At 71.1% G+C, this 57671-nt stretch carries 49 protein-coding genes, 2 tRNA genes and 1 pseudogene (1 of these 52 cut by a window edge); 35 read left to right on the top strand and 17 right to left on the bottom strand.

Annotated features, from left to right (window positions below; translation table 11 throughout):
- A protein-coding gene (locus ACFW48_RS02155) for an FAD-dependent monooxygenase (protein ID WP_386309554.1) crosses the window boundary here: on the top strand, positions 1 to 150 show its 3' portion. Its footprint begins 1302 nt before the window's first position; 150 of the gene's 1452 nt are visible here — the last part of the coding sequence; its start codon lies off the left edge, out of view; it ends in the stop codon at positions 148 to 150.
- A gap of 9 nt (positions 151 to 159) precedes the next feature.
- On the opposite strand, the gene ACFW48_RS02150 is transcribed toward ACFW48_RS02155, so the two are convergent.
- Complete coding sequence (locus ACFW48_RS02150; protein WP_386309552.1) at positions 160 to 669, bottom strand: MarR family winged helix-turn-helix transcriptional regulator; 510 nt, start codon at positions 667 to 669, stop codon at positions 160 to 162.
- A 119-nt stretch (positions 670 to 788) separates the two neighbouring features.
- On the opposite strand from ACFW48_RS02150, the gene ACFW48_RS02145 reads away from it, so the two are divergent.
- The 3 genes from ACFW48_RS02145 to ACFW48_RS02135 are packed head-to-tail and all read left to right on the top strand — an operon-like array spanning position 789 to position 3697.
- A complete protein-coding gene (locus tag ACFW48_RS02145; RefSeq protein WP_386310238.1) occupies positions 789 to 1763 on the top strand; it encodes an EamA family transporter in 975 nt (324 codons plus the stop codon).
- Between the two features lie 36 nt (positions 1764 to 1799).
- Positions 1800 to 2735 (top strand): DMT family transporter, encoded by a 936-nt coding sequence (locus ACFW48_RS02140; protein WP_386309550.1) that lies wholly within the window; start codon positions 1800 to 1802, stop codon positions 2733 to 2735.
- Between the two features lie 29 nt (positions 2736 to 2764).
- Positions 2765 to 3697 carry a LysR family transcriptional regulator gene (locus ACFW48_RS02135; RefSeq protein WP_386309549.1) on the top strand — a complete coding sequence of 311 codons (933 nt, stop codon included), beginning with the start codon at positions 2765 to 2767 and terminating at the stop codon, positions 3695 to 3697.
- On the opposite strand, the gene ACFW48_RS02130 is transcribed toward ACFW48_RS02135, so the two are convergent.
- Complete coding sequence (locus tag ACFW48_RS02130) at positions 3673 to 3996, bottom strand: putative quinol monooxygenase (protein WP_386309547.1); 324 nt, start codon at positions 3994 to 3996, stop codon at positions 3673 to 3675. The genes ACFW48_RS02135 and ACFW48_RS02130 overlap by 25 nt on opposite strands.
- Positions 3997 to 4069: 73 nt before the next feature.
- On the opposite strand from ACFW48_RS02130, the gene ACFW48_RS02125 reads away from it, so the two are divergent.
- Positions 4070 to 4423, top strand: coding sequence for a MerR family transcriptional regulator (locus ACFW48_RS02125; protein ID WP_386309545.1), 354 nt, complete (start codon positions 4070 to 4072; stop codon positions 4421 to 4423).
- A gap of 68 nt (positions 4424 to 4491) precedes the next feature.
- Here the strand turns inward: ACFW48_RS02125 and pepN (ACFW48_RS02120) are convergent, their stop codons facing one another.
- Complete coding sequence (gene pepN, locus ACFW48_RS02120) at positions 4492 to 7065, bottom strand: aminopeptidase N (protein WP_386309542.1); 2574 nt, start codon at positions 7063 to 7065, stop codon at positions 4492 to 4494.
- A 113-nt stretch (positions 7066 to 7178) separates the two neighbouring features.
- Between pepN (ACFW48_RS02120) and ACFW48_RS02115 the strand changes: the two genes are divergently transcribed.
- The gene (locus tag ACFW48_RS02115; RefSeq protein WP_386309540.1) at positions 7179 to 7673 is read left to right on the top strand and encodes a DUF1203 domain-containing protein; all 495 of its coding nucleotides are present in this window, start codon (positions 7179 to 7181) and stop codon (positions 7671 to 7673) included.
- On the opposite strand, the gene ACFW48_RS02110 is transcribed toward ACFW48_RS02115, so the two are convergent.
- Positions 7670 to 8686, bottom strand: a complete 1017-nt coding sequence (locus ACFW48_RS02110) for an aspartate-semialdehyde dehydrogenase (RefSeq protein ID WP_386309538.1) — start codon at positions 8684 to 8686, stop codon at positions 7670 to 7672. The genes ACFW48_RS02115 and ACFW48_RS02110 overlap by 4 nt on opposite strands.
- Before the next feature lie 350 nt (positions 8687 to 9036).
- On the opposite strand from ACFW48_RS02110, the gene ACFW48_RS02105 reads away from it, so the two are divergent.
- Together ACFW48_RS02105 and ACFW48_RS02100 are read left to right on the top strand one after the other, a co-directional pair.
- Positions 9037 to 9573: an RNA polymerase sigma factor gene (locus ACFW48_RS02105; protein WP_375912820.1), complete on the top strand. Its 537-nt coding sequence runs from the start codon at positions 9037 to 9039 to the stop codon at positions 9571 to 9573.
- A 1-nt stretch (position 9574) separates the two neighbouring features.
- On the top strand, positions 9575 to 10309 hold the full coding sequence (locus tag ACFW48_RS02100) for a hypothetical protein (RefSeq protein ID WP_386309536.1): 735 nt from the start codon (positions 9575 to 9577) through the stop codon (positions 10307 to 10309).
- Between the two features lie 64 nt (positions 10310 to 10373).
- On the opposite strand, the gene ACFW48_RS02095 is transcribed toward ACFW48_RS02100, so the two are convergent.
- Complete coding sequence (locus ACFW48_RS02095; protein ID WP_386309533.1) at positions 10374 to 13682, bottom strand: S8 family serine peptidase; 3309 nt, start codon at positions 13680 to 13682, stop codon at positions 10374 to 10376.
- A gap of 250 nt (positions 13683 to 13932) precedes the next feature.
- On the opposite strand from ACFW48_RS02095, the gene ACFW48_RS02090 reads away from it, so the two are divergent.
- Complete coding sequence (locus ACFW48_RS02090) at positions 13933 to 14418, top strand: NUDIX domain-containing protein (protein WP_386309532.1); 486 nt, start codon at positions 13933 to 13935, stop codon at positions 14416 to 14418.
- Between the two features lie 179 nt (positions 14419 to 14597).
- Here ACFW48_RS02090 and ACFW48_RS02085 read toward each other — a convergent pair whose 3' ends face one another.
- Both ACFW48_RS02085 and pepN (ACFW48_RS02080) read right to left on the bottom strand, forming a co-directional pair.
- A complete protein-coding gene (locus ACFW48_RS02085) occupies positions 14598 to 15677 on the bottom strand; it encodes a hypothetical protein (protein ID WP_386309530.1) in 1080 nt (359 codons plus the stop codon).
- Positions 15678 to 15882: 205 nt separating this feature from the next.
- Positions 15883 to 18525 (bottom strand): aminopeptidase N, encoded by a 2643-nt coding sequence (pepN, locus tag ACFW48_RS02080; RefSeq protein WP_386309527.1) that lies wholly within the window; start codon positions 18523 to 18525, stop codon positions 15883 to 15885.
- A gap of 158 nt (positions 18526 to 18683) precedes the next feature.
- Between pepN (ACFW48_RS02080) and ACFW48_RS02075 the strand changes: the two genes are divergently transcribed.
- Complete coding sequence (locus tag ACFW48_RS02075; RefSeq protein WP_386309525.1) at positions 18684 to 19322, top strand: DsbA family protein; 639 nt, start codon at positions 18684 to 18686, stop codon at positions 19320 to 19322.
- A 12-nt stretch (positions 19323 to 19334) separates the two neighbouring features.
- Here ACFW48_RS02075 and ACFW48_RS02070 read toward each other — a convergent pair whose 3' ends face one another.
- A complete protein-coding gene (locus ACFW48_RS02070) occupies positions 19335 to 19457 on the bottom strand; it encodes a hypothetical protein (RefSeq protein ID WP_386309522.1) in 123 nt (40 codons plus the stop codon).
- Between the two features lie 407 nt (positions 19458 to 19864).
- On the opposite strand from ACFW48_RS02070, the gene ACFW48_RS02065 reads away from it, so the two are divergent.
- A complete protein-coding gene (locus ACFW48_RS02065; protein WP_386309520.1) occupies positions 19865 to 20650 on the top strand; it encodes an SAM-dependent methyltransferase in 786 nt (261 codons plus the stop codon).
- A 139-nt stretch (positions 20651 to 20789) separates the two neighbouring features.
- Here ACFW48_RS02065 and ACFW48_RS02060 read toward each other — a convergent pair whose 3' ends face one another.
- Positions 20790 to 21431, bottom strand: a complete 642-nt coding sequence (locus ACFW48_RS02060) for a superoxide dismutase (protein WP_386309519.1) — start codon at positions 21429 to 21431, stop codon at positions 20790 to 20792.
- A gap of 164 nt (positions 21432 to 21595) precedes the next feature.
- Positions 21596 to 22978: an amino acid permease gene (locus ACFW48_RS02055; RefSeq protein ID WP_386309516.1), complete on the bottom strand. Its 1383-nt coding sequence runs from the start codon at positions 22976 to 22978 to the stop codon at positions 21596 to 21598.
- A 330-nt stretch (positions 22979 to 23308) separates the two neighbouring features.
- Between ACFW48_RS02055 and ACFW48_RS02050 the strand changes: the two genes are divergently transcribed.
- Positions 23309 to 23890 carry a biotin transporter BioY gene (locus ACFW48_RS02050; RefSeq protein WP_386309514.1) on the top strand — a complete coding sequence of 194 codons (582 nt, stop codon included), beginning with the start codon at positions 23309 to 23311 and terminating at the stop codon, positions 23888 to 23890.
- Positions 23891 to 23897: 7 nt separating this feature from the next.
- Here the strand turns inward: ACFW48_RS02050 and ACFW48_RS02045 are convergent, their stop codons facing one another.
- Both ACFW48_RS02045 and ACFW48_RS02040 read right to left on the bottom strand, forming a co-directional pair.
- The gene (locus ACFW48_RS02045) at positions 23898 to 25223 is read right to left on the bottom strand and encodes an FAD-binding oxidoreductase (RefSeq protein WP_386309512.1); all 1326 of its coding nucleotides are present in this window, start codon (positions 25221 to 25223) and stop codon (positions 23898 to 23900) included.
- A 74-nt stretch (positions 25224 to 25297) separates the two neighbouring features.
- A complete protein-coding gene (locus tag ACFW48_RS02040; RefSeq protein ID WP_386309510.1) occupies positions 25298 to 26749 on the bottom strand; it encodes an amino acid permease in 1452 nt (483 codons plus the stop codon).
- 205 nt (positions 26750 to 26954) lie between these two features.
- Between ACFW48_RS02040 and ACFW48_RS02035 the strand changes: the two genes are divergently transcribed.
- Together ACFW48_RS02035 and ACFW48_RS02030 are read left to right on the top strand one after the other, a co-directional pair.
- Positions 26955 to 27440, top strand: coding sequence for a ribose-5-phosphate isomerase (locus tag ACFW48_RS02035; protein WP_386309507.1), 486 nt, complete (start codon positions 26955 to 26957; stop codon positions 27438 to 27440).
- A gap of 169 nt (positions 27441 to 27609) precedes the next feature.
- Entirely contained in the window at positions 27610 to 28428 is an 819-nt protein-coding gene (locus tag ACFW48_RS02030) for an Fpg/Nei family DNA glycosylase (protein WP_386309505.1), read from the top strand.
- Positions 28429 to 28438: 10 nt separating this feature from the next.
- Here ACFW48_RS02030 and ACFW48_RS02025 read toward each other — a convergent pair whose 3' ends face one another.
- Positions 28439 to 29701, bottom strand: coding sequence for a GNAT family N-acetyltransferase (locus ACFW48_RS02025; RefSeq protein WP_386309504.1), 1263 nt, complete (start codon positions 29699 to 29701; stop codon positions 28439 to 28441).
- A 162-nt stretch (positions 29702 to 29863) separates the two neighbouring features.
- On the opposite strand from ACFW48_RS02025, the gene ACFW48_RS02020 reads away from it, so the two are divergent.
- Positions 29864 to 31051, top strand: a complete 1188-nt coding sequence (locus ACFW48_RS02020; RefSeq protein WP_386309501.1) for a PP2C family protein-serine/threonine phosphatase — start codon at positions 29864 to 29866, stop codon at positions 31049 to 31051.
- Positions 31052 to 31064: 13 nt separating this feature from the next.
- Entirely contained in the window at positions 31065 to 31559 is a 495-nt protein-coding gene (locus tag ACFW48_RS02015) for an HD domain-containing protein (RefSeq protein ID WP_386309498.1), read from the top strand.
- Between the two features lie 15 nt (positions 31560 to 31574).
- On the opposite strand, the gene ACFW48_RS02010 is transcribed toward ACFW48_RS02015, so the two are convergent.
- Positions 31575 to 32756 (bottom strand): acyltransferase family protein, encoded by a 1182-nt coding sequence (locus ACFW48_RS02010; RefSeq protein ID WP_386309496.1) that lies wholly within the window; start codon positions 32754 to 32756, stop codon positions 31575 to 31577.
- A gap of 664 nt (positions 32757 to 33420) precedes the next feature.
- Here ACFW48_RS02010 and ACFW48_RS02005 point away from each other — a divergent pair.
- A complete protein-coding gene (locus ACFW48_RS02005) occupies positions 33421 to 33615 on the top strand; it encodes a hypothetical protein (protein WP_055416925.1) in 195 nt (64 codons plus the stop codon).
- Here ACFW48_RS02005 and ACFW48_RS02000 read toward each other — a convergent pair.
- A complete protein-coding gene (locus ACFW48_RS02000) occupies positions 33596 to 34039 on the bottom strand; it encodes a DUF3592 domain-containing protein (protein WP_386309493.1) in 444 nt (147 codons plus the stop codon). The genes ACFW48_RS02005 and ACFW48_RS02000 overlap by 20 nt on opposite strands.
- Positions 34040 to 34365: 326 nt before the next feature.
- Positions 34366 to 34439, bottom strand: a tRNA-Gly gene (locus ACFW48_RS01995).
- Between the two features lie 163 nt (positions 34440 to 34602).
- Here ACFW48_RS01995 and ACFW48_RS01990 point away from each other — a divergent pair.
- From ACFW48_RS01990 to clpX, 5 genes are all read left to right on the top strand, one after another.
- Positions 34603 to 34679 (top strand) — tRNA-Pro (locus ACFW48_RS01990).
- A gap of 179 nt (positions 34680 to 34858) precedes the next feature.
- A complete protein-coding gene (gene tig, locus ACFW48_RS01985; RefSeq protein WP_386309491.1) occupies positions 34859 to 36265 on the top strand; it encodes a trigger factor in 1407 nt (468 codons plus the stop codon).
- A gap of 357 nt (positions 36266 to 36622) precedes the next feature.
- On the top strand, positions 36623 to 37228 hold the full coding sequence (locus tag ACFW48_RS01980) for an ATP-dependent Clp protease proteolytic subunit (RefSeq protein ID WP_193776311.1): 606 nt from the start codon (positions 36623 to 36625) through the stop codon (positions 37226 to 37228).
- A gap of 124 nt (positions 37229 to 37352) precedes the next feature.
- Entirely contained in the window at positions 37353 to 38033 is a 681-nt protein-coding gene (locus ACFW48_RS01975) for an ATP-dependent Clp protease proteolytic subunit (RefSeq protein ID WP_386309490.1), read from the top strand.
- A gap of 181 nt (positions 38034 to 38214) precedes the next feature.
- Positions 38215 to 39501 carry an ATP-dependent Clp protease ATP-binding subunit ClpX gene (gene clpX / locus ACFW48_RS01970; RefSeq protein WP_386309487.1) on the top strand — a complete coding sequence of 429 codons (1287 nt, stop codon included), beginning with the start codon at positions 38215 to 38217 and terminating at the stop codon, positions 39499 to 39501.
- Positions 39502 to 39577: 76 nt separating this feature from the next.
- On the opposite strand, the gene ACFW48_RS01965 is transcribed toward clpX, so the two are convergent.
- Complete coding sequence (locus ACFW48_RS01965; protein ID WP_386309486.1) at positions 39578 to 40552, bottom strand: hypothetical protein; 975 nt, start codon at positions 40550 to 40552, stop codon at positions 39578 to 39580.
- A 136-nt stretch (positions 40553 to 40688) separates the two neighbouring features.
- On the opposite strand from ACFW48_RS01965, the gene ACFW48_RS01960 reads away from it, so the two are divergent.
- From ACFW48_RS01960 to ACFW48_RS01900, 13 genes and pseudogenes are all read left to right on the top strand, one after another.
- Positions 40689 to 43340, top strand: coding sequence for a valine--tRNA ligase (locus ACFW48_RS01960; RefSeq protein WP_386309483.1), 2652 nt, complete (start codon positions 40689 to 40691; stop codon positions 43338 to 43340).
- A gap of 157 nt (positions 43341 to 43497) precedes the next feature.
- Entirely contained in the window at positions 43498 to 45021 is a 1524-nt protein-coding gene (locus tag ACFW48_RS01955) for a bifunctional folylpolyglutamate synthase/dihydrofolate synthase (RefSeq protein WP_386309481.1), read from the top strand.
- Between the two features lie 6 nt (positions 45022 to 45027).
- Positions 45028 to 45384: a DUF4233 domain-containing protein gene (locus ACFW48_RS01950; RefSeq protein ID WP_386309480.1), complete on the top strand. Its 357-nt coding sequence runs from the start codon at positions 45028 to 45030 to the stop codon at positions 45382 to 45384.
- Between the two features lie 81 nt (positions 45385 to 45465).
- On the top strand, positions 45466 to 45879 hold the full coding sequence (gene ndk / locus ACFW48_RS01945; protein WP_007449819.1) for a nucleoside-diphosphate kinase: 414 nt from the start codon (positions 45466 to 45468) through the stop codon (positions 45877 to 45879).
- Between the two features lie 319 nt (positions 45880 to 46198).
- The gene (locus ACFW48_RS01940) at positions 46199 to 47218 is read left to right on the top strand and encodes a rod shape-determining protein (RefSeq protein ID WP_007449816.1); all 1020 of its coding nucleotides are present in this window, start codon (positions 46199 to 46201) and stop codon (positions 47216 to 47218) included.
- 181 nt (positions 47219 to 47399) lie between these two features.
- Positions 47400 to 48383, top strand: a complete 984-nt coding sequence (mreC, locus tag ACFW48_RS01935; protein ID WP_386309478.1) for a rod shape-determining protein MreC — start codon at positions 47400 to 47402, stop codon at positions 48381 to 48383.
- A 13-nt stretch (positions 48384 to 48396) separates the two neighbouring features.
- Positions 48397 to 49068 carry a rod shape-determining protein MreD gene (gene mreD, locus ACFW48_RS01930; protein WP_386309476.1) on the top strand — a complete coding sequence of 224 codons (672 nt, stop codon included), beginning with the start codon at positions 48397 to 48399 and terminating at the stop codon, positions 49066 to 49068.
- Positions 49069 to 49205: 137 nt separating this feature from the next.
- Positions 49206 to 51515: a penicillin-binding protein 2 gene (gene mrdA, locus ACFW48_RS01925; protein WP_386309475.1), complete on the top strand. Its 2310-nt coding sequence runs from the start codon at positions 49206 to 49208 to the stop codon at positions 51513 to 51515.
- The gene (rodA, locus tag ACFW48_RS01920) at positions 51512 to 52711 is read left to right on the top strand and encodes a rod shape-determining protein RodA (RefSeq protein WP_386309474.1); all 1200 of its coding nucleotides are present in this window, start codon (positions 51512 to 51514) and stop codon (positions 52709 to 52711) included. The genes mrdA and rodA overlap by 4 nt, the downstream gene beginning before the upstream one ends.
- A 101-nt stretch (positions 52712 to 52812) precedes the next feature.
- Positions 52813 to 54756: a TIGR03960 family B12-binding radical SAM protein gene (locus tag ACFW48_RS01915; RefSeq protein ID WP_386309473.1), complete on the top strand. Its 1944-nt coding sequence runs from the start codon at positions 52813 to 52815 to the stop codon at positions 54754 to 54756.
- 51 nt (positions 54757 to 54807) lie between these two features.
- Positions 54808 to 55896, top strand: a complete 1089-nt coding sequence (locus ACFW48_RS01910) for a hypothetical protein (protein ID WP_386309471.1) — start codon at positions 54808 to 54810, stop codon at positions 55894 to 55896.
- Between the two features lie 48 nt (positions 55897 to 55944).
- Entirely contained in the window at positions 55945 to 56721 is a 777-nt protein-coding gene (locus tag ACFW48_RS01905; protein WP_386309469.1) for a TIGR03936 family radical SAM-associated protein, read from the top strand.
- Between the two features lie 274 nt (positions 56722 to 56995).
- Positions 56996 to 57671 (top strand): annotated as a pseudogene (locus ACFW48_RS01900) (ribonuclease E/G); the annotation flags it as partial.

Below are 57671 nucleotides of genomic sequence, written 5' to 3'. Positions count from 1 at the left end.
CCGAAGGCGACGGACCGGCTGGCCGTGGAGCGCTGGGCGAGCGGACGGCGTACGGCGGTGCTGGTACGGCCCGACGGCTACGTGGCCTGGGCGGCGGACGGCGCGGACGCGGCGGAGACCGAGGCGGCCCTCGCCGCGTACGTGGGCTGAGCGGGCCGCCTACTTCTCGGTGCCGGCGAGCAGGTCCCGCAGCAGGTCGGCCAGTTGGGCGGCCCGTCCGTCGTCGAGGGCGGACAGGGCCTCCGTCTGGGCGGCGAGGCCCGCGCCGACCGCCTCGTCGATCAGCTCCAGCCCCCGGTCGGTGAGCGTGACCCGCAGTCCCCGGCGGTCGTGCGGGTCGGGGGAGCGGCGCAGCAGTCCGGCCCGTTCGAGTTTGTCGAGGCGGCCGGTCATGCCGCCGGTGGTGAGCATCAGCGTGGCCGAGAGCTGCCGGGGGGAGAGCGTGTAGGGCTCGCCGGAGCGGCGCAGCGTGGCCAGGGCGTCGAACTCCCCGCGGGAGATCCCGAAGCGCGCGTACGCCTTCTCCATCCGGTCGCCCATCGCGCGGGCGAGCCGGAAGACGCGGCCGAACACCTCCATGGCGGCCGTGTCCAGGTCGGGCCGCACCGCCGCCCACTGGTCGATGATCGCGTCGACGGGGTCCTTGGGCGGCTCGGAGCGTTCAGTCATGCCACGAGTATCGGGACGACTCCGCTCGGCCGCAAGAAAGTAGCTTGACCGAATCTTACTTAGAACTAAGCTACTTTTCATTGAGCTTCTCGCTCACCCGTCTCCCGAAGGGTGCCCTCATGGTCGCCGGCCGCCCCACCCTCATCGCGCTCACCGCCCTCGCCCCCGTCTCCTGGGGCACCACCTACGCCGTGACCACCGAGTTCCTGCCGGTCGACCGGCCCCTGTTCACCGGGCTGACGCGGGCCCTGCCCGCCGGTCTGCTGCTGCTCGCCATCGCCCGGGTGCTGCCGCGCGGCGCCTGGTGGTGGAAGGCGGCGGTGCTGGGCGCGCTGAACATCGGGGCCTTCTTCCCGCTGCTGTTCCTCTCCGCGTACCGGTTGCCGGGCGGCATGGCCGCCGCGGTCGGCTCGGTCGGCCCGCTGATCGTCGTCGGGCTCTCGGCGCTGCTGCTCGGGCAGCGGCCCACCGCCCGGTCCGTGCTCACCGGCGTCGTCGCCGCGTTCGGCGTCAGTCTGGTGGTGCTGAAGGCGGCCGGGGCGCTGGACGCGCTCGGCGTGCTGGCGGCCCTCGCGTCCACCGCCTCCATGTCGGCCGGCGTCGTGCTCACCAAGCGGTGGGGCCGCCCGGACGGTGTCGGCCCGCTCGCGCTCACCGGCTGGCAGTTGACCGCCGGCGGCCTGCTCATCGCGCCGCTCGCCCTCCTGGCCGAGGGTGCCCCGCCCGCGCTGGACGGCCCGGCGGTCGGCGGCTACCTCTACCTGGCGCTGGCCAACACGGCGGTGGCGTACTGGCTCTGGTTCCGCGGCATCGGCCGGCTCTCCGCCACCCAGGCCACCTTCCTCGGTCCGCTCTCGCCGCTGACCGCCGCCGTCGTCGGCTGGGCGGCGCTCGGCCAGGCGCTGACGCCGGTGCAACTGGCGGGTATGGCGCTGGCGTTCGGGGCGACGGCCGCGGGGCAGCTCGCACCGCGCGCGAAGGCGGCCGAACCCTCCGTACCTTTCCGTTCTCCTTTCCGTTCTCCTTTCAGTTTTCCTTCAAAGAACAGTCGAAAAGATTCGATGGACCTGACGGGTCCGGTGCTGCGACGGTAGTTCCACCGCGATCGTCGCCCCGCCGAAAGGACCTCCGTGGCCGTAGCCGACCCCCGGACCAGCACCACCCCCGCTCACACACCCGCCGGGGCCCCCGCCGCCCCCGTCGCCCTCGGCATCGGGCTCGCCGTACTCGCCACCCTCGTCTGGTCCGGGAGCTTCGTCACCTCCCGGGCCCTCGGCGACAGCGTGCCGCCCGTCCAGCACGCGTTCTGGCGCTGGGTCGTGGCCCTGGCGGTCGTCGCCCCCTTCGGCGCCCGGCGGGCCTGGCGGCAACGCGCGCTGATCCGGCGTCACCTCGGCTTCGTGCTCCTCGCCTCCCTCCTCGGCGTGACCGTCTACAACACCCTGGTCAACCAGGCCGGCGTCACCACCCCCGCCGCCAACATGGGCATGATCATGGCGGCGTCCCCCGTCCTGATGGCGGTCATCGAGCGGGCGGGCGGCGTACGGCTCGGCGCCCGCCGGGTCGCCGGGCTGCTCGTCGCCTGCGCGGGCGTGCTCCTGCTGGTCTCGGGCGGGGCGTCCTTCTCGGTCGGCGACCTGTGGATGATCGCCGCCGCCTGCTGCTTCGGGTCGTACAGCGCGCTGCTGCGCCGCAGGCCCGCCGGTCTGGACGGAACGGGGTTCCTCTTCACCACGTTCCTGTTCGGCACGGTCCTGCTGCTGCCCGCCCAGGGCGTCAGCCTCGCCGTCCAGGGCGGCTTCAGCCCGACCCCGGACACCGTCCTGCCCCTCCTCTACGTCGGTGTCGCCTCCTCCGCGGTCGCCTTCTTCGCCTGGAACAAGGCGATCTCCCTGATCGGCCCGTCCCGCGCCGGGGTCGTCTACTACCTCCAGCCGGTGTGCGTCGCCCTGCTGTCCTGGGCGCTGCTCGCCGAGCCGACCGGCTGGGCGCAGGCGGGCTGCATGGCGCTGATCCTCGGCGGCGTCGTCCTCGGCGCGGCCACGGGGACCGGGCCGCGTCGATGACGGGGGCCGCCCGCGGATAGGTTGCCGCCATGGCCGACTGGGACATCCGCAAGCTGCAGATCCTGCGGACGCTGCGGGAACGGGGCACGGTGACCGCGACGGCGGAGGCGCTGCGCATGACGCCGTCCGCCGTCTCCCAGCAGCTGACGAACCTCTCCAGACAGCTCGGGGTGGAGCTGCTCCAGGCCCAGGGCAGACGGGTCCGGCTGACGGACGCGGCCCGGCTGGTGCTGCGGCACGCCGAGGCGGTGTTCGAGCAACTGGAACGCGCCGACGCCGAGCTGGCGGCCTACGTCCATGGAGAGGCCGGCGAGGTGCGGGTCGGCGCCTTCTCCACCGCCGTACCCGCCCTCGTCGTACCGGCCGTCACCGCGCTGCGGGCGACACACCCGGGGGTCGTGGTGCGGGTGCGGGAGGCCGAGGCGCAGGAGGCGTACGAGCTGCTGGCCGCCGGTTCGGTGGACCTCGCGTTGTCACTGGCCGCGCAGGCGCCGAGCGCCGCCGACCCGCGCTTCACCCGCGTCCCGCTCCTCGCCGACCCGCTGGACGTCGCGCTGCCCGGCGACCACCCACTGGCCCGCGCGGACGGGCTGCGGCTGGCCGACCTCGCCGCCGAGCCGTGGATCTTCGGCGGCAGCGGGCCCTGGTCCGACATCACGCGCGGAGCCTGCGAGGCGGCCGGGTTCCGGCCCGACCAGGCCCACGCGGCGGCGGGCTGGACGGCGATCCTCGCGATGGTCGAGGCGGGCATGGGCGTCGCCCTGGTACCGCGCATGGCGGCCGTGCCGCGGGACGGGGTCGTGATGCGCGAACTGCACGCCGACCGCCCGGTGCGGCACGTCGTCGCGGCGGTGCGCCGGGGTGCGGCGGAGGGAACGGCGGTGGGCAGGGTGCTGGGTGCGCTGCGGACGGCCGCCGCCCCCGACTCCGGCGGCCGTCAGGCCGCCCCGCCCGCCGGGTAGGCACTCAGCATGGTGTCGAAGTAGCCCTCCACGTCACCCTCCAGGTAGTCCGGCAGGTGGTCCAGGAACGCCCGCAGGGCCGGCAGGGCGTTGTGCCGGTCCAGGTCGGCCTGGGAGCGCCAGACCTCGTAGAGGAAGAACCGGCCGTCCTCGTGCTCGTGCAGGTGGTACTGGAGGTTCCCCTCCTCCCGCCGGGTGGGCTCGACGAAGGACGTGAGGATCCGTCTGACCTCGTCGGCCCGCTCGGGCCGGGGGCGCAGGAAACCGTAGAGGGACAGAGGCGTTCGCGGTGTGGTCATGCCCCGACCGTAGAATCTCCCACCGGTGTGAGGTTCAAGTCCGTCGGGTGTGAGGTGGGACACGGTGGGGCACATGAGGATCGGTGAACTGGCCCGCGTGACCGGCGTGAGCGTCCGCCTGCTGCGGTACTACGAGGAGCAGGGGCTGCTCGCCCCGCACCGAGCGGGAGGCGGCCACCGCCACTACACCGAAGCGGCGGTCACCGAGGTCGCGCGCATCCGTACCCTGCTGGCCGCCGGGCTCCCGACGAGAGTCATCCGCGAGCTCCTCCCCTGTCTCCTGGGCGACGGCCCCGAGGTCGACGTCTGCGTCCAGGACCGGCTGCGGGAGCGACTGGCCGACCTGGACGCCCGGATCACCGGTCTGCAACAGGCCCGCGCGGCGCTCGGCGAGCTGCTGGACGCCTCCGTGCGCGCGGCGGCCTGACCCCCGCCGGAGAACGGGAAGGGGCGCCCGGTGCGACAGGGCACCGGACGCCCCCGAGGACGTAGCGCCTACTCGCCGGCCGCCGCGTCCGCCGCCTGCGCCCGCAGCGCGCGCTCGACGCCCGAACGGGACTCCGAGACCAGTCGGCGCAGGGCCGCGTTCGGCTCGGCGGAGAACAGCCAGGCGTCGGTGCGGTCCAGGGTCTCCTGGGACACCTGCACCGCCGGGTACAGGCCGACCGCGATCTGCTGGGCCATCTCGTGCGAACGGGACTCCCAGGCACCCTTGAGCGCCTCGAAGTACCGCTCCGTGTACGGCGCCAGCAGCTCACGCTGGTCGGTCTGCACGAAGCCGGCGATGACCGCCTCCTGCACGGCGTTCGGCAGCTTGTCGGACTCCACGACCGACTCCCAGGCCTCCGCCTTGGCCGCCTCGGTCGGACGGGCGGCACGCGCGGTGGCCGCGTGGCGCTCACCGGCGGCCGTCTTGTCCCGCTCGTACTCGCTCTGGATCTCCGCGCCGCCGAACCGGCCCACCGCCGCCAGCCGCTGCACGAACGCCCACCGCAGCTCGGTGTCGACGGCGAGGCCCTCGACGGTCTGCGTGCCGTCGAGCAGCGCGTCGAGCAGGTCCAGCTGCTCCGGCGTCCTGGCCGTCGCCGCGAACGCGCGCGCCCACGCCAGCTGGTGGTCGCTGCCCGCCTCGGCGGCCCGCAGGTGGGCCAGCGTGGCCTCCGTCCAGCGGGTGAGCAGTGCCTCGCGGGCGGTCGGGGCGGCGTACTGGTCGATGGCCAGCTTCACCTGGCGGTGCAGCGACTGCACCACGCCGATGTCGGACTCCTTGCCGATGCCGGACAGGACCAGGGAGAGGTAGTCGCGGGTCGCCAGCTCCGCGTCCCGGGTCATGTCCCACGCCGACGCCCAGCACAGCGCGCGCGGCAGCGACTCGGTGAAGTCGCCGAGGTGCTCGGTGACGACGGCGAGGGACTGCTCGTCGAGGCGGACCTTGGCGTACGACAGGTCGTCGTCGTTGAGGAGTACGACCGCCGGACGGCGCTTGCCGACGAGCTGCGGTACGGCCGTCAGCTCGCCGTCCACGTCCAGCTCGACGCGCTCACCGCGCACCAGCTTGCCGCCGGCGTCGAGGTCGTAGGCGCCGATCGCGATGCGGTGCGGGCGCAGCGTGGACTGGCCCTTCGCGCCGGCGGGCAGGGCGGGCGCCTCCTGGCGGACGGCGAAGGAGGTGATGACACCCTCGGCGTCGGTCTCGATCTCCGGGCGCAGGACGTTGATGCCCGCCGTCTCCAGCCACGCCTTCGACCAGGTCCTCAGGTCGCGGCCGGAGGTCTCCTCCAGGGCGCCCAGCAGGTCGGACAGGCGGGTGTTGCCGAACGCGTGCCGCTTGAAGTACGCCTGCACGCCCCGGAAGAACGCGTCCTGGCCGACGTACGCGACGAGCTGCTTGAGCACCGAGGCGCCCTTGGCGTACGTGATGCCGTCGAAGTTGACGAGCACGTCGTCCAGGTCGCTGATGTCCGCCATGATCGGGTGCGTGGACGGCAGCTGGTCCTGCCGGTACGCCCAGGTCTTCATCTGGTTGGCGAACGTCGTCCACGAGTGCGGCCACTTCGAGCCGGGCGCGTCGGCCTGGCAGGCCGCCTCGGCGTAGGTGGCGAACGACTCGTTCAGCCACAGGTCGTTCCACCACTCCATGGTGACCAGGTCGCCGAACCACATGTGGGCCAGCTCGTGCAGGATCGTCGCGGCCCGCACCTCGTACGCGGCGTCCGTCACCTTCGAGCGGAACACGTACTGGTCGCGGATGGTCACCGCGCCCGCGTTCTCCATCGCGCCCGCGTTGAACTCGGGCACGAAGAGCTGGTCGTACTTCTTGAACGGGTACTGGTAGTCGAACTTCTCCTGGAACCACTCGAAGCCCTGCCGGGTCACCTCGAAGATGGCGTCCGCGTCGAGGTGCTCAGCGAGCGAGGGCCGGCAGTAGATGCCGAGCGGGACGGACTGGCCGTCCTTCTCGTACACGCTGTGCACGGAGTGGTACGGGCCGACGATCAGCGCCGTGATGTACGACGAGATGCGCGGGGTCGGCTCGAAGACCCAGACGTTGTCCTGCGGCTCCGGGGTGGGCGAGTTGGAGATGACCGTCCAGCCCTCGGGCGCCTTCACGGTGAACTGGAAGGTCGCCTTGAGGTCCGGCTGCTCGAAGCTCGCGAAGACGCGGCGCGCGTCCGGCACCTCGAACTGGGTGTACAGGTAGGCCTGGTCGTCGACCGGGTCGACGAACCGGTGCAGGCCCTCGCCGGTGTTGGTGTACGCGCAGTCGGCGACCACGCGCAGGATGTTGCGCCCCGGCAGCAGCCCCGCCAGGGCGATGCGGGAGTCCTGGAACACCTCGGCGGCGTCGAGGGAGTCGCCGTTCAGCGTCACCTCGTGGACCGTCGGCGCGACCAGGTCGATGAAGGACTCGCCGCCGCCCTCCGCGACGTCGAAGCGCACCGTGGTCACGGACCGGTAGGTGCCGCCCTCCTGCGCGCCGGTGAGGTCGAGATCGATCTCGTACGAGTCAACGGTCAGCAGCGTCGCCCGCTGCCGCGCCTCTTCGCGAGTCAGGTTTGTGCCAGGCACGCGGTCATCTCCTCGTTATGTGTGGGTTGCGCCATCCTTCCACGTGGCCCGCACGGAACGCGATGTCCATTTTCCGCCGGTGGACGGGCCGGGCGGGCGCGAGTCTGGAGGGCATGCAGCACGACACCGCACGGCCGATTCCGCCGGCCGCCCTGAAGGAACTGCGCACCGCCGACGACGCGGGCCGCGTGCCCGCCCCGTTCACCGACGACGAGGGCGGCGCGCCCCTGCGCTGCTGCCTGCGCCGCAGCCGCCCCGGTGAGCTGATCGCCCTGGTCTCCTACGCCCCGCTGCGCCGCTGGGCGGCCGGGACGGGCGCCGACCCGGGCGCGTACGACGAGCAGGGCCCGGTCTTCGTCCACGCGGAGGAGTGCGGGGGACCGGATACGGACGGCCTCCCCTTCACGGACTCGCACCGCGTCCTGCGCCGCTACTCGGCCGACGGGCGCATCCTGGGCGGGCGGCTGGTCGAGGGCGCCGACGCCTTGGCACCCGCCCTCCGGGAAGCGTTCGACGACCCGGCCGTGGCGTTCGTCCACGTCCGGGCCGTCGAGTACGGCTGCTTCCTCTACGAGGTGAGGCGGGGCTGGCCCCAGGGGCCTGGCTAGCCCTTCAGCTCCGCTGCCACCAGCTCCGCGATCTGCACCGCGTTCAGGGCCGCGCCCTTGCGCAGGTTGTCGTTGGAGACGAACAGGGCGAGGCCGTTGTCCACGGTCTCGTCCTGGCGGATGCGGCCGACGTACGAGGGGTCCTGACCGGCCGCCTCCAGCGGGGTCGGCACCTCGGTGAGCGCGACGCCCGGGGCGCCGGCCAGCAGCTCCTTGGCGCGCTCGACGCTGATCGGGCGGGCGAAGCGGGCGTTGATCTGGAGGGAGTGGCCGCTGAAGACGGGCACGCGCACGCAGGTGCCGGAGACCTTCAGATCGGGGATCTCCAGGATCTTGCGGGACTCGTTGCGGAGCTTCTGCTCCTCGTCCGTCTCGTGCAGGCCGTCGTCCACGATGGAGCCGGCCAGCGGCAGCACGTTGTACGCGATCGGCGCCACGTACTTGTCCGGCTTCGGGAACTCCACCGCCGAACCGTCGTGGGTGAGCTTGGGGGCGTCCGCGCCGACCTTCTGGACCTGCTCGAACAGCTCGTCCACGCCGGCCAGGCCGGAACCGGACACGGCCTGGTAGGTGGCGACGACCAGCGCTTCCAGGCCCGCCTCCGTGTGCAGCGGACGCAGGACCGGCATCGCGGCCATCGTGGTGCAGTTCGGGTTGGCGATGATGCCCTTGGGGCGATCGGTGATCGCGTGCGGGTTCACCTCGGACACCACCAGCGGGACCTCGGGGTCACGGCGCCAGGCGGAGGAGTTGTCGATCACGACCGGGCCCTGGGAGGCGACCTTCTCGGCCAGCGCCCTGGAGGTGGCGCCGCCCGCCGAGAACAGCACGATGTCCAGGTCGGAGTAGTCGGCGGTGGCCGCGTCCTCCACCGTCACGCCGTCCAGCTCCTTGCCGGCGCTGCGGGCCGAGGCGAACAGACGCAGCTCGGTGACCGGGAAGTTCCGTTCGGTGAGGATCCTGCGCATGACCGTGCCGACCTGACCGGTGGCTCCGACGATTCCGACCCTCACGGTGACTCCTTCTCCGTTTGTGCGCGTGTCTTCACGCGCGCTTTGCTCGGCCGAGACTTTTCCATCATGGGGCGAAGCCCGGCCCACCTGTCCAATTCTTTGCGCGGTATGCCCGCACCCTGGGACGCGGCGGCCGGGACAGCGGGCGCGGTCCTTCGGCGGCAACCCCGGCTGAGCTGCATGGATTCGCCTCTACCGGGCCCCGCGCCGCAAGCTGTGCTGTTCCGCCCCTGCCCATCCCTGCCCACCCCACACGACGATGTGACGTACGCCTCGCACCGGGTGTCCGCCTGCCGGGCGAACGTTTCGGGCCCCGCCGGCGTCATAGGGGAAACGTGGCTGGGGGAGGGGTGGCTGTGCTGCGCAGAAAGGCCCGCCGCGGCCAGGGGGACGGCGTACTCGACGATCCCCTGGACGCGGCCCAGGAACGCCGGGTGCGGGCGGTGCTCGCACTGGGCGGCGTGCCGCAGGCGGACCTGCCGGACGGGGTGCAGCAGGTCCGCCTGCGGCTGCTGGAGCGGACGGCGAGCGGACGCGAGGCGCCGCGCGACGTGTCGGCGTGGGCGGCGGTCGTCGCCTCCAACCTGGCCATGGACTGGCACCGGGCCAGGCGCCGCCAGGACCGGCTCGGCGAGCGCCTGGCCGCGCTCCGCCAGGCGGAGCACCCCTCCGGGGAGGACACCAGCCTGCTCTCCCTCGCCGTCGCCCAGGGCCTGGACGAGCTGCCCGACGCCCAGCGCCAGGTCCTCGTCCTGCGTTTCTACGCCGACCTGCCGGTGCGCGGCATCGCCGAGGAGCTGGGCATCCCCGAGGGCACGGTCAAGAGCAGGCTGCACACGGCGGTACGGGCGCTGCGGGCCCGCCTGCACGAGGACGAGGTGGTGTGAGATGGCCGCCGAACAGCATCCCGGTGGGTACGACGCGCTGATGGCCGCGATCACGGGCGAACCGCCGCCGCCCGGGGCGGGCGCGGACGCCGATGCGGAGTACCGGTCGGCGGCGGCCGACGTGGCGCTGCTGCGCGAACAGCTGGGGATCGTCGGACGGTCGCTGAGCGAGCCGCTTCCCGGCCCCGAGGTCTCCACGGCGCGGGAGCCCGCTCGCCGCCCCCGGCGCCGGCCGCTCGCCGTCGCCTTCGGCGCCCTCGCGGTGGCATGCGCCGGCGTGGTGGTGACGGGGCTCGGCTGGCTGGTGGTGCAGGGCGGGAACCGAGCCGAAGACGCGGCGAGCGGCAAGGCCGCGGCGAGCGACGAGCAGGCGGGCTCCGCCGAGTCCGGCGGCGTCGCCTTCGGCAGCCCCCGCTACCTCGCCTGTGCCCGTCTGGTGGCCGAGGGCACGGTGGCCGGCGCCGAACCGGTGCCGGGGGCCGGGCAGCACCGGATCACCCTGGACGTGACCCGCTCCTACAAGCCGCGGGAACGGCCGGGGAAGGCGGGCGAGCGGATCACGTTCGTCCTGGACGACACCACCGCCCGGCTCGTCGAGGGCGACCGCGCGCTGATCGGCATCCCCCGGTACGGCGACAGCCCGGACGCCGTGATCACCGGCGAGGAGGCCATCGCCACCGAACGCGCCTGGATCACCGCGTCCCTGCCCGAGGCCCGCGCCCTCACCTGCGACTGACCCCCGGCACGCGGAAAGGGCGGGCGCCCCGCGGAGCGCCCGCCCACCCCGGTGCCGCACCGGACTACGGCACGACCTTCCCGATCCGTACGCTGCCGAGGCCCGCGGCCGTGCCGTGGGCGTTGACCAGCTGGACCTGCCCGAAGAACTCACGGCCCTCCGGAGCGGCGGCCAGCGCCGTGACGCTGCCGGAGACCGTCGCCGAGTCGCCCGTGCCGAGCTTCACCGGCGCCGAGCCGTCCACGGTGACCGAGCCGAGGGACGCGGCGAAGTACACGTCCCGGTAGTCGTACTCCGTGCTGCCCGACGGCACCGCGTAGCCCACGACCTCGACGGTGTAGGAACCGGCGGCCGGCTTCGGCACGGAGACCGTCTCCTCCGAGTCGCCGTCGGCGGACTGGCCGACGACGTTGCCGTCCTTGTCGTAGACCGTCAGGTCCAGGTCGGCGGCCGCGTCGGAGACACCGCCGATGGCCACGTCCAGCGACTCGGCGCCCTCGGGCACCTCGACCGTCGACGTGGACGTCTCACCCTGCTTGATCGACGGGCGGGACGTCTCGGCCGAGCCGAGCGGGCCGCCGACCAGCTTGCCCTCGATCGGACCGTACTGGTTCGTCACCTTCCAGGAGGCGGAGGCCGGGGTACCGACCTTGGCCTCGGGCACGGTCACGACCTCCGGGTCGAAGGTGGCGCCGAGGACGGTGACGTCCAGCTGGTACGGGTTGTCCAGCAGCGGCGAGGTGCGCCGCGACTCGACCTCGATCTCCCAGACGCCGGGCTGCGGGTCGGCGTACGCGCGCACGTCGGGCCGGCAGCCGTTGCCGTCGAGGTAGTTGTTGTAGCAGTACGGCGTGGAGGTGCTGTCGACCGGGACGCCGTACGGGTGGATGGCGATGAACCGGGTCTGGCTCCCGTCCTTCAGCCCGCTCATCGCCACCTCGAGCGCCTTCGCGCCCTCGGGGACGGTCACGAAGTACGACTCGGTGTCGTTGCGCTGCACGGAGTCCTTCGCGGAGAAGTCGTACGCCAGCGGGGCCGAGGCCACGACCGTGGTCAGGACCAGCTTGTCGGTGCCCTCGGTGCGCGGGTCGTCGACCTCGAGGATCGCGCTCTTGAGGCCCTCGGAACGCGGCTTCGCCTGCACCTTGACGGTCACCGGCTCGTTCAGCGGCAGCTTCACCTCGCCGGAGCCGACGATGCGGAAGGTGCGGCCGGCGTTGTTCTCGAAGTGCAGCTCGTGCCGGATCGCCCGGTCCTCGCCGGAGGTGCGGGTGAGCGTGATCTCGTAGGTCTTCCGCTCGCCCGCCTTCAGGCCGCCCTCACGGTCGTAGAGGCCGGTGCCGTGGCCCGGCGTCTTCAGGAACTGGTCGATCGCGGTGTCGACCGGTGCCTTGACCGTGTACTCGTGGGCGGTGGCGCCCTTGCGGATCGATCGCCAGGCGTCGGGGATGTTGATCAGGCCCGCGCCCTCTTCGTACGCCTGCACGCCCTTGATGTGGTCGGCGGTGGAGGTCAGCGCCGTGCGCAGCTTCGCCGGGGGCAGGTCGATGTCCGCCTGCTCGGCGGCGGACAGCAGCAGCGCCGAGGCGCCGGCGGCCTGCGGGGACGCCATCGAGGTGCCCTGGAGCATGCCGTAGCCGGCGGGGAGGTCGTAGCCCGCCTCCGGGACCGGGGCGCCGGGCGCCCAGGTCTGGATGGTGTTGACCGCCGCGCCGGGCGCGGTCAGCGTCGGCGTGAAGCCGCCGTCCTCACGCGGGCCGCGCGAGGAGAACGGCATCATGGCGTACTTGGTCCTCACCGCGGAGCCGTAGTTGGCGGCCCAGGTCTCGCGGGAGATGGACGCGCCGACCGAGATCACCTTGTCGGCCAGGGACGGGTCGCCGATGGTGTTGGCGCCGGGGCCGGAGTTGCCCGCGGAGATCACCAGCTGGACGCCGTAGGTGTCGATGAGCCGCGTGTACAGCTCGGCGCGCGCGTTGTTGCCGTCGTTCAGCGCGGGGAGGCCGCCGATCGACATGTTGACGATGTCGACGCCACGGTTGACGACGAGGTCGATCATGCCCTCGGTGAGCGCGACGTTGGTGCAGCCGCCGCTCCAGGTGCAGGCCCGGGACGAGACGATCTTCGCGCCGGGCGCGGCACCGTCCATCCGGCCGCCGAACAGGCCGTTGGCGGCGGCGAGTCCGGCCACGTGCGAGCCGTGCGAGCCCTCGATGACGCCGATGTTGACGAAGTCGGCCTTGGCGCCGGCCGCGTTGTGGACGACGTCCTCGCGGATCTCGACGACGAACGGCTGGCGCTCGGCCACGTCCGTCTTCGGGTCGTCGGTGCCGAAGTACCCGATCTGGAAGCCGTCCTTGTACGGCTTCATCGGGGTGTCGTCGGCGAAGTCGTGGTTGTCGTTCAGGTCGACGCGGACCGTGCCGGCCTTCGCGTCGTAGAGGACGCCCCAGGAGTCGGTGGTGTCGCCGTCCCGGTTGGCGTCGCCCGCGGCGTCACCGCCGGTGGTGTACGACTCCAGGAAGGTGCTCACCTGGTACGAGCCCGCGGGCGCCGTCCACGTCTCGCCGCCGAAGGTGAAGGTCGGTCCGGAGACGGAGGTGAGCATGGGGCGCCAGGTGCGGTCGCCGTCGACGACCGGGTCGGTGGCGGTGACCCAGTCGACGATCTTGCGCTCGCCGGTGGTGGTCTTCTGCAGCGCCGGGTGGGCGAGGTCGACGCCCGAGTCGAGGATGCCGATGGTGACGCCGCGGCCGTCGGCCTTCGGGTACTTCTTCACGAAGTCGACGGCGCCCGTCTCGAAGGACGGGTTGTACGGGTTCTCGGCGGGAGTCCGGCGGTCCGGCGCGGGGTAGGAGCGGCCCTTGTGGTGTTCGGCGCCCTTCGCCCGGTCGGCGCCCGGCGTCGGGTCGTCCAGCGGGATCTCGTCGCGCAGGTCGATGCCGTGCACGGAGGAGAGCTTCGCGGCGGCGGCGATGGCCGAGTCCGCCTTGGCGGTGGGCACGGTGGCGCGGACGTAGCCCAGCTCGTCGTACGTCCGGCCGACGGAGCCGCCGCCGACCGCGTCCAGCTTCCGCGCCACCTGCTCGGTCTGGCCCGGCGCGGTGGCGACCATCATCGTGACGTTCTTCGTGCCGTCGGCCTTCGCCTCGGCGAGCAGGTCCGCGTCGTCCGAACCGAGCTTGTCGTGGGCGGACTTGACGGAGGCGTCGGCGGGGGCGTCGACGGGGGGAGTGGTCCCGGGGCCGTCGGCGGCCAGAGCCATGGGTATCGGCCCGACGGCGCAGAGCGCGGCGACGAGGCCCGTGGCCACGGCGACGCGGGCCGCGCGTCTCGCGCCCGGTATCGGTTCGCGCTGGGGGGTGTGGGTCATCGGCATCCCTTGTAGGTAAAGGAACATGCGTGAACGACCGGGGCCGATCGGTCCTGGCCGCGGCAGTCCGGAATCCGATCCCGGACGACCGCTCAGCCTTACGTAAGGGTTCGCTGTTTGGGGAGAGTTGTCCGGGGCGGGATGGAGCCATGGCGTACTTCCGCCATACGCCATCGGGGACACAAGGGACGGGCTGTGACAATCCTGCGAGCCGCGCCCGGGTCGTGGCCGGACGGGTTAACGTCCCGGAGTGCTGCGCAAACTGAGGGTGGCGGCCTACGCCGTATGCGTCCGCGACGGACAGGTACTGCTCGCCCGGTCACCGGGCCCCGGCGGGGTCCCCGAGTGGGTGCTGCCGGGCGGCGGCACGGAACACGGCGAGGATCCCCACGACACCGTCGTGCGCGAGGTCGAGGAGGAGACCGGCTACCGCGTCGAGCCCACCGCCCTGCTCGGCGTCGGCTCCCACCGCGTCACCCGCCCGAGCCGCGTCGGACTCGGAGGACTGCTGCGGCGAACCGTCGACCAGCACGGCGTACAGCTCGTCTACGAGGTCCGGGTCACCGGCGGTGACCTGCGGTTCGAGGTCGGTGGCTCCACGGACCTGGCGGCCTGGCAGGACCTGACCGCCGTCCCGGGGCTGACCCGGGTGCCGATGGTCGACATCGGTCTGCGGCTGTGGCGGGAGAGGCCGCCGTCGGGACGGGTGGAACGCCCGCGGGCCGAGGAGGGCTGAATCGCGCTCAACCACCCCGGGGCGCGGCAACCTTCACGCCGTCCGTCCGGTCCCTCCCCCCGACCGACGCACGAGGCGTTCCACGCACGAGGCGTTCCACGCACGAGGAGGGGCCACCGGCACAGCGGTGGCCCCGGTGGCCCCTCCTCTCCCCTCCTGGTGACCGCCCCGGTCCGTCACTACTGGGGCAGCACCACGACATGCGCGGCGGGTTCCCGGTCCCCGGCCGCCATCAACGCCGTACGGACGACGGTCGCCTGGTGTTCCGGGCAGTCCCGCAGCTTGCGCGGCGTGAGGTGGACGACGGTGATGCCCAGTCGTTCCAAGTGCTCGCGCTTGCGGGCGTATTCCGCCCAGACCGCGTCGTCCTCCTGCTGCCGGTGGGCGCGGGTGTCCAGTTCCAGCGCCACCGAGTGCTCGGGCCAGAAGGCGTCGACGCCGCCGAGGTGGGGGCCGCCGGGCAGGCGCAGGTCGACGTTCCAGAGCGGTTCCGGCAGCCCGTGCTCGCGCACCATCCGGTACAGGCGCTGTTCGGCCAGCGCCCGCCCCTCGGCGACCAGCGAGTCCACCGCGTCCACCACGTGCGGTCGGCTGAGCAGCCGGGCCCGGTTCAGTTCCCGTACCACCGCGGCCGGTTCGCAGTGTCCGCCCCGCACCGCCTCCGTCAGCAGCCGCCGGACCACGCCCGGGTCCGTCAGCTCCGCCACCGCGTCGGCCAGGGCCCGCGCCACCGGCGCCACCGGAACCCCCGTTACCTGCATGGGGGTGGGCAGCGCGGTCGTGCGGACGATCCGCGCGCAGCCCGTCGTGCGCAGCCGGCGCAGTCTCGGGACCAGGACGTCGATGGCGTCGAGGGACGGCAGCGGGGGAGCGGCGGAGAAGCCGTGCAGCGTCAGCGCGGCCAGCCCCGTGATCATCGCCTCCGCGTAGGCGGGCGCGGGGGTCTGCTCCCCGCCGGGCTGGACCGGCACGGAGGCGGTGACACCGGCGGACGCACCGCCGTTCGCGCCGGCGGCGGTCCGCTCCCGCGCCGCGTACAGCAGCACCGCGTGCAGGCGCTCCTCGCTGGTCGGCGGCCCCGGGTGGAGCAGGACGACGTTGGGGAGAAGCTGCTGCCAGGGGCCGCCGGGCCGGCACTGCTCGTTGGTCTCGGCGGCGGAGACACCGTGCGCCCGCAACTGGGCGGCCGTCATGAGCCGGCGCCGGCCGTTGGCCAGGTGGTGGAGCGGGCGGGGGGAGAGCGGGGTGTTGTGCGTCATGACCGGGGGTTTCCCGCGCCCGAACCGCCCCTTAACCGCTGTTACACGCTCATCGCCGAATCCGGACAAGACCGCCCTAAAGGACGGGTGTTCGGATGCCGAAAACCCCTGGTCCGTCGCAGTGCGGTCCAGGAGTTACGGCTGCTGTTGACTGAATTCCGTAACGATGACGGAACGCTCAATCATTGGCCAGAGGTCAGTGTGTTCAGCGGCCCGCCGCCGCGTCGCACGCCTGGCCCCGCAGTGCCCGCGCCAGGTCGTCCCGCGCCTCCAGCACCAGCCGGCGCAGCGCGGGCGCGGCGTCCTCGTGCGCGGACAGCCACGCGTCCGTCGCGTCGAGGGTGTCCTGAGAGTCGCGCAGGGACGGGAACAGGCCCCGGACCACGTCCATCCCGATCTGGATGGACCGCTCGGCCCACACCCGCTCGATCGCCGCGAAGTACTTCTCCGCGTACGGTGCGATCAGCTCCCGCTGCGAGGCCTGCGCGAAGCCCGCGATGGTCGCCTCCACCAGGGCGTTCGACAGCGCGTCCGACTCCACGACCTGCGCCCAGGCCTGCGCCTTCACCGCCGCCGACGGACGGGCCGCCAGGCAGCGGACCTGGTGGCGCTTGCCGGAGGCCGTGTCGTCGCGGGCCAGTTCGGCGGCCAGCACGTCCTCGTCGGCCTCGCCGTGCGCGGCGAGCGGCTCCAGGAACGCCCAGCGCAGCTCCTGGTCCACGTCCAGGCCCTCGATCTTCTCCGTACCTTCCAGCAGCCCGCGCAGCAGCCGCAGTTCGCTCTCGCCGGACGCCACCGCCGCGAGGAAGCGCGCCCATGCCAGCTGCGGCTCGCCGCCCGGCGCCGCGTCCCGCAGCTCCCGCAGCGCGCCCTCGCCGAGCAGCCGGGCGCCGGTCTCCCGCCAGTCGGGGGCCGCGTAGTGCGTCAGCGCCGAGTTCGCCCAGGCGTGCAGCATCTGGAGGACGCCGATGTCGGACTCGCGTCCCGCGAACCGCAGCACCAGGCCGGTGAAGTCCCGCGCCGGCAGCAGCGCGTCCCGGGTCATGTTCCACAGCGCCGACCAGCACAGGGCACGGGCCAGCGGGTCGGTCAGCGCGCCCAAGTGGTCGCGCAGCGTCGCCAGCGAGGTTTCGTCGAAGCGCGTCTTGCAGTACGTCAGGTCGTCGTCGTTGACCAGGACCAGCTCGGGCGCCTCGGCGCCGGCCAGCTCCGCCACCACCGTGCGCGGCCCGTCGACGTCCACCTCGGCGCGGGCGTACCGCTCCAGGGAGCCCTCGCCCGTACGCCGGTACAGGCCCACCGCCACCCGGTGCGGGCGCAGTTCGGGGTGCTCCGCCGGGGCGATCACAGCGGCCTCCTGCACCACCGCCAGTTCGTCGACACGGCCCTCGGCGCCCAGCAGCACCTGCGGGGTCAGCGAGTTGACGCCCGCCGTCTGGAGCCAGGAGCGCGCCCAGGCGCCCATGTCCCGCCCGCTGGTCTCCTCCAGCACCGACAGCAGGTCGCCGAGGCGCGTGTTGCCGTACGCGTGCCGCTTGAAGTAGCGCCGGGCGCCCTCCAGGAACGCGTCCTGGCCGACGTACGCCACGAGCTGCTTGAGCACGGAGGCGCCCTTGGCGTAGGTGATGCCGTCGAAGTTGAGCTTGGCGTCCTCCAGGTCACGGATGTCGGCCGTGATCGGGTGGGTGGACGGCAACTGGTCCGCACGGTAGGCCCAGGCCTTGCGGCGGTTGGCGAACGTGATCCAGGCGTCCTTGAAACGGGTCGCGCCGACGTTCACGAACGTGCCCATGAAGTCGGCGAACGACTCCTTCAGCCACAGGTCGTCCCACCACTCCATGGTGACCAGGTCGCCGAACCACATGTGCGCCATCTCGTGCAGGACGACGTTGGCGCGGCCCTCGTAGGACGCCCGCGTCACCTTGCCCCGGAAGATGAACTCCTCCCGGAAGGTGACCAGTCCCGGGTTCTCCATCGCGCCGAGGTTGTACTCCGGCACGAACGCCTGGTCGTATTTCCCGAAGGGGTACGGGTAGTCGAAGTGGTCGTGGAAGAAGTCCAGGCCCTGCTTGGTGACCAGGAAGACGTCGTCGGCGTCGAAGTGCGGCGCCAGGCCCTTGCGGCACAGGGCGCCGAGCGGGATCTCCAGCCGCGTACCGTCCTCGAAGACGCGCTCGTAGGAGTCCGTCACGTAGTGGTAGGGGCCGGCCACGACGCACGTGATGTACGTCGAGATCGGCTTCGTCTCCGCGAACCGCCAGGCCTCGCCCGCCCGTCGCCCACCACCACCCTTCTGCGGAAGCGCTTCGCGCCCTTCTTCGATGCGTTCGCCGGCGCCGTTGCTCCACACCGTCCACTCCTCGGGCGCCCGCACCTCGAAGCGGAAGGGTGCCTTCAGGTCCGGCTGCTCGAAGTTGGCGAAGACCCGGCGGGAGTCGGCCGGCTCGTACTGCGTGTACAGGTACACCTCGCCGTCCTCGGGGTCGACGAAGCGGTGCAGGCCCTCGCCGGTGCGGGAGTAGGCGCACTGGGCGTCGACGACCAGTTCGTTGTCGGCGGCCAGGTCCTCCAGGGCGATCCGGGAGCCGTCGAAGACCTCGCTCGGGTCGAGGTCGCGGCCGTTGAGGGAGACCGCGGTGACGCTCGGTGCGATCAGGTCGGCGAAGCTGCTCGCGCCGGGCTCGTTGCAGCGGAAGCGGACCGTGGTCACGGACCGGAAGGTGCGCGGGCCGTCGCCCTCCGCCGCACCGGTGGCCGAGCGCACGTCGAGGGACACCTCGTACCCGTCGACGGAGAGCAGGGCGGCCCGCTCCCGGGCCTCGTCGCGGGACAGATTCTCACCGGGCACGGGCGGCACTCCCTCGGGTGGTGTTCAGTATGCGGACAGCACCGATCCTGCCATGCGGCCCTGACGCGCGGCAGCCGGGAATGCCCGGGCGGGCCGGGAATGGCCGGAGCGGCCGGCGGGTTGCCTGGAGAAACGCTCGGCGCCTCATGAGGAGAGACATGTCGGAGAAGACGCCCGTCGACTTCTGGTTCGACCCGCTGTGCCCCTGGGCCTGGATGACCTCCCGCTGGGTCCTGGAGGTGGAGAAGGTCCGGGACATCGAGGTCCGCTGGCATGTGATGAGCCTCGCCGTCCTGAATGAGGACAAGATCGACGAGCTGCCCGAGGAGTACCGGGAGATGCTCCGGACCAAGGCCTGGGGGCCGGTCCGGATCGTCATCGCCGCCCAGGAGGAGCACGGCGCCGAGGTGCTCGGCGACCTCTACACGGCGCTCGGCACCCGCTTCCACAACCAGGGCGAGGGCCCGGAGAAGGAGACGGTCGCCGCCGCCCTGAAGGACGTGGGCCTGCCCGAGTCCCTCATGGACCACTGGGACTCCACGCCCTACGAGCCCCAGCTGCGCGCCTCCCACAAGGAGGGCATCGACAAGGTCGGCCAGGAGGTCGGCACCCCGGTCATCGCCGTCCCCGGCGCCGACGGCGGGCAGCTCGCCTTCTTCGGGCCGGTCGTCACCCCGGCCCCCAAGGGCGAGGACGCCGCGAAGCTCTGGGACGGCACCCTCGCGGTCGCCTCGGTCCCCGGCTTCTACGAGATCAAGCGCACCCGCACCAAGGGCCCGGACTTCAGCAACCTGTAGGGGTCACCAGGGCTACTTCTCCCCGTCGGCGGCCTGCCCGCGGAACCTCTCCGGCAGCAGACCGCCGTCGCGCTGCTTGTCCCAGCGCTGGAACCGCACGCAGCCGGCGACGTCGCAGCGCCAGTAGTCGTGCACGTACGGATCTTCAGCTGTTCCTTCACGGCCGCCTTCTCGGCGTCGTCGAGCGGGCGGAAGTCCTGCATCCCCCCCCGCAGGTGGGGCAGGCCAGGCTCTTCCTCATCGGCTCCTCCGCGGTGCCCGTGGGACCGGGACGCCGTCGACCCGGCACCGGTCCCGGGACGGCAGTACAGCGCGTGGCCCGCGCACCGCGCCAGAGGCGGGGCCGGAGGAACAGGGGTCCGTACGGCGCGCGGGGCGGGCACGCGCGCCGGTGGTGGCCATGGTGGCGCGCCGGTGAACACGCCGCCCCGGTCGGGCGATTGGGGTCCGGGCGCGCGGTCCGCCCCCCGGAGCCGTACGCTCACCACGACGACCTCGGCGGCGTACAGCGCCCATGACGGAGACCTCATGACGGAGACCCCATGACGGAGATCGACACCTCTGTGCCGCACTCGGCCCGGATCTGGAACTACTGGCTGGGCGGCAAGGACAACTACCCCGTGGACGAGGCGGCCGGCGACGCCTACACGGCCGTCTTCCCCGGCATCGTCACCATCGCCCGCAGCAGCCGCGCCTTCCTCGGCCGCGGCATCCGGTACCTGGTGCTGGAGGCGGGTGTGCGCCAGTTCCTGGACGTCGGCACCGGGCTGCCGACCGTCGACAACACCCACGAGGTCGCCCAGCGGCACGCCCCCGAGGCGCGGATCGTCTACGTCGACAACGACCCGCTGGTCCTCGCGCACGCCCGCGCCCTGCTCACCTCCACCCCCGAGGGCACCACGGCCTACGAGGACATGAGCCTCTTCGAGCCGGAGCGCATCCTGGAGGCGGCCGGCCGCACCCTCGACCTGACCCGGCCCACCGCCCTCATCCTCAGCGGCATCCTCGGCCACGTCGCCGACCACGACCAGGCACGCGACCTGGTCCGCCGTCTGATGGCCGGCCTGCCCTCCGGCAGCCACCTGTGCGTCAACGACGGCTCGCGCGGCACCGACCCGGACTACGAGGCGGCCCAGGACGGCTACAACGAGACCGGTGCCGTCCCGTACTTCCTGCGCCCGGTGGAGCAGATCGAGGCGTACTTCGAAGGGCTCGACCTGGTCGAACCCGGCCTGGTGTCCGTCCCGCTGTGGCGTCCGGACCCGGCCCCGGACGGCACGGCCCCGCGGCCGATCGGCCAGCACGGCGGCCTCGCCCGCAAGCCCTGACGACGCCCCCTTCGGGCGCCTGTGCGCAGGCAGAAAGCCCCCGCGAGTCACGTCCTCGCGGGGGCTTCCCTCATTCCGCCTGCCGCCGTGAAGGGTGAGAAGACGATCACGAGACAGGACGATTCGGGAACTCAGCCGGTCACGGCGCCAGCAGCAGCGTGTTCGTACGGGACTTGGCGGCCTCGTAACGCTTCGCCACGTCCTGCCAGTTGACGACGGCCCACATGGCGTCGATGAAGTCGACCTTCTGGTTCCTGTACTGGAGGTAGAAGGCGTGCTCCCAGGCGTCGAAGACCAGGATCGGCGTGGCGCCCTGGCCGACGTTGCCCTGGTGGTCGTAGACCTGCTCGACGATCAGGCGACCGCTGAGCGGTTCGTACGCCAGCACACCCCAGCCGGAGCCCTGGGTGGTCGCGGCGGCCTTGGTGAGCTGCGCCTTGAAACCGGCGAAGGAGCCGAAGGACTCGGCGATCGCGTCGGCGAGGTCGCCCACGCCGTCGGCGGCCAGTGGTTCACCGCCGCCGTCGCCCGTCATGTTGTGCCAGTAGATCGAGTGCAGGATGTGCCCGGAGAGGTGGAAGGCCAGGTTCTTCTCCAGGCCGTTGATCGATCCCCACGTCTCCTTGTCGCGCGCCTCGGCGAGCTGCTCCAGCGTGTCGTTGGCGCCCTTCACATAGGCCGCGTGGTGCTTGTCGTGGTGCAGCTCGATGATCTCGGGGCTGATCACGGGGGCCAGCGCGGAGTAGTCGTACGGCAGTTCAGGAAGTGTGTAGACGGACATGGCGGATCCCCTCCGACCTCTTATTGCAAAAGGCTTGCAAGTGCACACTAGCAGCAAGAGTCCTCCGGGGGCGCGAGGGATGGCCGGGCGTGCCGTGGCACGCGAAAGGGCCCCCGCACGGAACCGTCTCCGTGCGAGGGCCCTCGAAAAGCAGGGCGGTGGCTCTAGCCGCGTGCCCGCCGGCGCTGCCACGCGTAGCCGACGGCCGCCAGGACCAGCGTCATCGCGCCCGTCGAGTACAGCTGCACCCGCGTGTCCGGCTCCCGGGCCATCAGCACGAACACCGTGGCCATGCCCGCCAGCGCCACCCAGGTCAGGTACGGGAAGCCCCACATGCGCACGACCAGCTTCTCGGGCGCCTCCCGGTCCAGCCGGCGGCGCAGCCGCAGCTGGGAGGCGGCGATGAAGATCCAGACGACCAGGATGACCGCGCCGATCATGTTCAGCAGCCAGGAGAAGACGTCGTCCGGCCGCCAGTAGCTGAGCAGCACGCAGCCGAAGCCGAAGAGGGAGGAGACGAACACCGCGATCCGCGGTACCCCGCCCGACACCCGGCCCAGCGCCTTCGGGCCCTGGCCGCGCTCGACCAGCGAGTAGCCGATGCGGGAGGCGCCGTAGATGTTGGCGTTCATCGCGCTCAGCAGGGCGACCAGCACGACGACGTTCATGAGCTGGCCCGCGCCCGGGATGCCCAGTTCGTCGAGGGCGGCGACGTACGGACCCTTCTCGACGACCTCCGCGGAGTCCCAGGGGACCAGGGTGACGATGACCGCCATCGAGCCGATGTAGAACAGCGCGATCCGCCACATCGCCGTCCGCACGGCGCTCGCCACGCCCTTGACCGGGTTCTCCGACTCGGCCGCCGCGATGGTCACCGTCTCCAGGCCGCCGTAGGCGAACACCGACGCGAGCAGGCCGATGATCAGGCCGTCGCCGCCGTTCGGCAGGAAGTCGCTCAGGTGCGAGGTGCCGGGGGAGTCGGCGCCCGGCAGGACTCCGGCGATCGCCAGCACGCCCAGCACCAGGAACAGCGAGATCGCGCCCACCTTGAGGGCGGCGAACCAGAACTCGAACTCGCCGAAGTTCTTCACGGCGGCCAGGTTCGTCCCGCAGAACACCACCATGAACAGTGCCACCCACGCCCACTCGGGCGTGCCCGGCAGCCAGCCGTGGACGATCGCCGCGGCGCCGATGCCCTCCAGGCCGACGGCCGTGCACAGCAGCACCCAGAACGCCCAGCCCGCGGTGAAGCCGGCCCAGGGGCCGATCGCCCGCTCGGCGTGCGCGGAGAAGGAACCCGACGACGGATACGCGGCCGACATCTCGCCCAGCATCCGCATCACCAGCATCACGAGGAGGCCGGAGAGGGTGTAGGCGACGACGATCGACGGCCCGGCGGCGGCGATGCCGGCTCCGGAGCCGACGAACAGCCCGGCGCCGATCACCCCGCCGAGGGCGATCATCGACAGGTGGCGCTGCTTGAGGCCGTGGGAGAGGGCGGCGTCGTCCGACTCGGGCGGCGCCTTGGCGGTGGTGCTGTTGGACATGGGGCGGCTCGTCCAATGCGTGGAGGGCGGGGGCAGGGCAAAAACGCCCACAGTCTCCGGTCTCGCGCCGGCCGGCGACAGCGGTTGCCCACGATGCGGACGGTGCCGATACGGAACGTGATCGTCCGAATGCATTGTTCCGCTTCCGGGTGACGCTCACCTCCCCTCCTCGGTGACCGGTGTCACGCGGAACCACGTGTATCCCCCCGTCTTTGTCGGGAGCCCACCAAGCTGCCGATCAGGCCTTTGTCGAGCGCTGCTGGTGATCGGCCCGATCCGCTGGGATAGCGTCGCGGTGTCCCGACATGTCCACACCACCGCGGAGTCCCCATGAGCACCGCTGCCGTCCCCGCCCGATCCGGGCAGGTCCTCGCCGACCTCATCCCCTCCTCCCGTGTCCGGGACGTCGCGCTCGTCGCCGGCGGTGCCGTGCTCACCGGCGTGGCGGCCCAGATCGCGGTGCCCGTGCCGGGCTCCCCGGTGCCGGTGACCGGCCAGACCTTCGCGGCGCTGCTCGTCGGCACCTCGCTCGGCGCCCGCCGCGGCCTCCTCTCGCTCGCGCTGTACGCGCTGGTCGGCATGGCGGGCGTGCCGTGGTTCGCGGAGGGCGGCTCCGGCACCGGCGCCCCGTCCCTCGGCTACGTCTTCGGCATGCTGCTCGCCGCCACCGTCGTGGGCGCCCTGGCCCGCCGCGGCGCCGACCGCTCGATGCTCCGCATGGCCGGCACGATGCTGCTCGGCGAGGCGATCATCTACGCCGTCGGCGTCCCGTACCTGGCCCTCGCCGCCGACATGTCCCTCACCGCGGCGATCGCGGCCGGCCTCACCCCGTTCCTGATCGGGGACGCGCTGAAGGCCGCCCTGGCGATGGGCGTGCTGCCCACCGCCTGGAAGCTGGCCGACAAGCGGTAGTACCGCCTCAGTTCCCGCCGAAGAGGCTCGCCGGGTCGTATCGCGACCTGATCAGGGCGAGCCTCTTTCGCGTCTCCGCGTCCCACAGGCCGTCCGTGCGGTCTCCCGCGCCGAAGGCGAAGTTGAGCGCGCGCCCGATCGTCACCGGGCCGAGCGGCGCGAAGGCGGCGTCCAGCCGCTCCCGGGCCGCCGTCCGGTCTCCCACGGCCAGCAGGCGCACCAGGAACCGCCCGTCGCGGTGCGGCACCGAGTTCGGCGCGCCGCTCGCGGCGAGCGCCCCGCCCAGCTGGTTGACCTGCACGACGCACATGGCGCCGCCCGCGTCCGGCCCGGTACGGGCGAGCAGCTCCCCGGCCCCGGCGAGGTCCAGCTCGCGCAGCACCGCGCCCTCCCCGTAGTAGGCGTGCGGGACGTCCGGATCGCTGTGGACGGTGTGGCTCTCGGTGTACGGCATCCGTCGCAGCGAGTCGGCGAGCGTCGGCCCGATCCGCCGCAGCGGAGCGGCGACCCGGTCACCGTCGGCACCGGTGTACGCGACCCGCACGGAGACCACGTACCGCCCCCGCAACGCCTGGGGCAGCGCCGGCAGGTCCGGGTACGGTACGGCCGCGAAGGACGAGGTCAGTCCCTCGGGAACGGTTCGCGTCCACTCCTCCCAGGCCCGCAGTACGGCCGCCGCGCCGACCCGGCGCCCGTCGAAGGAGACCGAGCCGCCGTACAGCGAGGCGACGGGCACCAGGCCGGTCTCCAGCCCGGTGACGACCCCGAGGCCGCCCCCGCCGCCGAGCAGCGCCCAGTACAGGTCGGGCTCCGACTCCGCTGTGACGTGCCGGAGCCGCCCGTCGGCGGTGACGACGTCGAGGGAGCGGACGTGGTCGGCCGCGTAGCCGAACTCCCGGGCCAGGATGCTGAGGCCGCCGCCCAGGACGTATCCCACGGCGCCGACGGACGGCGCGGAACCGTTGAGGGGCGCCAGCCCGTGCGGCGCGGCGGCCGTGACCGCCTGCCCCCAGCGCACGCCGGCCCCGAGCCGGGCGGTGCGGGCGACGGGGTCGACGCTCACCCCGTCCATGCGCCGCGTGGTGATCAGGACCCCGCCCTCGGACGGCCCGGGCAGCCCGTGCCCGGTGGCCTGGACGCGGACCGGCAGGCCCCGCTGCGCCGCGTACCGCACGGCCGCGGCCACGTCGGCGGCCGAGGACGCGGCGAACACGGCGTCGGGGCGCGGGGCGAACCCGGTCTGGAAACCGGCGAGCTCGTCCTCGTATCCCGGATCACCGGGACGGAGGACGAGCGGGCCGTCGGTGCTCTTGAGTTCGTTCACGAAGTCCATGAACGGCATCGTGAACGCATTACCTGACAGCGGCCGTCAGCTTTTCCCGGCGAAACGGCCTGCCGCGCGGCGGCCTAGTGCTCGGCGGCCTTCTGCTCGGTGGCCTTCCGCGCGACGGCCTTCTGCTTGCCGAAGGCGACGGCGAGGACGAGCGCCGCCACGAGCAGCGACAGCAGCACGGTCGTGCGCCCGTTGTGCTCGGTGTCGGTCAGCATGTAGCCGAGCACGAAGACGATCACGGCGGCGGCCGCCCAGGTCAGGTACGGGAACAGCCACATCCGCACCACCAGCTTCTCCGGCGCCTCCGCCTGGATGATCTTCCGCATCCGCAGCTGCGAGAAGCAGATCACCAGCCACACGAAGAGGGCCACGGCGCCGGAGGAGTTGACGAGGAAGAGGAAGACGGAGTCGGGGAACTCGTAGTTGAAGAACACGGCGACGAATCCGAACACCACGGACACGAGGATCGCCGTGCGCGGCACACCGCGCCGGGTGGTCCGGGCGAACGCCTTCGGCGCGTCACCGCGCTCACCGAGCGAGAAGGCCATGCGCGAGGCCGTGTACAGCCCGGAGTTCAGACAGGACAGCACGGACGTCAGCACGATGAAGTTCATGATCTGACCGGCGTTCGCGATCCCGAGCGAGTCGAGGGCGGCCACGTAGGAGCCCTGGTCGATGATCGACTGCGAGTCCCAGGGCAGCAGCGCGACGACGACGAAGATCGAACCGAGGTAGAAGACGGCGATACGCCAGATGATGCTGTTGGTCGCCTTGGTGACGGCCCGCTGCGGGTCCTCGGACTCGCCGGCGGCCAGGGTGGGGATTTCACTGCCCATGAACGAGAAGACGACGAGCAGCACACCGGTCAGGATCGCCCCCGCCCCGTTCGGCAGGAATCCGCCGTGCTCCGTCAGATTGGCCAGCCCCGCCTGCTCGCTGTCGACGCCGGGCAGCAACCCGAAGACGGCCAGCCCGCCGACGACGATGAACGCGGCGATCGCGACGACCTTGATCCCGGCGAACCAGAACTCGAACTCGCCGTAGGAGCCGACCGAGGCGAGGTTGGTGGCGGTCAGCACGACCATCACGATCAGCGCCCACCCCCACTGCGGCACGGCCGGTATCCACCCTTCGAGGATCTTGGCCCCCGCGGTCGCCTCCACCGCCAGCACCACGACCCAGAAGAACCAGTACAGCCAGCCGATGGAGAACCCGGCCCAGGGCCCGAGCGCCCGGTCGGCGTGTGCGGAGAAGGAACCCGAGGTGGGGTTGGCCGCGGACATCTCCCCGAGCATCCGCATCACCAGCACCACGAGGGTGCCGACGAGGGCGTACGAGAGAAGGATGCCGGGCCCGGCGGTGGCGATGCCCGAACTGGATCCCACGAACAGCCCGGCCCCGATGACACCGCCGATCGCGATCATCGAAAGATGGCGGTTCTTGAGCCCGGCCTGGAGCCCGGATCCGGGTTCTCCGGGGCGATCGGGCCCGTTCTCGGGCTTCGTCAGGGTCGGCTGCGAAGTCATGGAGGGTTTTCCTTTGCGCCGGTCGAGCAGTTTCCCGTACGAGCGGTGTACGAGCCGGACCAGTGAAACGGAGGTGAAAGAAATCGGGAACCTTTGATTCTCGATCTTTACTTGAGCTTTGCCTGAGCTTCCATTGTTTCACCCACCCTTTTCAGACCCGACACCCGACGGCGCCGCCCCATGACCCGCGTGTCACACTCAACCCATGCGCGTGTATCTCGGCTCCGACCATGCGGGCTACGAACTCAAGAACCACCTCGTCGAGTGGCTCAAGGCGGCGGGCCACGACCCCGTCGACTGCGGCCCGCACATCTACGACGCCCAGGACGACTACCCGCCCTTCTGCCTCCGCGCCGCGGAGCGGACGGCCGCCGACCCCGACGCCCTCGGCATCGTGATCGGCGGCTCCGGCAACGGCGAGCAGATCGCCGCGAACAAGGTGAAGGGCGTGCGCGCGGCGCTGGCCTGGAGCGAGGAGACGGCCTCCCTCGGCCGCCAGCACAACGACGCCAACGTCGTCGCGGTCGGCGCCCGCATGCACACGCGGGAGGAGGCGACGAAGTTCGTCGAGACCTTCCTCGCCACCCCGTTCTCCGGCGACGAACGCCACATCCGCCGCATCGACATGCTCACGTCCTACGAGACGACGGGCGACCTTCCCTCCATCCCGCCGCACCACCCGCAGCAGTAGCGCGGGGCGCCTCCGACGGTGCCTGTCCCCGGTGCGTGTGCGTCGGGGAAAGGCACGGCCCGGGGCCAGGATGACGCGCGGCGCCGGGGCGGAGCCCCGGGGCGAGTCCCGCCTGTCGACCTACCGCGTCGAGTGGGCGGGTGGGCCAAGGCAAGGAAAGGACTACAACGTGCCAGAGGGGCACACCATCCACCGGCTGGCCCAGGACTACGCCGCCGCCTTCGCCCGGACGGCAGTCCACGTCACCAGCCCCCAGGGCAAGTTCGCCGACGCCGCCGCCCTCCTCACCGGCACCCCCCTCACCCGCACCGAGGCCCACGGCAAACACCTCTTCCTCGGCTTCGGCGCCGCCGAGCCCGCCGAGTGGGTCCACATCCACCTCGGCCTCTTCGGCAAGGTCACCTTCGGAGAAACCCCCGCGCCCCCGCCCACGGACACCGTCCGCCTCCGCCTCGTCAACGAGACCGCCTACGTCGACCTCCGCGGCCCCACCACCTGCGCCCTGATCACGGACCCTGAGAAGCAGGCGATACACGACCGCCTGGGGCCCGACCCCCTGCGCCCGGACGCCGACCCCGGGGCCGCGTACCGCCGCGTCTCCCGCAGCCGCTCCACCATCGCCGCCCTGCTCATGGACCAGAAGGTCATCGCCGGCGTCGGCAACGTCTACCGCGCCGAGGTCCTCTTCCGCCACGGCATCGACCCGTACCGCCCCGGCAGGGACCTCACCCCCACCGAGTGGGACACGATCTGGCACGACCTCACCGACCTCATGCGCGAGGGCGTCAGGAACAACCGCATCGACACCGTCCGCCCGGAACACACCCCCGAGGCCATGGGCCGCCCGCCCCGCGTCGACGACCACGGTGGCGAGGTCTACGTCTACCGCCGGGCCAACCAGTCCTGCCACCTCTGCGGCGACGCGATCCGCACCGCGGACCTCGCCGCCCGCAACCTCTTCTGGTGCCCCACCTGCCAGCGGCGCTAGGGCGTCCCCGTCAGAACCCGTGCGGCAACCACGGCGCGACGTCCGACCCGAACCCCACCGACGCCTCCGCCAGCGCACCCCGCCGCACCTCACGCACCCGCCCGGCCGCGCCCAGCGAGGCCAGGCTCACGCCTCCGAGGTACGCCGCCCCCAACTCCCGTACCGTCAGGGCGAGGTCCGCCGCGTCGGACGTCCGCTCACAGGACGCCCCCTTCGCGTCCCCGGTCAACCGCCAACGCCCCGCGTTCCAGGGGCAGAAGGCGTCCTCGACCTCGAACACCACGTCCACCGGCGTCTGGTACGTCCGCGCCGCCAGCGCGGCCCCCACGTCCACCAGCCGCACGTACAAGGCGTCCCGCAGCACCGGCCGGCACCGCCGGATGTCCGACACCTGGTGCCGCCACGCCTCGTCGACCGGCCGCCCGCGCGCGGTCAGCGACGACGTCAGGTCGATGTCGAACAGGAACCGCCACAGCGCCGCCTCGGTCGCCGGGTCCAGCCCGGCCAGGTCCTCCACGACCACCGTGCCGCCCGGCCCCTCGTTCCCCCAGGCCGGCCGCACCCGGAACCGCGCGTACCCGGTGACCTCGCCGTCCCGCCGGGCGACCACGCACTGCAGCGGCGACGCCCCCTCCCGCTCGCTCTCCGGGTCCAGCAGCCCCAACCGCTCCCAGCCGGGCCGCCGGGCCAGCATCCCGGGCCGGGTGGGCACCAGTCGCGCGTACACCGCCTCGCACGCGTCGAGTACGTCCGCGGGCGCCGCGTACCGAAGCCGTACGTCATCCGTGCCGTCCGGCACGGACAGCCGGACCCGGTTCGTGTCGATCTCCGCGTTGACCTGGAAGCTCGCGGCGCCGTACCCGAACCTGCCGTAGATCGCCGGTTCGGAGGCCGTCAGCACGGCCAGCGGCTCGCCCCAGGACCGTACGTCGTCCAACTGCCGCCGCATCATCGACGTCAGCACACCCCGGCGCCGGTGCGTGGCGGCGACGCTCACCATCGTCACGCCCGCCGCGGCCACCTCCGTACCGCCCGGCACGGTCATCCGGAAGCTGAACGCCCCCGCCGTGCCGACGCAGTCGTCGCCCTCCCAGACGCCGAGCGAGCGGTCGACCTCGGTCAGGGCGTGGAACAGCTCCAACTCCTCGGCCGACTCCGGGACCCCGCTGAAGGCACGGATCAGCGTCCCGTACCACTTGTCCCACTCGTCCTGCCGCAGTACCCGCAACTCGGTCGTCAGGTCGTCGTCGCCGTTTCCCGTGGAACGTCCCATGGACCATGCGTACCAGGGCCGCGCGGGCCGGGCGAGACAATTTCCGCCAGGTTGCGGCGCGACGGCCGTTCGTGAAGTTCACTGTGAAGTCGGGCCTCGGACGGGGGACAAGCAGGACCTCCCGTGCCAAGCGGCCGGTCCGATGGATAGGGTCCCGAACTAATGGCAGCAGGACGACAGCGGCGCGCGGAAGCCGACACGTTCACGGCCCGGTGGAAGAAGCAGTGGCACCGGGCCCGCGTCGGCATGCGCCGATCCGCCGTCGACTACTTCCGCGGCGACGGCTCGGACTGGATCGCCCTGGCCGGACTGCTGCTGACGATCCCCGTCATCGCGGCCACCACGATGATGAACTCGGTGTGGTGCGCCCCCTCCGCACTGGTCCTGCCCATTGTCGCGGGCGGTCTGCTGCTGCGCCCGGCGAGCCTGCTCGGTCTGTACGCGGCGGCGGCCACGGCGCTGATCGTGGAGTCGGTGCAACTGGGCCCGTACACCGAGGGCCCCTCCCGGGTCACCCCCGGCGTGGTCCTGGTCGTCGCGGCCTGCGGCTTCTTCGGACTGCTGGTCGCCCAGTTCCGCAGCCGGGTCGGCGTGCCCTGGCGGCGCGGCGGCACCATGCTCTTCGACCTGCGCGAACGCATCCGGGTCCAGAGCAAGCTGCCCAAGCTGCCGCCGGGCTGGCACCGGGAGATGGCGCTGCGCCCGGCCGGCGGCCAGTCCTTCTCCGGCGACTTCGTCGTCGCGGCCCGCACCAACGGCGGCCGGACGCTCGAAGTGGTCCTCACCGACGTGTCCGGCAAGGGCATGGACGCGGGCTCCCGCGCCCTGCTGCTGTCGGGCGCGTTCGGCGGACTGCTGGGCAGCCTGCCCCCGCACGCCTTCCTGCCGGCCGCCAACGGCTACCTGCTCCGCCAGGACTGGGACGAGGGCTTCGCCACCTCCATCCACCTCGTACTGGACCTCGACTCCGGCGACTACGAGCTGTACTCGGCCGGACATCCGCCGGGCCTCCAGCTCAGCGCGGGCACCGGCCGCTGGGAGGAGAAGACGGCCGAGGGGCCCCTGCTGGGTGTGTACGACGGCGCGCAGTTCGACCCGGTGAAGGGCTCACTGCGCCCCGGAGACGTGCTGATGCTGTTCACGGACGGCCTGGTGGAAACCTCGGACCGCGACATCGCCGAGGGCATCGACCGCCTCACCGGCGAGGCCGACCGCTATGTCGCGGGCGGCTTCCACGGCGCCGCCTGGCATCTGATCGAGGCGGTCGCCAAGGACGTCAACGACGACCGGGCGCTCCTGCTGATCTGCCGGGAGGGCGCTACGGCCCAGTCCCCGACGGCGGCGGACTGACACACTGGACGGCGTGTCCCACACCCCGCCACCCACTCCCGAGCCCGCACCGCCGCTCTCCCTGGCGGACATCGAGGCCACGGCCCGCGCCGCCCACGCCGGACAGACCGACAAGGCGGGGCGGCCGTACGCCGAACATCTGCGGGCCGTCGCCGAGGGCGTGCGGCGGCGCGGCGGGGACGACGAGCAGATCGCGGCGGCCTGGCTGCACGACGCCGTCGAGGACGACGCGCTGTCCGAGCGATGGCTGCGCGAGGCCGCGCTGAGCCGCCGTACCAAGGACATCGTCCTCACCCTCACCAAGCGGGCCGGCGAGCCGCCCGAGGCGTACGCCGCGCGCATCCTCGCCACGCCCGGCGCACCGCTGGTCAAGGAGGCGGACCTGGCACACAACGCCGACCCGGCGCGGCTCGCGGCCCTGGACACGGCCACCCGCACACGACTGACCGAGAAGTACGCACGGATGCGCGCACTTCTCGGTCTGGTCGGTCGGGATGAGGGCGCCTGAAGCGGAAAGCCGGCTTCAGACGGAGACCTTCTCGCCGGTCTCGCTCGGCGCACGCGCCTCGCGCACCTCTGTCCTCTCCGCCTTCTCCTGCCTCGCGCGACCCCGGGCGGCCTCGCCCGGATCCCGCTTGAAGAGCCACTCCATCCTCGGCTCCACCACGCACCGCAGGACCCGCTGGACGGGTTTGGTGCACAGCAGGGTGATGACGGCGGCTCCCAGGACGGTGAGTGCGATCTCACCGAGCGGCGAGTCCAGCACGGGGTGGGAGAACCAGCCGGCGTAGCTGCCCTCCTTCACCAGGAAGCCGTGCACCAGGTAGCCGTAGATCGTGCCCGCACCGAGCGCCGTGAACCACATGCGCCGGCCCGGCACCCAGGCGAAGAAGCACGCGGACAGCACCAGCGAGCAGCCGAAGAGGGCGAGCGTCAGCACGGGCCCGGTCCACCAGGGGGCGCCCGTGTCCTGCACGGCGGCGTTGCGGTAGAACCAGCCGGTCTCCATGCGCGGCACCGACCACCAGGCGACGGCCACCGCCGCCGCGGCCACCGGCACGGACAGGATCCGCGCCGAGCGGCGCCGCACCAGCTGGAAGTGCTCGGGGCGCAGCACCAGGCCCAGCACGAAGCACGGCAGGAACTGCAGCACCCGCTGCATGTTCAGGTCGTTGCCGACCGTGGGCGTCACGGAGGCCAGCGCGGCGATGCCCAGCGCGATCGGCAGCGGCCAGCGGACCGTCTGCCAGATGGGGGTGGTCAGCCGCCAGACGAACAGCGCGCACAGGAACCACAGAAGGTACGTGGGATCCAGCAGGCTGATGTCGTTGGCCGGGTCCTCGCTGACGCGGCGGTGCAGCGCGTAGGCGACCTCGAAGACGAGGTACGGGACGGCGACACCGGTGATCAGCCGTTTGACGCGCTTGGGGCTCAGATCGAAACTGCGCGAGAAGTAGCCGGAGATGATGATGAACGCCGGCATGTGGAACGTGTACAGGACCCGGTACAGGGTCTCGACGGTCCGGTTCCCGTCCAGGATCTGTCCCCAGGCGTGACCCACACCGACCAGCACGATCGCCAGGTACTTGGCGTTGTCGAAGAACGCGTCGCGCTGCCGACTCGGCTGTGTCTGCTGGTTCGGTGCCTGCTGGTCCGAGCGGTACGGCGACTTCCGGTCGCCGTGCGGTCGCAGCGAGCTCGTCATGCAACCCCCCGCCAGAAACTCGGCGGGTCGTCGCAGGACCTCGCTGCTCTGTTGGGGGACGAGGCAGCGTAGAACATCTGAGGCACCCTAGCGTTCTCCCTGCGTTTCCGTAAAACCCTCGACGTCATTCCTGCATTCGCCTCCGGAGCGCTTCGCGAGTACCCGGTATTTCGGGGAACTCGGCCTCTCCGTTCGCGTGACGGCTCCCACACCGCGGTGCGTTGCCATGCCCGCAAACAGCTCCCTGGCCACCCCACTTGTCACGACTCGTCATGACTAAACAGTGCATAAGGCCGGAGGGCGACTCCGCTGGAATGTCCCCTTCACTGCGCTTACGTAGGTCGTCGACGACCCTGTGAACTCCCTGTGGAGTGCTCGTCGATGTGCGTCCCGCGAAAATTCGAAATATCTGCGAACGCGTTGTGTGGGCATCGAAACGAAGCGGCCGGAATTCCCCACACGGGTGCCATGTCGAATTTCTGTACGGAGTGCGATGGTTGGCTGCGTCCGCGCGCGGGGAAGGTGTGCCGCCCCGGGAGCCGGCCGGACGATGTGTCACCCGCCGCATAGCGGGGCCCGGTTGGTGGCACGATGGTTCTGGCGGGGGTGTGCTGGGCTGCACCTCCGGGCCGGGAGAGCGGACCGACCTAGGGTGTGATCAGTTGTGGCCATTTCGCTGTCAGTGGTGCTGCTGTTGGCAATCATCCTGGTGGTGCTGCTGCGAGGAGGCTCCATCAAGGCGGGCCCGGCGATCGTCGCGGTCCTCTTCGGCTTCTTCCTGGCCTCGACGGGCATGGCCGACGACATCCAGCGGTTCCTGGACTCGATAGCGGAGACGCTCAACTCCATCCAGTTCTAGCCCGGGGATCCCTCTGGCGCCTGTCAGCGCTCAGGCCCGCGAGCCGCTGCCGCACCACGAATACGGCCGCGGTGACCGAGATCATCAGGAAGAGCAGCGCGCCCCCGCCCGACAGCACCGCCAGTACGGCTGCCCCGCCGCCCCCGACGTCCTCTTCACGGGCGACTGTCTGCGGATCGTCCGCCTCGTACCGGACGGTCAGTGGGCTGCCGACAGAGCTCTTGCCGCCGCCGCTGCCTATCGGAAGATCCGCCACCACGGTCCGACCGTCGGCCTCGAACTCGACCCGGCAGTGGCCCGCCATGCACGAGCCGCTCGTATGCAACGTCGCACGAGCCCGCTCGCCGTCTTGGAGCGAGCGCAGGTGCTGGGCCGCCGGAAGCATCACCAGCGCCGACAACGCGCCCAGCAGCAGCGCGAGCACCAGCGACCCCAGTAGGGACGCGCGAGGCCCCAAGCCGCCTTTCCGCTGGTGCGCGCTGGAGGCACCTGCGTTCGCTACGCCGTCCAGGACTCTCACCGCCCGTTTCGGTTGGCGCCGAGGCGGAGTGCCACGCCTCACACGTGGAGCGCACCTCGTGCCCGTGTCGTGAGCACGGTAAAAGGCCTGCCGAGGTGGCATCAGGTACTGATTCGGCACATCGGACACGGCCCGGCTGCCTGCTGTCGGCAACGAAGGCCGGCGAAGCGGCCTTGAGTGCGATCAGGGCCAGGCGGAGGAATGATCCTCCGACCTGGCCCTGAGTCGTCTGGAGCGGGCGACGGGAATCGAACCCGCGTAGCTAGTTTGGAAGACTAGGGCTCTACCATTGAGCTACGCCCGCACAGCGCGCGCCGCAGGTCGCTGACCGCGGCACTGGAGGCATCGTAGCGGGTCGTCCCCCCTCACCGCACACCCCTTCCGGTCCGCGCCGGACCTTCACGGACGCTCGGGAAACTCGGCGGTCCCCGACGCCTGGCGGCATGTACCCTACGTCTCGCACCAGACGGGGTGTGGCGCAGCTTGGTAGCGCGTCCGCTTTGGGAGCGGAAGGCCGTGGGTTCAAATCCCGCCACCCCGACCAACCACCGAGACCGCGGTCGCTGATGATGATCGCCTTTTGGGCCGTGTAGTCGCTGCCGTTACTATGCAAGCTGCACGCCCGTGTGTCTCAGCGTCTGAAGTCTCCGGGCGGCGAAATTTGCCGGATGCCGCTCTGGCTCCGGCAGAACCCAAGAAGTCAGCCACCAAGGAGACCGAACCGTGAAGAGCGCCGTGGAGACCCTGAACCCGACCCGGGTTCGGCTCACTGTCGAGGTGCCCTTCGAGGAGCTCAAGGACAGCCTCGACGCGGCGTACAAGAAGATCAACCAGCAGGTCACGGTGAAGGGCTTCCGCAAGGGCAAGATCCCGGCCCGAGTCATCGACCAGCGGTTCGGCCGCGGTGCGGTTCTGGAGGAGGCGGTCAACGACGCGCTTCCGAAGTTCTACACCGACGCGGTCAACGAGGCCGAGCTGAACCCGCTCGGCCAGCCCGAGGTCGACATCACGGAGCTGAAGGACGGCGAGACGCTGAACTTCACCGCCGAGGTCGACATCCGCCCGGCCATCGAGATCCCGGACTACTCCGGCATCGAGGTCGAGGTCGACGCCGTCGAGGTCAGCGACGAGGACGTCGAGAAGGCGGTGGAGCAGCTGCGCGAGCGCTTCGCCTCCACCTCCCCGGTCGAACGTGCCGCCGAGGACGGCGACGTCGTCACCCTCGACCTGCAGGCCAAGGTCGACGGCGAGGTCCTGGAGGACGGCGTCGCCGACGGCGTCTCCTACACCATCGGCTCCGGCGAGCTGCTGGAAGGCATCGACGACGCCGTCAAGGGCGTGGAGGCCGGTGGCGAGGCCACCTTCACCTCCGAGCTCAAGGGCGGCTCGGCGGCCGGCAAGGAGGCCGAGGTCACCGTCAAGGTCACCCAGGTCGCCAAGCGCGAGCTGCCCGAGCTGGACGACGACTTCGCGCAGCTCGCGTCGGAGTTCGACACGCTGGAGGAGCTGCAGGCCGACAGCCGCAAGCGCCTGGCCAACACCAAGCAGTACGACCAGGCCACGCAGGCCCAGGAGCGCGTGCTCGACAAGCTCCTCGAGCTGGTCGAGGTCCCCGTCCCCGAGAAGCTCCTCGAGGACGAGGTCAACACCCGCAAGCACAACCTGGAGCACCACCAGCTCGGCCAGATGGGCCTGGACCTCGAGAAGTACCTGGAACTCCAGGGCAAGACCGTCGAGGAGTTCGAGGCCGAGACCCGCGAGGCCGCGGTCAAGGGCATCAAGACCCAGTTCGTCCTCGACGAGCTGGTCAAGCAGGAGAAGCTCAACGTCAGCCAGGAGGAGCTCACCGAGCACCTCATGCGCCGTGCCGCCTCCTCCGGCATGTCCCCCGACCAGTTCGCCCAGGCCGTCGTCGAGCAGGGCCAGGTCCCGCTCCTCGTCGGCGAGGTCGCCCGCGGCAAGGCCCTGGCCGTCGTGGTCGAGAAGGCCACGGTCAAGGACACCAACGGCGAGGTCGTCGACCTGGAGGACGAGGAGGAGGAGACGGAGGCCACGGAGGCCGCCGCCGAGTCCGCCGAGTCCGGTGACGACAAGGCCGAGGAGAAGGCCGACGAGAAGACCGAGGGCTGAGCCCCACGGCAACCGTGACGCCGTAACGACGGGCCCCGAGACGCGTTCGCTTCTCGGGGCCCGTCGGGTTGCGCCCCAAGGGGCGCGGGGGACTGCCCGCTCAGCCACGGAAGCACCCGAGTCCGCCCGACCGGCGTTCGCCACGGCGCGCCGCACCCGCTCACCCAGCGGAGCGACATGCGCTCACAGCGAACACCCGCGGAACCGGGATGGCACCGCAGGGCCTGCGCGTTAGGGTCCATGAATACGAGGGCAGGGGAGTCCCCGAAACCGGCCGGACGGCCCCGCGCCCCGGCAGAACACGTGAGACGGCCCGGCGCCGTCGTAAGACGAGCAGGTGGATACGTGACGAATCTGATGCCCTCCGCCGCCGGCGAGCCCTCCATCGGTGGTGGCCTCGGCGACCAGGTCTACAACCGGCTGCTCGGCGAGCGGATCATCTTCCTCGGCCAGCCGGTCGACGACGACATCGCCAACAAGATCACCGCACAGCTGCTGCTCCTTGCCGCCGACCCGGACAAGGACATCTTCCTCTACATCAACAGCCCCGGCGGCTCGATCACGGCCGGCATGGCGATCTACGACACCATGCAGTTCATCAAGAACGACGTGGTGACGATCGCGATGGGCCTGGCGGCCTCGATGGGTCAGTTCCTGCTCAGCGCCGGCACCCCGGGCAAGCGCTTCGCGCTCCCGAACGCCGAGATCCTGATCCACCAGCCCTCCGCCGGCCTGGCCGGTTCGGCCTCGGACATCAAGATCCACGCCGAGCGGCTGCTGCACACCAAGAAGCGCATGGCGGAGCTGACGTCCCAGCACACCGGCCAGACGATCGAGCAGATCACCCGCGACTCGGACCGCGACCGCTGGTTCGACGCCTTCGAGGCCAAGGAGTACGGCCTCATCGACGACGTCATCCCCACGGCCGCCGGCATGCCGGGCGGCGGTGGCACGGGGGCCTGAGCCGCTCACCGCGGGCCTCCCGGGCGTCCCGGGCCCCGCGGGAGCGAGCCGAGCCCCCCGCGGGCCGGCGCGCCCGCCCAGCCAGCCCCGAGCCGACCGCCTCAGCCCCTTTCCAGGAGACACTGTGAACGACTTCCCCGGCAGCGGCCTGCACGACCGCATGCGTGCCGAGTACACCGGCCCCTCCGCCGAGTCCCGCTACGTGATCCCGCGCTTCGTCGAGCGCACCTCCCAGGGCGTTCGCGAGTACGACCCGTACGCGAAGCTCTTCGAGGAGCGGGTGATCTTCCTCGGCGTCCAGATCGACGACGCCTCCGCCAACGACGTCATGGCGCAGCTGCTGTGCCTGGAGTCGATGGACCCCGACCGGGACATCTCGATCTACATCAACAGCCCCGGCGGCTCCTTCACGGCGCTCACGGCCATCTACGACACGATGCAGTTCGTGAAGCCCGACATCCAGACGGTCTGCATGGGCCAGGCGGCCTCCGCCGCCGCGATCCTGCTGGCCGCCGGCACGCCGGGCAAGCGCATGGCGCTGCCCAACGCCCGCGTGCTGATCCACCAGCCGTACAGCGAGACCGGTCGCGGCCAGGTCTCCGACCTGGAGATCGCCGCCAACGAGATCCTCCGGATGCGCGCCCAGCTGGAGGACATGCTGGCCAAGCACTCCACCACGCCGGTCGAGAAGATCCGCGACGACATCGAGCGCGACAAGATCCTCACGGCCGAGGACGCCCTGGCCTACGGCCTGGTCGACCAGATCATCTCCACCCGGAAGATGAACAACGAGTCGGTTCGCTGACACGGAGCGGGTATCGTCTGCTGCTCCTTGGCACGGTCCACGTCAAAGTGAACCGTGCCAAGGGGGGCCCGGACGGGGGGCCCGGCAAGGTACCGTCGGACATAAGGCAGCACCAGGAGTCCGCCGGACGTTGACGTGACGTCGACGTCCGGGAGTCTCCCAGGCGAAGGGGAAGCACACCGTGGCACGCATCGGTGACGGCGGCGATCTGCTCAAGTGCTCGTTCTGCGGCAAGAGCCAGAAGCAGGTCAAGAAGCTCATCGCAGGGCCCGGTGTCTACATCTGCGACGAGTGCATCGACCTCTGCAACGAGATCATCGAGGAGGAGCTGGCGGAGACCAGCGAGGTGCGCTGGGAGGAGCTCCCCAAGCCCCGCGAGATCTACGAGTTCCTCGACGGGTACGTCGTCGGCCAGGAAGCCGCCAAGAAGGCGCTCTCCGTAGCGGTGTACAACCACTACAAGCGCGTCCAGGCCGGCGAGAACGGCGGCGCCCAAGGACGCGAGGACGCCATCGAGTTGGCGAAGTCCAACATCCTGCTGCTGGGCCCCACCGGCTCCGGCAAGACCCTCCTCGCCCAGACCCTGGCGCGCATGCTGAACGTCCCCTTCGCGATCGCCGACGCCACGGCGCTCACCGAGGCCGGTTACGTCGGCGAGGACGTCGAGAACATCCTGCTCAAGTTGATCCAGGCGGCGGACTACGACGTCAAGAAGGCCGAGACCGGGATCATCTACATCGACGAGATCGACAAGGTCGCGCGGAAGAGTGAAAACCCGTCGATCACTCGAGACGTCAGCGGCGAAGGCGTCCAGCAGGCCCTGCTGAAGATCCTCGAGGGCACCACGGCCTCGGTCCCGCCGCAGGGCGGGCGCAAGCACCCGCACCAGGAGTTCATCCAGATCGACACGACGAACGTGCTGTTCATCGTGGGCGGCGCCTTCTCCGGCCTGGAGAAGATCATCGAGGGCCGGGCGGGCGCCAAGGGCATCGGCTTCGGCGCGACGATCCGCTCCAAGCGGGAGCTGGAGTCCAAGGACCAGTTCGAGTCCGTCATGCCCGAGGACCTGGTCAAGTTCGGCATGATCCCCGAGTTCATCGGCCGGCTCCCCGTCATCACCTCGGTCCACAACCTCGACCGCGAGGCCCTGCTCCAGATCCTGGTCGAGCCGCGCAACGCACTCGTCAAGCAGTACGAGCGCCTCTTCGAACTCGACGGCGTCGAGCTGGACTTCGAGCGCGAGGCCCTGGAGGCCATCGCCGACCAGGCCATCCTCCGCCAGACCGGCGCCCGCGGCCTGCGCGCCATCATGGAGGAAGTCCTCCAGGGCGTCATGTACGAGGTCCCCTCCCGCAAGGACGTCGCCCGCGTCGTCATCACCGCCGACGTGGTCCTCTCCAACGTCAACCCGACGCTGATTCCGCGGGATTCGCGGGGGCGGGGTTCGGGGGAGCAGAAGACGGCGTAGCCGTCTCACCGTACGAAGCGCATGCGGAAGGGGCCCGGTCGACCGACCGGGCCCCTTCCGCGTAGCCGCTGCGGCGTCAGGCCTTGACGCGGACTTCCTCGCGGAGCTTGGCGGCGAGGTCGGCAGCCTCGGCGGGATCGGTCTTCTTGCCGGCCGCGATGTCGAGGAGCTCCATCGGCATGACCCAGCCCAACGTGCTGTGGTCACCCCAGATGCAGTAGGTCATGTTCATCTTCTTGGGCTCGTTCGCGCCACCGTTGGAGTTGTCGACCTCCGCCTCCTGGCACTTGATGATGGCGCCCTCCAGGGAGTCCGGCTTGTACTCCTTCGGGTCGCCCTGCAGCGTGACGTCCTCGTCACTGCCGCCCTTCTCGCTCTCCTTCTTCATGTGGGCGAACATCGCGTCGACGGCGGCCTCGGGGTCGTCGATCGTGCCGTAGACACCGGCGAACATCATCTGCTTGCTGGCCAGCGGATTGTCCTTGTTCTCCGTCGCGTAGGAGGCGCTGACGTCCTGGGCGTCCTTCACCCCCCAGGACTCGGCGTCCTTCAGGTCGCTCTCGTCCATGGTGCCGCTGTCGCTCTCGCTCTTCTTGTAGTCACCGAGCACCGTCGCCGGAGTCGTCAGCTTGTGCGGGCCGTCGTCGGCGATGTCCGAGCCGCCCGCGCCACCGCCCCCGCCGAACACGAAGTACGCCCCCACGCCGATCGCCGCCACGACAGCGACCGCGCCGATGATCAGGCCCGTCTTCTTCTTGCCGCCGCCCGGCGCCGGGGGCTGGGGCATGCCGTACGGCTGCTGGCCGTAGGGAGGCTGCTGGCCGTACGGGGCCTGCTGGCCGTACAACGGCGGCTGCTGCGGCGGGACGCCGCCCTGCTGGGGCTGGGGCGGGTAGCCGTAGCCCGGCTGCGCGGGCGGGGGCGTCTGCTGGGGGTAGCCGTAGCCGGGCTGGGGGGCCTGCGGCGGCTGCTGGCCGTACGGCCCCGGCTGGCCGTACGGTCCGGGCTGCTGGGGCTGCCCGCCGTACGGGCCCGGCTGATTGTGACTCATTCCTGGGTTCCCCTCCAGATGCTTACGTGGTGCTGACATCCTGACGCAGGCCTGGCGTGCGCAGGTCACCGGGGGCCACACCGTTACAGAGAAACGCGTTTCGGGACAGGGTCGTGACGCCCTTAAACTGACCCCCGTGACCGAGAACTCTCAGCAGCCGCAGCCCGCACCCACCACCGAATTGCCGACCCAGTACGCGCCGGCCGAGGTAGAGGGGAAGCTGTACGAGCGCTGGGTGGAACGGGGTTACTTCGAGGCGGACGCGGACAGCGACAAGCCTCCGTACACCGTCGTCATCCCGCCGCCGAACGTCACGGGCAGCCTGCACCTCGGGCACGCCTTCGAGCACACGCTCATCGACGCCCTGACCCGCCGCAAGCGGATGCAGGGGTACGAGACGCTGTGGCAGCCCGGCATGGACCACGCCGGTATCGCCACGCAGAACGTCGTCGAGCGGGAGCTGGCCAAGGAGGGCAAGTCCCGGCACGACCTGGGGCGGGACGCCTTCGTCGAGCGGGTCTGGCAGTGGAAGGGCGAGTCCGGCGGGCAGATCGGCGGGCAGATGCGGCGCCTGGGAGACGGTGTCGCCTGGTCGCGTGAGCGGTTCACCATGGACGAGGGCCTGTCCCAGGCCGTCCAGACCATCTTCAAGCGGCTCTACGACGACGAGCTGATCTACCGCGCCGAGCGCATCATCAACTGGTGTCCCAGGTGTCTGACGGCCATCTCCGACATCGAGGTCGAGTACCAGGACGACGACGGCGAGCTGGTCTCGATGAAGTACGGCGACGGGGACGAGACGATCGTCGTCGCCACCACCCGTGCCGAGACGATGCTCGGTGACACGGCCGTCGCCGTCCACCCGGAGGACGAGCGGTACAAGCACCTGATCGGCAAGCTCATCAAGCTGCCGCTGACCGACCGCTCCATCCCGGTCGTCGCCGACGAGCACGTCGACCCCGAGTTCGGCACCGGCGCCGTCAAGGTGACGCCCGCCCACGACCCGAACGACTTCGAGATCGGCCGGCGCCACGACCTGCCCGCCATCGCGGTCATGGACGAGCACGCGGTCATCACCGCCCACGGTCCCTTCCAGGGCCTGGACCGGCTGGAGGCCCGCTCCGCCATCGTCGCCGCGCTGCGCGCCGAGGGCCGGATCGTCGCCGAGAAGCGGCCGTACGTCCACAGCGTCGGCCACTGCTCGCGCTGCAAGACCACCGTCGAGCCGCGCCTGTCGATGCAGTGGTGGGTCAAGGTCGGTCCGCTGGCGAAGGCCGCCGGTGACGCCGTCCGCGACGGCCGCGTCAAGATCCACCCGCAGGAGATGGAGAAGCGGTACTTCGACTGGGTCGACAACCTCCACGACTGGTGCATCTCGCGCCAGCTGTGGTGGGGCCACCGCATCCCGGTCTGGTACGGCCCGGAGGGTGAGGTCGTCTGCGTCGGACCCGACGAGGAGCCGCCGAGCGGTGAGGGCTGGCACCAGGACTCCGACGTCCTGGACACCTGGTTCTCCTCGGGCCTGTGGCCGTTCTCCACGCTGGGCTGGCCGGAGCAGACCGACTCGCTCGCGAAGTTCTACCCGAACTCCGTCCTGGTCACCGGCTACGACATCCTCTTCTTCTGGGTCGCCCGGATGATGATGTTCGGCCTCTACGCGATGGACGGCACCCCGCCGTTCCACACCATCGCCCTGCACGGCATGGTCCGTGACCAGAACGGCAAGAAGATGTCCAAGTCCTTCGGGAACGTCGTGAACCCGCTGGACTGGATGGACAAGTACGGCTCCGACGCGCTGCGCTTCACCCTCGCGCGCGGCGCCAACCCGGGCGTCGACGTCCCGATCGGCGAGGACTGGGTCCAGGGCTCCCGCAACTTCGCCAACAAGATCTGGAACGCCACCCGCTTCGCGCTGATGAACGGCGCGACGGTCGAGGGCCCGCTGCCGGACGCCTCGAAGATGTCGTCGACCGACCGCTGGGTCCTCTCCCGGCTCAACTCGGTGGTCGCCGAGGTCGACGCGTACTACGAGGACTACCAGTTCGCGAAGCTGTCCGACGCGCTGTTCCACTTCGCCTGGGACGAGGTCTTCGACTGGTACGTCGAGCTGTCCAAGACGACGTTCCAGGCGGGCGGCGAGGCCGCCGAGGTCAGCAAGCGCGTCCTCGGCGAGGTCCTCGACGTCACGCTGCGGCTGCTGCACCCGGTCGTTCCCTTCGTCACCGAGACGCTGTGGACGACGCTCACGGGTGGCGAGTCGGTCGTCGTCGCCGAGTGGCCCGCCGCTGTGTTCGTTCCTGGGGCCGACGCCCCGGGCGGCTTCCGGGACGCGGACGCGGAGCGGGAGATCGAGACCGTCCAGTCCGTCATCACCGAGGTCCGCCGGTTCCGCGCCGACCAGGGCCTCCAGCCCGGCCAGCGGGTTCCGGCGCGGCTGACGCTCGCGGGCAGCCCGCTCGCGGCCCACGAGGCGGCCGTCCGGCAGCTGCTGCGTCTCCAGCCGGAGGGCGATGACTTCACGGCGACGGCCACCCTGCCGGTGGCGGGCGTCGAGGTCGCCCTCGACCTCTCCGGTGTCATCGACTTCGCGGCGGAGCGCAAGCGCCTCGCCAAGGACCTCGCCGCCGCGGAGAAGGAGAAGGCCCAGGCCACGGCCAAGCTGGGCAACGAGGCGTTCCTCGCCAAGGCGCCGGATCAGGTCGTGGACAAGATCCGGGGCCGGCTGGCCAAGGCGGACGAGGACATCGCCCGCATCCAGGCCCAGCTGGAGAAGCTGCCGGAGGCGTAGCCGCCGGTACGTGGACGAAGGCTCTCGGTGCCTGTGGGCACCGGGAGTCCTTACGCCCCAGGGGCGCGGGGAACTGGGCGACAAGCCACGACGGACCCGCACACGCCACGGGACCTCAGCTGCCCCACCGTCGGAGACCCTCCGTAGACTGGTCCCCGTGAGCGACATCCCCGGCGAGAACGACCAGCCCGACCCCCAGGACCCCCTCGACTCCTTCGACGAGATCATCGACGCGGAGACCACCCGCGACCCCGACCTCGCCGTCATCGAGGCCGGCAGCCGCACCCTGCGCACCCAGGGCGGCCCCCCGCAGGCCGACATCCCCACGCGTCCCGAGGACCCCGAGGTGGACAAGGCCCTGCGCGAGGTGGAGGCGGAGCTCGCGACCCGCTGGGGCGAGACCAAGCTGGAGCCGTCCGTCGCCCGGATCGCCGCGCTGATGGACGTACTGGGGGACCCGCAGCGGTCGTACCCGTCCATCCACATCACGGGGACCAACGGCAAGACCACCACCGCCCGCATGATCGAGGCCCTGCTCGGCGCCTTCGAGCTGCGTACCGGGCGGTACACCTCGCCGCACGTGCAGTCGGTCACCGAGCGCATCAGCCTGGACGGGGCGCCGATCTCCGCCGAGCGGTTCATCGAGACGTACGAGGACATCAAGCCGTACGTCGAGATGGTGGACGGCCGGCAGGAGTACCGGCTGTCGTTCTTCGAGGTGCTGACCGGCATGGCGTACGCCGCCTTCGCCGACGCGCCCGTCGACGTGGCCGTCGTCGAGGTCGGGATGGGCGGCTCCTGGGACGCGACCAACGTCATCGACGGGGACGTCGCCGTCGTCACCCCCATCGACCTGGACCACACCGACCGGCTCGGCGAGACGCCCGGCGCGATCGCGACCGAGAAGGCCGGCATCGTCAAGCAGGACGCCACCGTGATCCTGGCCCAGCAGCCGGTGGACGCGGCGCAGGTGCTGCTGAAGAAGGCCGTGGACGTCAACGCCACCGTGGCGCGCGAGGGGCTGGAGTTCGGCGTCGTCGCCCGGCAGGTCGCCGTCGGCGGGCAGCTGATGACCCTGCGCGGGCTCGGCGGTGAGTACACCGAGGTCTATCTGCCGCTGCACGGCGCCCACCAGGCGCACAACGCGGCCGTGGCGCTGGCCGCCGTCGAGGCGTTCTTCGGCGTCGGCGCGCAGCGTCCCGAGCCGCTGGACATCGACACCGTGCGCAAGGCCTTCGCCGCCGTCGCCTCACCGGGGCGGATGGAGGTCGTCCGGCGTTCGCCGACCGTGGTGCTGGACGCCGCGCACAATCCGGCCGGCGCCCGCGTCACCGCCGAGGCGGTCGGGGAGGCGTTCCAGTTCAGCCGGCTCATCGGGGTGGTCGGCGCGAGCGGCGACAAGAACGTGCGGGGGCTGCTGGAGGCCTTCGAGCCGGTCTTCGCCGAGGTCGTCGTCACCCAGAACTCCAGCCACCGCGCGATGGACGCCGACGAGCTGGCCGGGGTCGCCGTCGAGGTGTTCGGCGAGGACCGCGTCCAGGTCGAGCCGCGGCTGCCGGACGCCCTGGAGGCCGCGATCACGCTGGCCGAGGAAGAGGGCGAGTTCGCGGGCGGCGGTGTGCTCGTCACCGGTTCCGTCATCACCGTCGGCGAGGCCCGACTGCTCCTCGGGAGGGGCTGAGAAACCGTGCGTACGCTCTGTGCTTCGACTCTGATCAGCGAGTTCCTCGTGATCGGCTTCGCCGGACTGGTCGCCATGAAGGACCCGGACCTGTCCGTGGCGACGGTGTGGACGGTCAGCGGCATCGCGATGTTCCTGTGCGTGGCGCTGTGCGGCGTGGTCACCAGGCCCGGCGGCATCGCCTTCGGCTGGGCCCTGCAGATCGCGCTGATCGCCTCCGGCTTCGTGGTGCCGACCATGTTCTTCCTGGGCGCGATCTTCGCCGCCCTGTGGTGGGCCTCCGTGTTCTACGGGCGGAAGATCGACGAGGCGAAGGCGAGGTTCGCGGCCCAGGCCGAGGTCTCCGCGCCCGACGCCGCCTGACGCTGCGTGACAGGCGCCGCGACACGCCCGGTAACCTCAGTCATCACCTCGCACAACCGCACACCTCCAAGGGAGCCCGTCGTGACCCAGCGCAGCCTCGTCCTCCTCAAGCCCGACGCCGTCCGTCGTGGCCTGACCGGCGAGATCATCAGCCGTATCGAGCGCAAGGCCGGCTGGCAGATCACCGCGCTGGAACTGCGCACCCTGGACGCCGAGACGCTGGAGCAGCACTACGGCGAGCACAAGGGCAAGCCCTTCTACGAGCCGCTGGTCGAGTTCATGGCGTCCGGTCCGGTCGTCGCCATGGTCGTCGAGGGTGAGCGGGTCATCGAGGGCGTGCGCGCGCTGGCCGGCCCCACCGACCCGATCGCGGCCGCTCCCGGCTCCATCCGCGGGGACTTCGGCGTGATCGTCCGGGAGAACCTGATCCACGCCTCCGACTCCGAGGAGTCAGCCGAGCGCGAGCTGAAGATCTTCTTCCCGGGTCGGGTCTGAACCTTCTTCGGGACACGCCGGACGGGCCTTTTTTCTGACACGCCGTCAGCCGAATGGCCGAGGCGGAGCCGGGGCGGTCGCGTAAAAGCGACCGCCCTGTGGCATATGCGCGCCTGATCGGGGGAACGGATGCCTCCGTTGGCCCGTCTCCACAAGCGAGGCACCGCGCCATCTGCTGACAATGGCGAAGACCCTCGCGCAGTGTTCGCGAAAGCGCGTCTACGATGGAAGCCTCCACGCGTCACTGCACCCACTTCGCCTACCTGAAAAGCCCTCAAAAGCTCCTGGGAAGGCCAGTCGAATCCTGATGGGGAACTCAATGTCGTTCATCGGCCGTGACATGGCTGTCGACCTCGGGACCGCCAACACGCTGGTGTACGTCAGGGGTCGCGGGATCGTACTCAACGAGCCGTCCGTCGTCGCGATCAACACCAACACCGGTGGCATCCTCGCGGTCGGCGCCGAAGCGAAGAAGATGATCGGGCGCACGCCCGGCAACATCGTTGCCGTGCGCCCGCTGAAGGACGGCGTCATCGCCGACTTCGAGATCACCGAGCGGATGCTCCGCTACTTCATCCTGAAGATCCACAAGCGGCGTTATCTGGCTCGCCCGCGGGTCGTCGTCTGTGTGCCCTCGGGCATCACGGGCGTCGAGCGCCGCGCCGTCATCGAGGCGTCGTCCCAGGCCGGCGCCCGACAGGTGCACATCATCGAGGAGCCCATGGCCGCGGCCATCGGCTCCGGCCTGCCGGTCCACGAGGCCACGGGCAACATGGTGGTGGACATCGGCGGCGGCACCACGGAGGTCGCGGTCATCTCGCTCGGCGGCATCGTCACCGCCCAGTCCATCCGCGTCGCGGGTGACGAGCTGGACAACGCGATCATCCAGCACGTGAAGAAGGAGTACAGCCTTCTGCTGGGTGAGCGCACGGCCGAACAGATCAAGATCACGATCGGTTCGGCGTACGACCTCGACTCCGACGAGCACACCGAAATCCGTGGCCGGGACCTCGTCTCCGGACTGCCCAAGACCGTCGTCATCTCGGCCGCCGAAGTGCGCAAGGCGATCGAGGAGCCGGTCAACGCGATCGTCGACGCCGTCAAGACCACCCTCGACAAGTGTCCGCCGGAGCTGTCCGGCGACATCATGGACCGGGGCATCGTCCTGACCGGCGGCGGCGCGCTGCTGCGCGGGCTCGACGAACGGCTGCGCCGGGAGACCGGAATGCCGATCCACATCGCCGAGGACCCGCTGGACAGCGTGGCGCTCGGCAGCGGCAAGTGCGTCGAGGAGTTCGAGGCACTCCAGCAGGTGCTGGACGCCTCGCCCCGCAGATGACGTAACACTTCGGTTCCGCCGTACGAGACGATCTCCTCTCGTGCGGCGGATCGTTGATATAGAGGGTTGCGGTACCGGATGCGCGTGAAGCGCCCGACGTACCGAATCAGCTGAATTCCTGAACACCGCCACGTACATTCCGAGATTCCCGAATTCGACGAGGAAGGCACGGCCGCCGCACGTGAGGGACACGAAAGAGAGCCGGCTGCTCCTGGTGCTGCTGATCGCCATCGCGTTCGCACTGATCACGGTGGACATCCGCGGTGGGGAGGATTCCCCGGTCGACGGTGCCCGGCAGGCCGCGGCGGGCGTCTTCGGTCCGATCGAGAACGGGGTGTCGTCCGCGGTCGACCCGATCGGCAACGCGGTCTCCGCCGTCCGCGACTCCGGTGACCGGCACGACCGGCTCGCCGAGCTGGAGACGCAGAACGCGGCCCTGAAGGCGAAGCTCGGCAGCGACGAGCGCGGCCGCAGCCGCCTGAAGCAGTTCGACAAGATGCTCGGGCTCGCCGGCGCCGGCCAGTACGGCATCAAGGGCGCCCAGGTCATCGCCATAGGAGCCGCGCAGGGCTTCTCCTGGACCATCACCATCGACGCCGGCGCCGACGACGGCATCAAGCGCGACATGACCGTCCTCAACGGCGACGGCCTCGTGGGACGCGTGACCACCGTCGGCCCGGGCACCGCCACCGTGCTGCTCGCCAACGACCCCGACTTCACCGTCGGCACCCGGATGGAGGCCGGTGACGAACTCGGCTTCGCCTCCGGCCAGGGCGGCCGGCCGCTGCGCGTCGAACTCCTCAACGGCAAGGCCGACGTCAAGAAGGGCGACCGCCTGGTCACCTTCGGCTCCCAGGCCGACAAGCCGTTCGTGCCCGGCGTGCCCGTCGGCGTCGTCTCCCGCGTCGACCCCTCCGGCGGCGACCTGACCCGCACCCTCGACGTCACGCCGTTCGTCAGCTTCACCAAGCTCGACATCGTCGGCGTCGTCGTCCAGGCCCCGCAGAAGGACCCGCGCGACACGGTGCTCCCGGACAAGCCGAAGCCGAAACCCACGCCGACCGTCACGGTGACCGCGACCCCGTCCGCCGGGGCCGGTGTCGACGGGGGGACGCAGAACGAAGAGAACCAGCAGACCGAGCAGAACCAGCAGACCGAGCAGTAGGAGTTCTCACCCCATGCGTGTCAACCGGATCCTGCTGTCCGTCTCCCTGGTCGTCGTCGCCCTGGTGCTCCAGGTGAGCGTCCTCGCCCGCCTCCACCTGCCCGGCGCGGTCCCCGACCTGCTGCTCCTCACCGTCCTCGGCCTCGCCCTGGTCTACGGCCACGTCGGCGGCGCCCTCGTCGGCTTCGGCGCCGGACTGCTCGCCGACCTCGCCCCGCCCGCCGACCACGCCGCCGGCCGCTACGCCCTGGTGCTCTGCGTCATCGGCTACCTCGCCGGCCTCGCCAAACCGGAGAACGGCCGGCTCAGGACGGCCACCGGCCCCATGGCCGTCGTGGTCGTCGCCGCCCTCGGCACCACCCTGCTGTACGCAGGCGTCGGCGCCCTCGTCGGCGACACCGCCGCCCGCCATGTCGGCCTGCCCAGCCTGCTGTTCACGGCCGCCCTGTACGACCTGCTGCTCGCGCCCTTCGTCGTCCCCGGCATCATGGCCCTCGCCAGACGCGCCGAGAACGACCCGCTGGCCGAGACCAACTCCGCCGGCCAGAAGACCGACATCGCCTCCGGCTGGCTCTCCGGCGGCACCGGGCTGCGCATCGGTAACCAGCGCAACGGACTGCGGGTGAGGGCGGCGCGGGCGCGGGTCGCCCGGGCCGGACGCATCAAGGGGGTCAAGCGGCTGTGACGACGCGGCAGCACACGACGCGGCCGTGCGCGTCGCGGCAGCACACAAGGACCACGCGCTTCACGAGGGGGAGGCAGCCGCAGTGACGAACGCCCACCCGTCGCCCACCACCACCCTTGACCGAATGGGCCGCGCCCATGACTAACATTCCCGAGACCGGCCGCAGCACCCGCGTCCAGACCCGGCTCGTCGTCATCCAGATCCTCGTCCTCTCCCTCCTCGCCACCCTCGGCGGCCGACTCTGGTACCTCCAGATCCGCCAGGGCGACGAGTACGCCAAGGAGGCCTCCGGCAACCACGTCCAGCAGGTCGTCCAGCCCGCGCCCCGCGGCTCGATCCTGGACGCCCGCGGCGTGGCGCTCGCCGACAACGAGACCCGCCTCGTCGTCTCCGCCTCCCGCACCGACCTGCTCAAGATGAAGGACGACGGCAAGGCCGTCCTCACCAAGCTCGCCGGGGTCCTGGGCATGAAGCCCAAGGACGTCATGGACAAGGTCCGGCTGTGCGACGCCGAGACACCCCAGCCCTGCTGGAACGGCTCGCCCTACCAGCCGATCCCCGTCACCGACGAGGCCACCCCCAAGCAGGCCCTCCAGATCCGCGAACGAGCCGAGGACTTCCCCGGCATCACCGCCGAGCCCGAGGCGATGCGCCGCTACGCCGCCCCCGGCAAGTCCAACACCGCACAGGTCCTCGGCTACCTCTCGCCCGTCACCGACGAGGAGATCCAGAAGGCCCAGGACACCGACTCGCCCTTCCTGCGCTCGGACCAGGTCGGCCGCTCCGGCCTGGAACGCCAGTACGACAAGGCGCTGCGCGGCAAGGCCGGCGTCACCCGCTACGAGGTCGACAACCTCGGCCGCGTCATCGGCGAGGCCGAGTCCGACCCCGGCGTGCCCGGCTCCAACCTCGTCACCAGCATCGACGCCCGCGTCCAGCGGGTCGCCGAGTACGAGTTGAACGAGGCGATGAAGGAAGCCCGCAAGCAGTACGACGACAACACCGGCGAGAACTACAAGGCCGACGCCGGCGCCGTCGTGGTGATGGAGGCCAAGACCGGCCGCGTCGTCGCCATGGCCTCCAACCCGACGTACGACCCGAACGCCTGGGTCGGCGGCATCGACGCCGCCGACTACAAGAAGCTCACCGGCAAGGACTCCAACTACCCGCTGCTCAACCGGGCCACCCAGGGCCAGGCGGCCCCCGGCTCGATCTTCAAGGTCATCTCCTCGTCCGCCGCGGTGGAGGCCGGCTACGACTTCGACGGCCGCTACGACTGCTCCAGCTCCTACTCCGTCGGCGGCCAGGTCTTCAAGAACTACGAGTCCGCCAGCTACGGCCCGATCAGCATCGGCCGCGCCCTGGAACTCTCCTGCGACACCGTCTACTACCGCCTGGCCCACCAGGAGTGGAAGAAGGACGGCGGCAACAAGCCGAAGAACCCCAACGACTACTTCTACAAGGCCGCCCACGAGTTCGGCCTCGGTAAGAAGACCGGCATCGACCTCCCCAACGAGGTCACCGGCCGCGTCCCCGACCGCCAGTGGAAGCAGGACTACTGGGAGGCCAACAAGGACGCCTGGTGCAAGTCCGGCAAGAAGGACGGCACCTACGTCGAGAAGCTCGCCTACGAGGGCTGCCTCGAAGGCAACAAGATGCGCGCCGGTGACGCCATCAACTACTCCATCGGCCAGGGCGACACCCTCACCACCCCCATCCAGATGGCCACCATCTACGCGGCCATCTCCAACGGCGGCACCCTGTACGACCCGACCATCGGCAAGGCGGTCATCAGCCCCGACGGCAAGGAGATCCGCCCGATCGAGCCCGAGGCGCACGGCAAGCTGCCGATAAGCAAGACCACACTGGCCAAGATGGACGACGCCCTCGAAGGCGTCGCCACCCGCGGCACCGCCGCCTGGCGGTTCGCGCAGGACGGCTGGCCGCAGGACAAGATCCCGATGCACGCCAAGACCGGTACGGCCGAGGTCCACGGCAAGCAGACCACCTCCTGGTTCGCCACGTACACCGACGAGTACTCGATCGTCATGACGATCTCCCAGGGCGGTACCGGCTCCGGCGCCTCCGGCCCCGCCGTCCGCAACATCTACGACGCGCTCTACGGCGTCTCGGACGACGGGGAGGTCGACAGCAAGAAGGGGCTGCTGCCCAAGCCGCAGGCGAAGCTCCCGACGATCAAGGCGGACGGCACCATCCCCGCGCCGAAGATGTCCAAGGACGCCGTCAAGGACCTGCTGCCGAAGGAGAAGGCCTCCCCGGAGGAGGAGTACGCCCCCATCGACGGACAGGAGCAGGGAGCGACGACGCCGACGCAGAACGGCGACAACCGCGACACGCGCCGTCACCGACGACGCGGCGGCGCGGGCCGGCGCGGCAGCGGAAACCGCGGTGCCGGCAGAAGCGGAAGCCGGAGGGCGCGCGCATGACCGGTTCCAACAGCTTCCAGGTCTCCGGATACGGACCCGAGAAGGCCGGGTGGACCCGACTGCTCGCCCGGGACTCGATGGCGCGCCGACTCGACTGGCCGATACTGCTGGCCGCCGTCGCGCTCTCGCTGATGGGCTCGCTCCTCGTCTACTCCGCGACCCGCAACCGCACCGAACTCAACCAGGGCGACCCGTACTACTTCCTGACCCGGCACCTCCTGAACACCGGCATCGGGCTCGTCCTGATGGTCGGCGTCATCTGGCTCGGCCACCGCGCCCTGCGCACCGCCGTGCCGGTCCTCTACGGCGCGTCCGTCTTCCTGATCCTGCTGGTGCTCACCCCGCTCGGATCGACCATCAACGGCGCCCACTCCTGGATCAAACTCCCCGGCGGTTTCTCCCTCCAGCCCTCGGAGTTCGTGAAGATCACGATCATCCTGGGCATGGCGATGCTGCTGGCCGCCCGCGTCGACGCGGGGGACCGGCCGAACCCGGACCACCGGACCGTGCTCCAGGCCCTGGGCCTGGCCACCGTGCCGATGCTGATCGTGATGCTCATGCCCGACCTCGGCTCGGTCATGGTCATGGTCATCATCGTGCTGGGCGTGCTGCTCGCCTCCGGCGCCACCAACCGCTGGGTGTTCGGACTGATCGGGGCCGGAACCGCCGGCGCGCTCGCCGTCTGGCAGCTCGGCATCCTCGACGACTACCAGATCGCCCGCTTCGCCGCCTTCGCCAACCCGGAACTCGACCCCGCGGGCGTCGGCTACAACACCAACCAGGCGCGCATCGCCATCGGCTCCGGCGGTCTCACCGGCTCCGGCCTCTTCAACGGCTCACAGACCACCGGCCGCTTCGTACCCGAACAGCAGACCGACTTCGTCTTCACGGTCGCCGGAGAGGAACTCGGCTTCCTCGGCGCGGGCCTCATCATCGCCCTGCTCGGCGTGGTGCTCTGGCGCGCCTGCCGGATCGCCCGCGAGACCACCGACCTCTACGGCACGATCGTCGCCGCCGGGATCGTCGCCTGGTTCGCCTTCCAGACCTTCGAGAACATCGGCATGACGCTCGGCATCATGCCGGTCACCGGCCTGCCGCTGCCCTTCGTGTCGTACGGCGGCTCGTCGATGTTCGCCGTGTGGCTGGCGGTCGGGCTGCTCCAGTCGATCACGGTGCAGAGACCGATGTCCGCCTGAGCACGGGCCCGCCGGGCGGCGGGCCCCGGGCGGTACGGGGGACCTCCTTCGCCGGGTTAGGCTGGATGGTCCCCCTTGCCAGCACACAAAGGTTCCCTGAGATGCCTGCCGAAGCCGCCGAGCCTGTGAAGTCTGTGTTTCCGCAGCTCGAAGCTCTGCTCCCGCATGTGCAGAAGCCGATCCAGTACGTCGGCGGAGAGCTCAACTCCACGGTCAAGGAGTGGGAATCCTGCGACGTCCGCTGGGCCCTGATGTACCCGGACGCCTACGAGGTCGGTCTGCCCAACCAGGGCGTCATGATCCTCTACGAGGTACTCAACGAGCAGCAGGGCGTCCTCGCCGAGCGCACCTACAGCGTGTGGCCGGACCTGGAGGAGCTGATGCGGGAGCACTCCGTCCCGCAGTTCACCGTCGACAGCCACCGCCCGGTGAAGGCCTTCGACGTCTTCGGCCTCTCCTTCTCCACGGAGCTGGGCTACACGAACATGCTGACCGCCCTGGACCTGGCCGGCATCCCGCTGGAGTCCAAGGACCGCGGCATCGACGACCCGGTCGTCCTGGCCGGCGGACACGCGGCCTTCAACCCCGAGCCGATCGCCGACTTCATCGACTGCGTGGTCATCGGCGACGGTGAGCAGGCCGTCCTGGAGATCACCGCGATCATCCGTGCCTGGAAGGCCGAGGGCCGCCCCGGCGGCCGCGAGGAACTCCTCCTCCGCCTGGCGAAGACCGGCGGCGTGTACGTCCCCGGCTTCTACGACGTCGAGTACCTCCCCGACGGCCGTATCGCCCGCGTCGTCCCCAACCGCTCGGGCGTCCCGTGGCGCGTCTCCAAGCACACCGTCATGGACCTCGACGAGTGGCCCTACCCCAAGCAGCCCCTCGTCCCGCTGGCCGAGACGGTCCACGAGCGCATGTCGGTGGAGATCTTCCGCGGCTGCACCCGCGGCTGCCGCTTCTGCCAGGCCGGCATGATCACCCGCCCGGTGCGCGAGCGCTCCATCACGGGCATCGGCGACATGGTCGAGAAGGGCCTGAAGGCCACCGGCTTCGAAGAGGTCGGCCTCCTCTCGCTCTCCTCCGCGGACCACTCGGAGATCGGCGACGTCGCCAAGGGCCTCGCGGACCGGTACGAGGAGGACAAGATCGGCCTGTCCCTCCCCTCCACCCGCGTCGACGCCTTCAACATCGACCTGGCCAACGAGCTGACCCGCAACGGCCGCCGCTCGGGCCTCACCTTCGCCCCCGAGGGCGGCTCCGAGCGCATCCGCAAGGTCATCAACAAGATGGTCTCGGAAGAGGACCTGATCCGCACCGTCGCCACCGCGTACGGCAACGGCTGGCGCCAGGTGAAGCTGTACTTCATGTGCGGCCTGCCCACCGAGACCGACGACGACGTCCTCCAGATCGCCGACATGGCCACCCGCGTCATCCAGAAGGGCCGCGAGGTCTCCGGCTCCGGCGACATCCGCTGCACGGTCTCGATCGGCGGCTTCGTCCCCAAGCCCCACACGCCCTTCCAGTGGTCGCCGCAGCTCTCCGCCGAGGAGACGGACGCCCGGCTCCAGAAACTCCGCGACAAGATCCGCGGCGACAAGAAGTACGGCCGCTCCATCGGCTTCCGCTACCACGACGGCAAGCCCGGCATCGTCGAGGGCCTCCTCTCCCGCGGCGACCGCCGCATCGGCGCCGTCATCCGCGCCGTCTACGAGGACGGCGGCCGCTTCGACGGCTGGCGCGAGCACTTCTCGTACGACCGCTGGATGGCCTGCGCCGACAAGGCCCTGGAGCCCTTCGGCGTCGACGTCGACTGGTACACCACCCGCGAGCGCGGCTACGAGGAGGTTCTCCCCTGGGACCACCTCGACTCCGGCCTCGACAAGGAGTGGCTCTGGGAGGACTGGCAGGACGCCCTCGACGAGACCGAGGTCGACGACTGCCGCTGGACGCCGTGCTTCGACTGCGGGGTGTGCCCGGCGATGGACACGGAGATCCAGATCGGCCCGACCGGCAAGAAGCTGCTGCCGTTGTCCGTGGTCAAGTAGGACCAGACAGCGCGACGCCGCGGGATCCGAACCGGGTCGCGCGGCGTCTTCATGGGCATGGTGGATCTGGAGAAGGCGCCCGGTGCGGGCCCGCGGGAGGAACCGGCGCGGCGGCCGGATGCCGAGGGGTGTCTGGTCGTGGCGATCCGGATCCCGGTGCGGATCGTGGTCCTGGTGCTGGTCGTGCCGGTGCGGATGGTGTGGGACGCGCTGGTCGTCGCCGGGCGGTTGCTGCGGGACACGGTGCTGCGGCCGTTCGGGCGGGCGCTGGCGTGGCTCGGGCGGGCCGTCTTCGTGTGGCCGCTGGTCGGGGTGTGGCGGTATGTCCTCGTGCCGCTGGCCAAGGGGGTCGCCTGGCTCGGGAACGTGCTGCTCGTCGTACCGGCGGTGTGGGTGTACCGGTGGCTGCTGACGCCGGTCGGGCATGGGCTCGCCTGGTTCTTCACGGGTGTGGGCGCCGTGTTCGCCGCCGTCGGGCGGGGGCTGTACGCCGGTCTCGCCTGGCTGGCGCGGTACCTCGTCGTCGTACCGGCGGCGTGGCTCTACGCCTGGGTGCTCACTCCGGTCGGGCACGCGCTCGCCTGGTGCGGCAGGGGGCTGGCCTGGTGCGGCAGGGGAGTGGTCTGGTGCCTGGGCATGGTCGTCACCGGCGTGGGCGCGACCCTGTACTGGATCGTCCGGGTGCTGCTGGTGCTGCCCGCCCTCGCGCTGTGGCGGTGGGTGCTCACGCCGGTCGGCCGGGTGCTCGCCGTCATCGGGCGGGAGGTGTGGGACGCCCTCGGGCACGCCTGGCGGATCGCGGGGCACATCTCGCGCGCCGTCGGGCGGTTCCTCGGCACCCTCTTCCGGTGGACCGTCGCCGAGCCGGCGCGATGGGCGTACCGGAGCGTCCTGACGCCGGTGGGGCACGCCGTGCGGGACACCGTCCTGCGGCCGCTAGCCGAGGGCGCGCGCGGCGCGGGGCGGGCGGCCCGGCAGGCGCTCGCCTCCGCCCGGCTGTCCGCGCGGCAGGCCCGCGCCGACGTGCGCCGGATGCTTTTCGGGGAGCCGGCGAAGGCGCGGTCGGTGGCCCGGCGGGAACCATCCGCGGCCGAGGCACGTACTCTTGGTAGCAGTACGACCGCTCTCACGAAGGACTGAACGACACTGGGCAAGCGACAGCCCGAAGGCCCGCCGCCCGTACCCGCGGTGCAGCGCATTCGACTGCGTTACACCAAGCGCGGCCGCCTCCGGTTCACCAGCCACCGTGACTTCCAGCGCGCCTTCGAGCGTGCCCTGCGCCGCGCCGAGGTGCCCATGGCGTACTCGGCGGGGTTCACGCCGCATCCGAAGGTGTCGTACGCCAATGCCGCACCCACCGGTACGGGCAGTGAGGCGGAGTACCTGGAGATCGCGCTCACCGAAGCGCGCGACCCGGAGCGGCTCAGGCTGCTTCTCGACGAGTCGCTGCCCACCGGGCTCGACATCGTGGAGGCGGCCGAGGCCCGGACCTCCGGACTCGCCGACCGGCTGACGGCTTCCGTGTGGGAGCTGCGGCTGACCGGTGTGGATCCCGCGGAGGCCGAACGCGCCGTGGCGGCCTTCAACGCGGCCCCGGCCGTGGAGGTTCAGCGCAGGACCAAGAACGGCGTCCGTACCTTCGACGCCCGCTCCGCCGTCGCGCACCTCGAGAGCGTCACCACGTGCGGTTCGCCGGCTGATAGGCCGACCGACCAGCCCTGTGCGATACTGCGGCTGGTTGTTCGGCACGTGACGCCTGCCGTACGACCCGACGACGTCCTGTCCGGTCTTCGCGCCGTGGCCGACCTGGCGCCGCCGGTCCCCGCAGCGGTGACCAGGCTGGCGCAGGGGCTGTTCGATGAAGAGACCGGTGCGGTGACCGACCCGCTCGCGCCCGACCGCGAGGCAGAAGCGCCCGAGCCGCAACCGGCCGCCGCTTCCGCCGCCGCGAAGGCGTCGGCGTAAGGAAGGTTCCGCTCAGGGACGGACGTCGCAGCGCCGCCCTCGAACTCGGGAGCCACCTGGGTCGGGCAGCGCACCGACCACAAGACTTTCGCCAGGCCGTGCACGACAAGGGGTACGGAACCGGCGAGACAAGACACGGAGAGCTTCCGAGCGGCGCCCGCGCCCCGGACGGCGGCGACCGCGCATCGCGCGAGCCGCGGACGTCACCGGCGGTCGACATGGTCGATGCCGGGCCAGGCGCGGCGCCCGGGAGCCTGACGGGAGAAACCCCCGCATGCTCGAACCGACCGAACCCACAGAGTCCTCGACCACCTCGACGGGCTCCGAATCGAACACCCCCAGCGACACCCTGCCGCCGCGCCGTCGGCGCAGGGCCGCGTCCCGCCCGGCGGGCCCGCCGTCCGGTGCTCCCGAGGCGCCGGCGGAGACCGTCGCGCCGGCCGGGGTGACCGACGAGGCGGAAGAGGCCGAAGCCGAGGCCGCCGCCGAGGTGACCGAGGTGCCCGAGGCGGCTCCGGAGCCCGTGACCGCGGGTCGGCCGCGGCGCCGTGCGGTGCGCCGCGCCTCCGCGCCCGCCGGGGCCCCGACGTCGGCGGAGACGGCCGAGACCGTCGTACCGGCGTCCACCGCCGCCGAGGCGTCCGCGCCTGCCGAGGCGCCCGCGCCCGCCGAGGACGCTGCTCCGCGCCGTGCCCGGCGTCGTGCCACGCGCAGTGTGACCGCGCCGACCGAGTCGGCCGCCGAGGGGGCGTCGACGGCTCCGGTGTCGGAGGCCGCGCCCGCCGAGACTGCCGCAGCCGCCGAGGCGTCCGCGCCTGCCGAGGCGCCCGCGCCCGCCGCGGCCGAGGACGCCGCTCCGCGCCGTGCCCGGCGTCGTGCCACGCGCAGTGTGACCGCGCCGACCGAGTCGGCCGCCGAGGGGGCGTCGACGGCTCCGGTGTCGGAGGCCG

Origin of the sequence: Streptomyces sp. NPDC058812, from assembly GCF_042744565.1 — a bacterium.
Classification (GTDB): Bacteria; Actinomycetota; Actinomycetes; order Streptomycetales; family Streptomycetaceae; genus Streptomyces; species Streptomyces thinghirensis.
This window is presented reverse-complemented; position numbering and strand designations above follow the sequence as displayed.

Bases quoted from the DNA above. Each gene is read 5' to 3' on its own strand.
- ACFW48_RS02150 (WP_386309552.1), bottom strand. From the start codon at position 669: ATGACTGAACGCTCCGAGCCGCCCAAGGACCCCGTCGACGCGATCATC.
- ACFW48_RS02145 (WP_386310238.1), top strand. From the start codon at position 789: ATGGTCGCCGGCCGCCCCACCCTCATCGCGCTCACCGCCCTCGCCCCC.
- ACFW48_RS02135 (WP_386309549.1), top strand. From the start codon at position 2,765: ATGGCCGACTGGGACATCCGCAAGCTGCAGATCCTGCGGACGCTGCGG.
- ACFW48_RS02130 (WP_386309547.1), bottom strand. From the start codon at position 3,996: ATGACCACACCGCGAACGCCTCTGTCCCTCTACGGTTTCCTGCGCCCC.
- ACFW48_RS02125 (WP_386309545.1), top strand. From the start codon at position 4,070: ATGAGGATCGGTGAACTGGCCCGCGTGACCGGCGTGAGCGTCCGCCTG.
- ACFW48_RS02115 (WP_386309540.1), top strand. From the start codon at position 7,179: ATGCAGCACGACACCGCACGGCCGATTCCGCCGGCCGCCCTGAAGGAA.
- ACFW48_RS02100 (WP_386309536.1), top strand. From the start codon at position 9,575: ATGGCCGCCGAACAGCATCCCGGTGGGTACGACGCGCTGATGGCCGCG.
- ACFW48_RS02095 (WP_386309533.1), bottom strand. From the start codon at position 13,682: ATGACCCACACCCCCCAGCGCGAACCGATACCGGGCGCGAGACGCGCG.
- ACFW48_RS02085 (WP_386309530.1), bottom strand. From the start codon at position 15,677: ATGACGCACAACACCCCGCTCTCCCCCCGCCCGCTCCACCACCTGGCC.
- ACFW48_RS02075 (WP_386309525.1), top strand. From the start codon at position 18,684: ATGTCGGAGAAGACGCCCGTCGACTTCTGGTTCGACCCGCTGTGCCCC.
- ACFW48_RS02065 (WP_386309520.1), top strand. From the start codon at position 19,865: ATGACGGAGATCGACACCTCTGTGCCGCACTCGGCCCGGATCTGGAAC.
- ACFW48_RS02060 (WP_386309519.1), bottom strand. From the start codon at position 21,431: ATGTCCGTCTACACACTTCCTGAACTGCCGTACGACTACTCCGCGCTG.
- ACFW48_RS02055 (WP_386309516.1), bottom strand. From the start codon at position 22,978: ATGTCCAACAGCACCACCGCCAAGGCGCCGCCCGAGTCGGACGACGCC.
- ACFW48_RS02050 (WP_386309514.1), top strand. From the start codon at position 23,309: ATGAGCACCGCTGCCGTCCCCGCCCGATCCGGGCAGGTCCTCGCCGAC.
- ACFW48_RS02045 (WP_386309512.1), bottom strand. From the start codon at position 25,223: ATGGACTTCGTGAACGAACTCAAGAGCACCGACGGCCCGCTCGTCCTC.
- ACFW48_RS02040 (WP_386309510.1), bottom strand. From the start codon at position 26,749: ATGACTTCGCAGCCGACCCTGACGAAGCCCGAGAACGGGCCCGATCGC.
- ACFW48_RS02035 (WP_386309507.1), top strand. From the start codon at position 26,955: ATGCGCGTGTATCTCGGCTCCGACCATGCGGGCTACGAACTCAAGAAC.
- ACFW48_RS02025 (WP_386309504.1), bottom strand. From the start codon at position 29,701: ATGGGACGTTCCACGGGAAACGGCGACGACGACCTGACGACCGAGTTG.
- ACFW48_RS02020 (WP_386309501.1), top strand. From the start codon at position 29,864: ATGGCAGCAGGACGACAGCGGCGCGCGGAAGCCGACACGTTCACGGCC.
- ACFW48_RS02010 (WP_386309496.1), bottom strand. From the start codon at position 32,756: ATGACGAGCTCGCTGCGACCGCACGGCGACCGGAAGTCGCCGTACCGC.
- ACFW48_RS01980 (WP_193776311.1), top strand. From the start codon at position 36,623: ATGCCCTCCGCCGCCGGCGAGCCCTCCATCGGTGGTGGCCTCGGCGAC.
- ACFW48_RS01965 (WP_386309486.1), bottom strand. From the start codon at position 40,552: ATGAGTCACAATCAGCCGGGCCCGTACGGCGGGCAGCCCCAGCAGCCC.
- ACFW48_RS01940 (WP_007449816.1), top strand. From the start codon at position 46,199: ATGTCGTTCATCGGCCGTGACATGGCTGTCGACCTCGGGACCGCCAAC.
- mreD (WP_386309476.1), top strand. From the start codon at position 48,397: ATGCGTGTCAACCGGATCCTGCTGTCCGTCTCCCTGGTCGTCGTCGCC.
- mrdA (WP_386309475.1), top strand. From the start codon at position 49,206: ATGACTAACATTCCCGAGACCGGCCGCAGCACCCGCGTCCAGACCCGG.
- rodA (WP_386309474.1), top strand. From the start codon at position 51,512: ATGACCGGTTCCAACAGCTTCCAGGTCTCCGGATACGGACCCGAGAAG.
- ACFW48_RS01915 (WP_386309473.1), top strand. From the start codon at position 52,813: ATGCCTGCCGAAGCCGCCGAGCCTGTGAAGTCTGTGTTTCCGCAGCTC.
- ACFW48_RS01910 (WP_386309471.1), top strand. From the start codon at position 54,808: ATGGGCATGGTGGATCTGGAGAAGGCGCCCGGTGCGGGCCCGCGGGAG.